The following is a 57,671-nucleotide window of genomic DNA, read 5'->3' on the forward strand; positions in this document are numbered from 1 at the left end:
CTTGATAATGTTTTGCTTTTGATTGATGTAATAAACTGTAGCCTTTAGTTTTTTAGCTACTTCTGGTTTCAAAGTCGACAAATCAGTCCACGAACCAATTGAACTTTCACCAGCAACTGCATCAGCTGCTTCCTCAAATGGACCATTTGGTTCCATGTAAAATGTTGCCAGCAAATCCTTTGTTAAGTTTGGTTTGTAACCTTGATCAATAAATCCTACGTGTGACATATTTTTTAGTTAAAAGTTAGAAAGTTAAATGCCCGCCTGCCAGCCCGCATAGCTAACTGCGTTGCTGGCGGGCATCGCTATGCGAAGCATTGTGGGCAGGTTTATAAAGTTAATATTTCCTTATGTAATTTTAGTTAAAAAAACTCTTAAATCATTGACAATTTTATGCAGATTTGCTACTATATGAAGTATCATTGTTCATTTTCAAAAGGAGAAAAACATGAGTCGAATTAATGCCATTTCAGGTTTAGTTCAATTTACTGAGAAAGAAGCAGCTGAAATCAAATGCACGCCTAAACTATTTACTGCCAAGTACCAAGAAAGGACTTCGTATGGTAAGGCAGAGTGTGAATGGCTGGCTCGTATTCTAGGAACACTCAACACCAACGGCGAAGTATTTTATGCGTCAACCTGGCGAACAATTGTCAATATTTATGAAGGCGGAAAAATCAACTTCTGGAAGTTGAAGCTTGTCAATAAAAAAGGTCTGGTTGGTAAATTCCTTCGTTGGATTGGCCTGGGACGCTTGTCGCTGGTCCCGAAAAATGATGATGGTTGCAATATTCATTCAAGTCGGATCTTTGGTTTAGGCATGAAGGAAACCAGTCGAATCGGTCGCGACCCAGCAACCATCGTTCGTGGTATGCACCTACTCTTGGAGCACGGCTTTGTGGATATTATGGAGCTCGAAGGTCAGGATGTTATTTTCCCGACTGACAAGTACTTTCAACACATGATGCCAGCTACGAGCTAGAAATATTTATACTCTCTGAACATTGTTTCAGGGAGTTTTTTTATTCAAAAAACACGAGAGCATAAAAACATTCACTGTAACTACTTTCATTACATCACCAAAGCCAAGAATAATCCTTCTTCACTTTCTTGATCAGATTCTCAGGACTAACAATACCGAATTCGCAAATATATCCTTTAATCAATTCAGCGGGCACTTTATCAAAAGCTGGATTATAAATTTTCAAATTTTTTGGAGCTTTTGACCAAACCTCTTTGGCCTTACGTTGTTCAATACGGATAGCTTTTAGATTTTTGGCATCTTCATTTATTTTCAAAGCTTGCGTTACTACGTAAACTGGAACTTTGTTTAAGAATGCAGTTAAAGCTAAACCAAAACTGCCAACCTTATTCACACATGAACCGTCACGCGCAATAGCATCACAACCAATTAAAACTTTATCAATAGTAAACTTGTCGCCACTTATTTTGCTAATTAAATATGGCGCTGCACTGTCTACTACTAAAGTATTTTTAATTCCAACTTTGATTAAATCTTTGGCGGTTTTATGTCCTTGATATAAAGGACGAGTTTCGGTTTGAAATACCTCAAACCGCTTTTTATCTTTCTTCGCAGCCAGCAAAACTTTAATTACAGTGGAAGAATGGCAATGAGTAAATACTTTATCTCCAAATTTAATCAGGTTCTGGCCACTGCGGATTATTTTATTGTTGTTTTTTTCAACCAAATCAAAAAAATAATCAACTGATTCACGTACGACTTTTCTCTGCTCTTTGATTTCAGCACCCTTGTTTCGCTTTAACTGGCAAACAATAAACTCCACGACATTATCAGCCATGGGCTCTGTATCACGCGCAGAAACTAGGTACTTACCAGCTTCTTTGATCCTTTTTACAAACTCGCGCTTATTCTGAATTTGTAAATCAGTGGCATACTTTTTCAGGGCTTTACCAGTAGCTAAGGCCACATTAGTTGCTCCTTGAATCTTGATTGACTTGATATCACGATAAATTTTTATTAAGTTTGCGTTCATATTTTCAAAGTTATAAGTTGTAAGTTTTAAGTAATAAGTAAAGAAACAAGTACCAAAAATTTAAAAAGAAGAATCAAACTTGAGTATGTTAAACCTTATCTTTTAACTCTTTCATTTTCCTAATATAATTTTCTCGGCGTTTACCCATCTTGCTAGTCGTCCCTTTGTCTGTAATTTCAAATTCTTCGCCCATATCAACCACATCCACACGGCCTTTGAACCTTAGGATATTATGAATATTGTCACGTAACATAGCGCATTCGCTTTCTTCTCCATGAACAACGAATATATTTTGCAAATCATTTATATTGCGAATGTACTCAAGTAGTTCCAATTTATCAGCATGTCCGGAAAAAGAGTTTAGAACTACAACATCCGCCTTTAGTGGATAGTTTTTTCCAAATATTTTAATTTTTCGTGCACCTTCAACAATCTGTCTTCCACGAGTTCCCTGGGCCATAAATCCTATAACTAAAATCAAGTTTTTCGGATCGGTCATGTGATTTTTCAAATGGTGCATTATTCGACCAGCTTCACACATGCCAGAAGCCGAAATTATAATGCAGGGTTTATCGTAAAAGTTGAGCTGTTTTGACTCTTCAACACTTGAAGTGTAGGTAATTTCTTTGAAATACAGTGGGTTCTTTTTCTTATCGACAAAATCCCTAAAAGTTTCATCGTCATAATAATCCTTGTTTTTATCAAAAACCTTTGAAATTCTTGAAGACAGTGGACTATCCACAAAAATTGGAATTTTCGGTATTTTGCCTTGATTATAAAGTTCATGAAGTACATATACAAAGGCTTGAGTTCTTTCAAATGAAAATCCTGGAACAATAATCTTGCCTTTTCGTTTCATTACATCTTTTATAGCCCACTCAAGTTCTTCATGAACATTAGAAAAAGAGTCATGTAAATGGCTTGCATAAGTACTTTCTGTAATTAAAATATCTGCATGATCAACTTGATACGGATCATTCAAAATCGGCATGTATTTTCGGCCAAGATCACCTGTAAAAACCAGGCGCTTATACTCCTTATTTTCTTTGAAATCAACCGCAATCACAGCACTTCCTAAAACATGACCAGCATCATAAAAAGTAGTCCAAATACCTTCGTCGACTTTGAACTTTTGGAAATATTCATGAGATTCTATTAACTTTAAGGAAGCATAAACATCTGTGTCTGTGTAAAGTGGTTCTGCATGAACTTTTTTGTGCTTTTTTAGAAATCTAGCATCCTGGATCTGTATATGAGCTGAATCCAGGAGCATAACTTCTGCTAACTCTTTTGTTGCTCTAGTACAAAAAACCTTGCCATCAAAACCAAGTTTTACCAATCGAGGAAGCATTCCAATATGATCAATGTGCGCATGTGAAATAATTACGTAATCTACTTCTTTCGGATTAAACAAAAACTCCTCGTTCAGTAGACGACTTTTTTTACGATTCCCACCCTGAAACATACCACAGTCAAGCAGTATTTTTTTGTTGTTTATTTCTAATAAATGACGCGAACCCGTTACATTCTGAGCTGCGCCACAAAACTTTATTTTCATAAAAATTAATTACTGATTATATTGATACACTGATAGATTCTAAAAACATCCTCTTACTTCTTCAAAAAATTCTTTACATCATCATTAAATCAGTAATATCAGTACTCAGCTATAAATATTATACCAAATTTCACTCTTTAATAAAAACAGCCCATATCACAAATTGTATTCAAATATATTGCGCTTAAATTTAAATATGCGCCAAGTAAAATTATAACAGAACAAACAATAACTATCAGTATACTTAAATATGCCTTCGGATCAATTTGGGATTCGCTAGATTTACATGTAATTCGCATATTAGCATTATACCTATTGTAAATTATGCTAAATAGTATCATCAAAATAAATAAAGTTATTAATGAGTCAAAATGCAACTGAACTAAAACTAAATACCCAGCAATTGAACTGGTAGCCATGATAACAATTTTTTTATCTTCCATCTGACTTCGATGTAAAATCTTCCAAATCATTTGTCCTAATTTAATGTAAACCGCAATTAATATTAATAAGCCAACAATACCTAATGAATACCAAGTATCTAACCACAAATTATGCACCCGATCAGAATAACGGTCGTCAATTATTTTCTCGATCTCAGTTCTTGGACGTAAAACTGATTGATGAATATAAGTTTCAGGTCCATAACCAATGATTGGACTTTGTTTAATTAATTGCCAAGAATATTTGTATTCCAACATACGAATATACATCGAACTTCCTTGTTGTATATCTTCTGAACTACGAATGTCTCCACCCATGCCCCACCAACCAGCAAAAACCGAAATAAATATTATTATTGCAAAAAATGCCAAGCTCACTTTTTTTAAATAATACAAAATTAATTTACCTCTGACTTGAACCTTTCGCTGTGGATCAATCCAGGTGTATAGAATTAGAAAAACCAAGGCAGTCACTAACGCGCCCAACCACCCGCCACGATTTAAAGTCAGGTATAGAGCAAGCCCATTTATTATCATCACTAAATACAAAAACAGCTTGAGCCACAATTTTTGTTTATTAATTAACAAATAATATATAAAGCCACTACCCATTACCAAAAAAGCTCCTAAATAGTTTGGATGCCCCAAACTGGACATTGGTCGAATAATTGACAAGTCCTGATACAAGGTCACATAACGGACATTAGTCAAAAATTCTATACCAAACTTTTGTAAAATCGCATAGATGCTTATTAAAAATGAATTCAAAACAAACACCCAGGCAAGCATTTTTACCTGAGCTGATTTAAACTTGATTGACTTCATTACCAAGAAAAACAAAACAAAATGTAAAATTGTATATAAGCCAAAACGCCGATCAATTAATCCCCAAAGACTATCTTCCACTGAGATAGAAAATAAAGTTGAAATTGAATATGATATCAACAATAGACCAAATAACGATTCTAAGCTAAAAAATTTGAGTTCTTTAATTTTTCCCCAAAGATTACTAAAACTTCCACACTGCCACAGGCGAATTACTACTAAAATTTCAACTAAAAAACAAAATAAAGCGATTTTATCAACTTCATATCTTTCCATTCCCCAAGGATTAATCAACAAAGGGATGACAAAAGTCATCCCTAAAATTAAATAGAATACTATTTTATCAATTTTTCTGTCCATTGATTTAATTATTTAAATTAGAACAAGGTACAGTTATTGTTCCGCCTGTACTAGAACGAATCGTACACCAGTCATTGTATGCTGGTAACATGGTTTTTGTCTTTACTGGCCCGTACGGAGTAGGTCTTGGCCTTTCTGGAGCTTGCTTTTGCTTTAATAAACGAACCCTCTTGGCTGGTCGTCGCATAAATGGATAGCCAAATCCAAAGCCTCTTGCATTACCCATAGCAGTCAAAAATCCCCCGACAGAAAAAAACAAAGCTCCAATACTTACACCAACCAATACTTTTTGTTTAGTACTTAATTTTGTTTTACTACTTGTTTTAGTAACAGTTTCCATATTGTTTTTTTTCATATTCGATACAAAGAATTAATTATTTGTTATCATGCCAGGAATAGTTATTTCACCCGTCAGATTATCGCCATCAAGTCCCTGACAAACTGCTCGATAAACACCACCTGTATTATATGTTTGCAAGTTAATCGGGGCTGAACATCCAATAGTATCAAGTTTTTCCCATTTATTAGTCAAGTATTGCTCAATATACGCACAATTTATTCCAAATGCTACAATGCAAGCTTCAGTTCCTGATTCATATAACTTATTTGTCTTAATGTCAGACTTGATTTTTAGGGCCTCAACAAAACCATATCCCGAACCAACAATTAAAACCCTACCTTGACCATTGTCCCCTGAACAAATGTTAATTGGGGCAAGATCTCGTTTGTAACAATATAAATCATTACAATCGACTTTACCATTACTATCATCATCCACATTATTATTACAAATTTCCACCTCGGCTTCTACTATCGGAGTTGTTGTCTTCTTTCGGTATGTAGGTAATATAGCGTTTCTTGACTTTTGCTGTACTGAAGTATCAACATAAATACGACTATTCTTTATTGGTCGTTTCATCACCGGCCATCCAAACCCAAATCCCCTGGCCTTTCCCATTGTACTTAGAATCCCCCCCAATGAGAAGAACAACGCACCAATACTTACACCAACTATCACCTTTTGTTTGGTATTTAATCTTGTTGTACTTTTTGTCCTTGTTATTGTTTTCATATTAGATATCAGTTATTTTGTTAAGTCACACAATTGACGTCAATTACTTTATTTCATCAATTGGCAATTTCAGCCATCCAGATAAAACATTTTTGACGTCTGCTTCCGTTACCTCCGGCCACTTGTCTTCCATAGTTGCCATCTTGTGTTTCATTTCTAATTCCTGAATCTCAGAAGTTAAATCCAAAATACTTGATTTAATTTTCTTTTTCTCATCCTGATCCTCAGTTTTTTCTTCTTGAATTTTTAATTTTTCCAGATTTCTCAAAATCCCTTTAATTCGATCCGGGGCTGCGGCAATTTCTTTGTGAACATCCTCAGCAGCCGCGCGAATTAGCTTTAACGCATGATCAGGAAGATCATAAGCGCGTAAATTGACCAAAGCTCCCGCTTCATCCATAACATCAATCGCTTTGTCCGGAAGTAATCTTTCTTTGATAAATTTTTCAGTAAAATTTACGGCAGCTTCTACTGATTCGTCGGTAAATTTAACTCTATGATGATCCTCATAATCTTTTTTAATACCCTTTAGAATTGCAATTGTATCATCAACGGTCGGCTCATCAACTTCAACCAATTGAAACCGTCGAGCCAAAGCATCATCTTTCTTGATATATTCGTCATACTCTTCAGTTGTTGTAGCGCCAATTGACTGCAACTCACCACGTGCCAGGGCAGGCTTCAAAATGTCACCAATGTTCATTGCGCCCTCTGTTCCCTTTGACTGAATCAAAGTATGAATCTCGTCGATAAACAAAATAATATTTCGTCGTTTAATAATAATTTCATCAACCAACATCTTCACTCTCTCCTCAAATTCTCCTCTATATTTTGTCCCACCAATCATATCTGCTAAATTCAAAGACAAAACTTTTTTATTTGTTAATGCACCTGGAATATCATTAGTGACGATACGTAGTGCAAGCCCCTCTACAATCGCTGTTTTTCCAACTCCAGCAGAACCAATTAATAGCGGGTTATTCTTTTTTCGTCTACTCAAAATCTGTATCACTCGTTCAATTTCTTCCGTTCGACCAACGACTGGATCAATTTTCCCGTCCTTGGCTTTTTGGGTTAGATCTGTTGTGTATAAACTCAAAACTTCTGCTTGGTTAATCTTGCTATCACCAGCCCCACCTTTTCCTTTTTTAAATATATCACCACGATATTTCCAAAGCACAAAAACTGCAACCACAAACAAAATTATATATGGCCAGTTCATTTCAATAAAATCCATATTTTTATTTTATGTTAAGATAACAATATTATAGCAAATTCAGCCTATTTTAACAATTTAATTTAAATAGCCACTAGTTTGAAGGGTGACAAATTTTTTATATAATCCTCCTTTCCGCATCAACTGTGAATGAGTTCCCTGTTGAGAAATTCTACCTTTGGCTATTACTATTATTTTATCAGCATTTTTAACTGTGGATAACCTATGAGCAATCACAATAGTTGTTCTATTTTTAATAACTCGATGAATTGCTTCTTGGATCATTTTTTCTGAACTTGAATCCAGTGAACTAGTAGCTTCATCAAGAATTAAAATTTTTGGATCAACCAAAATTGCTCGAGCAATCCCTATTCTTTGTTTCTGACCACCAGAAAGCTTAATACCACGTTCGCCCACCAAGGTATCATACTTTTTCTTTAATTTATTAACAAACTCATCGGCATTTGCAATTTTTGCTGCCTGGTGGACTTCTTTCATGGTTGCCTTTGGCCGACCATATGAAATGTTTGCTTTTACTGTGTCGCTAAAAATATCAATATCTTGGTTAACAATACCTAATTGACTTCGATAATTCTTGATATCAAAATTTTCTATTGGATCGTCATCAATTAAAATCACCCCAGAAGTGACATCATAGTATCGATATAAAAGCTTGGCTACTGTAGACTTCCCTCCACCAGAAGGGCCAACCAAAGCAACAACTTCTCCGTGCTTGATTTTGAAATTGATATTTTTCAGGACTTTCCCATCTCCATAATCAAACGATACATTCTTGAATTCAACATCTCCCTGTAGATTTCTTTTTATTCCGTCTTCATGACTAACAATATAATCATCACTGTCAATAACCTTAAGCAATCGATCTATCCCGACTTTTGCATTCATTATATGATCTAGAGTTCTAGTTAATTCAAATAATGAAAAATATGTTTGGACTCCAACCTGAAAAAATAAAACAAACTCCCCAGGCGTAATTTCTCCTAAAAATGTCAAATAACCACCGACCGCAAAAATTAAGATGTTCCCCAATCCAATTAGGTTCATTCGCAAAAAGTTTAAACTGAAAATGACCCGAAAAAACTTTTTGTACATTAAAAATATATTTCTTAAACTTTTTTCACCTTTTTGCTTTTCATGATCTTCCCTTGTAAATGCTTTAACGGTTTTTATATTGTAAATTGCTTGACCAATCTCACCATAAACCTTTTCCTCTTTTTTACGCATCTTGACGCGCAAAGGGTCAACTTTATAATTAGCTCGAAAAGTTATTATCAAAAATATTGGCACAATGATAAAGAAAACAAAAGCTAATCTATAATCTATGAACAATAAAAACACAAAACTGAAAACAAATTTCATTGCGGCTGGAAAAACATTCCAAAATAGGTTTTCGAAAAAGTAATTTATCAATTCTACACCCTTTTGTAGTTTATTCAACTTTGTACCAGTATTTTCTTTTTCATGATAGTGTAGGGATAAATCAAGATTCTTTTTCAATACCAGCGCTGTAAAAAAATTAGAAATTTTAATGTCCGTTTTTGCTAATAAATAATTTACTGAGAAATTATTAATACTTTGAATTAAATAAACGAACCCCATAATAACTATCAAAATAGCTAATCGTCGTAACAATAAATCCTTATCCGTGTAAATAAAATTATCAATAATTTCCTTAAAAACGTAAGTTCTAACTAAATTAATTACTTCTATAAATGCAAGCAAAACCAATCCTATAATAAAATATTTACGGAATTGCTTTAGCATGCTCCACAATTTTAAAATCAAAAATTGTAAACTACCGGTAATTTTCTTGAATGCACCTTTCTTTTTTGCCATTTAAGCCAATAATTTATTTATGATGTTTTGATCTAGAATTACATTATTACCTGACTCTAAATCACCGAGTTCTAAGTTATTAATGCGAACTCTTTTTAGTTTTAGAACAGTATAATCAAATAATCCACACATTCGCCGAATCTGTCGTTTTTTGCCCTGTTTAAGGATTATTGAAAATGATTTTGAAGTTAGTTGTTTTACTGTCACCGGCAAAGTTTTTTCATCATCAAGAATAACACCTCTCTTGAGGCTCTCCAAAAAATCACTGGACAACTCTTGGTGAACTTCCACTTCGTATTCTTTTTCTTTTTCATAACGTGGATGGCTCAACTTAAGTGCCAAGTCACCATCATTGGTTAACAAAATGAGACCACTGGAATCCTTGTCCAAACGACCAATTGGATATAAACGAAAGTCTGAATTAACCAAATCTAAAACGTTTTTTTCCCCTTTAAAACTTCTGGTCGTACAAACATAACCAATCGGTTTATTTAGCATTATTACAATTTTTTTAGCTTCTGGCTTCACAACTTGATCATCAACTTCCACAATATCCAAATTCGGATCAACCTTAGTTCCAAGTTGGGTTATTATTTTGCCATTAATCTTAACTTTGCCATCTAAAATAAACAGCTCCGCTTTTCTTCGCGAAGCAATTCCAGAATCTGCTAAATATTTATTGAGACGTATTTCTGACATAATTATATTTCAAGTTTTAAGTTCTAGCTATTGGACATTGATTATTGGGTATTAGGTATTGGCTATTGGGTATTGATCATTGGGTATTAGGTATTGGCTATTGATTATTGGTTATTGATTATTGTTTGTTTCCTTTAAAAGAGGTTGGCTTAGAACCGCTTAAATCTGACAAAGACAAACTCGGACCTGAGGCTGGGACCCTTGGTGTCTGTGGAGGATTGGCTGGAGCAGATGGCTTAGTTGGAGATGCTGAGACAGGAGCTGGCTTCTTTTGTTCAGACAACCTTCTATTTTTATCATTACGCATTTTTTGCTCCAAGGCACTTGGTCCACTTCCTCTATTTTCACTCCTCCTGCCACGTAAATTTTCTTCAAGAGCTTGCTTTTTTCTATAATCTTTTAAGCAATCTTTACAAAAGACCGGTCGTGATGGATCAGGTTTGAAATTAATTTTAGTTTTTACTGAACAGCTATCACATTCAACTACATGTAAATCTTCTTCTCGAACTTCCCTTCTTTCACTATCCCCACTTCTTCCGCTCTCAGTTGCTTTTGCTTCTTTTGCTACTTCTAATTCTTGAACTTCTTTCTCTTCTTCTTTAATAAAATCCCCACGCATAGCTGATAAAAAGTCATGTTTCTTCTCAACTATTTTACCAAAACGTTTGTCTTCTAATTCCTTTTCTAATTTTTCCATCATTGCCTCAGTTTCTACACCACTCCAACGAGCAATTTTTTCTTCAACTTCTTCACGAGACTGACCATATCGCTCACGGGTTGCCCTAACGACACGTTCTTCACTGCTTGTCTTTTTCGAAATTGGTGGTAATGTTCCCGCACTAAATGGATCTGAAGCCACACCATCAATCATTAATTTAATATAAACACTGTACTTCGGTAAATTCACCAAATCTTCTTCTGTGTATCTTGGAGTAAACTCCCTAGACAAAAACTCAGCATCAGCAGCACCGACTCTAAATACAATCATTGTTCCGACATTACCGAAAACAGCATCTCGAACCACAGTATTTCCACTGACTTCCAATTGCCCAATATACTGGTGACCAACCGTAAGACACAGATGATATTTTCTAGCTTCTGACAAAATATTTGCAAATGATTCTGTAGCAAAATTTTGAAATTCATCAACGTAAAGGTAAAAATCTTTTCTGTCTTTTTCAGGGATATCCACTCTACTCATAGCAGCCAACTGAATTTTTGTAATAATCATAGCCCCAAGTAAGGCCGAAGAATCTTCTCCAATCCTCCCTTTTGACAAATTCAATATAAGAATTTTGCTTTCATCCATAATTTCTCTTAAATCGATTGACGATTTGACTTGTCCAACAATATTACGAATTAGAGATGTAGATAAAAATTGACCAATTTTATTTTGAATCGGAGCAATAGCTTCAGTCAAAAATTTTTCATTGTATTTTGTAAATTCACTTTCCCAATACATTTTTACTACTGGGTCCTGAACTTTAGCTACTACCTTCTTGCGATATTCCTTGTCTACCAACATCCGATTAACCCCAAGCAAAGTACTGTCAGGGTAATCTAATAACGCCAAAATCGTATTTCGTAAAATATATTCCAAACGTGGCCCCCAGCTATCCGCCCAAATCTTTTTGAATACACCAACCAAACCAGAAGCAACCAAATGACGATATTTAGGATCGACTTTTTCCAAAACATTAAAAGCAATCGGATTTTCTAAGTCAGCTGGATTCAGATAAATAACATCATTTATACGATTTGAAGGGATACTATTAACAATAAGTTCAGCTGAATCACCATGGGGATCAACTAAGCAGGCTCCGTTGCCATTAAGAATATCAGAATAAACTAAATTTTCAATCAAAACAGACTTACCCATACCTGTTTTACCGATAATATACATGTGCCTTCTACGGTCATCAGTTTTAATCCCAAATTTTCGATTTTGATTGCGAAAATTGGCAAAAGCAAATGGAGTTATTTGATCCATATCTAAATAGTAATTTGTAATTCGTAATTAGTTCATAAGAATAGAATCTACGATTCTCAATCCACAAACGGCAATCCACCAGGCAAATCAGCAGAAGGATCTTTTTCTGAATCAATTTTTTCTACATCTTCTTTTTGAGGCCGATCTTTTCTAATACTTTCTTCATCAAAACTCGAATTATCATCATCAGCTTTGTTTATCTCATCCGTATCTTTGGCAGAGTCATCATGGGACTTTATCTCACTTTCGTCTGAAACGGTCTCTGCGTCGGGTAATGCTCCCTTTTCTTTTAGCTCCTTAATAATCTTAGCTTTTCTCGCTTTATCAGTTTTTCCAGTTTTATCTTTGGCAAATCGTTGCTCAAAATAATCATTATCATAATCAACCACTGGGACTTTATCTCCTACCTTCGGGGTCTCTAGATCCTCAGCCTCTGAATCTTCTAACACTGGAACATCTTCAGAAATCGGTAATCCAATTGGAGCTCTAGAACGACGAGATTCTGTTCTCTTCACCAATGGTGCTCTTACTTCAATGTGAGGGAAGTGAAACAAAGTCGCTAATTCTTCAACACTCATTAGTTGTTTCCCATCGCAAGTATCACCATTACGTGATTTAAAGTTTTCCAAAATAGCATTTTGTTTTATATGTAAACGAGAATTCTTGAAAGCGAGCTTAGCTTGAGTTTTATTTTTTCCTGGCTTAAATCCGTTTAATGCTGTAGATCCATATTGCTTGATAGCTCCCATCATACCTGAAACACCTAAACCTTTTTTGAAAACTTCTCTCTTTCCAAAATAAACTAAACGATACTTTCCCTTGAAACACACCTTATCAACTTTATTGACAATCCCATCAACTCGCATTTTTTCTACTGGTGGTAACATATCCAAAAATCTGGAATCCGCGGCTTTTTCCTCAACAGCCTCACCCATACCCAAAACTGGTTGGCCAATTATTTGCTCTCCAAATAAATTCAAAAAAGCAATTGGTGCATCTAGAATTTTACCAAGAATCGATGGTTTAGATTTTGCTTTCACTCCCATCAACTTATCCACTTCTTTAAATCCTTCTTTTTCCCAACCAATACTTGCTGGAGCTGCTATCAATTGTAACCAAATCTGTTCTCCTGGCCCAATTGCACTCATTACTTCCAAAACTGCGGCCATTGGATCTTTAAATTCACTATCTAACTCTTCCTTGAACGAAATATATGTTTTAATTGGATGATATTCCTTATTTGTAAAAACCAAGTCAGCTCCCCAAATATTATATTCATCACTAGGAAAATTTACATTTATATCAGCAGTATAATCCTCGACTTCTGTAATCTCTGCTTCAGGATATTGCCCATAGACTGCAGCTTCAACTAAATTACGAAATTGGACAGGAGTTCGAATCAAATACTGAATAAAACCATCAATGCTAACAATTTCAAAACTGTACGAAAGCTGGAAATTTCCTTTAAATGTCAACTCGTGCCAGTCTAACGGTTGCTGAGATCCAGCTAATGCCGTAAAAATATTTTCTACTGCTTTGGGGGTTTGTAAATTTTCTTTTGGAATATCAATCGCCAAAAAGATATAACTTTGCTTGGCAGAATAAATACTTTGACGCCAATAAACAAAATTATGCCATGCGCCCCACAAACCTACAACCAAAAACAAAACCCAGCCACCATTAACAAAAAAGTGCCATAGAATCACGTGAAAAGGCTGAGAACCAAGGTTGTACACCCAGCTCCAATCTAAAGTTATTTCAAATGGTAGCATATTCATAGAGACAATATAATAATTATACTTCAACCTAAAATCTTGCCGGTAATAACCGGCTAAATAATCAAATTTATTATACCATAAAATAGATTTTAAACAAAAGAAAACCCGAGGATTAACCTAGGATTTTCTTTTTATTTTAAGTGATTGTTATTTTAGAACATCAAATCTGCCATCTGAAGTTTTCTCAAACCTCTCACGATTAATTAAAGTCAAATAAATTGTTGACTTATTAACCTGACGCTGACCCAAAACTTTATTGTAAATATCTTCCTTAGTCATTGGACCACCAGCTTGCTCAAGAACCTGTTTGATGATTTCTGCGACAGTACCAGTAGAATATCCCCAATCTTTTAGAGCATATAAACCACGACCAATTAACACAAAGCCGTCATTAGCAATCAATTCATTATGAACAGTAGCTGCACAAATCTTTTTGTGATCAAACTTGGCATTACCAATATTTTCTGCAATATCTCTAAAGTGTAATGGTTTCTTTAACTTTTGGAAAACTAAATTTATTTTATCACCCAATTTCTTAGGTCTAATAGTATCCCAGTCAGTCAATCCCCACTCACCCAAGATATTTTTTTCAATCTTTGAAGTAGTTTGCAGATATGATTCTAGAAAATTTTCTAAATCAAGACTATGTTTCGCTGTATAATCATTTAATAGAGTTTTTAACTCCTCTGTTAAACTTGACTTTGCCAACTCTAGCATGTCTGATTGACTATATAATTTTTTCTCCTGAGCTAAAACTTCCTCCAACTGAGTAATTAGTCGAACAATAGTTTCTAATTCAACGTTTTGCAGTTTCCAAGCGCTGTATAAAGCGTCATGATTATCTACCTTGTGAGTTGAACCAAAGAAGTGCTCAAGAGCAAAAAGAAAAGCATTAGTGTGAAGTTCATCAAAGTTGTGATTTTGTTTAACAAAACCTTCAAGCAAATGATCTTCTCTAACTAGGCCACCTTTTTGTTCCAAAAAAGTAATATAAGCTTGTTCAATTTGCTTCAAAGGAATAGCAAACTCTTCAGCTTTAGCATGCTCAACAAATTTGCGAACTGCTTCTTTTTCGATTTGTCTTACACGTTCACGAGTAATATTGTAAACATCACCAATCTGTTTTAGAGTGGCTTTTTTATCAAGATTACTAGTTAAGTGATAACGGTTTTTTAAAACCTCTTGCTCACGTTCAGACAGCTTTGAAAGCAAGTTCACAAACAAGTCTTGAAAATTGACTTGTGAGTCATGATTAGTCATAAACTTATGTTATAACCGACAAGCTTATTATCAGTTATGTACTTATTAATAATATTATTCAAAGCTAAAATATATAAGCCCCTCCATTTAGCTCTTAATAATTGCATTAATTTACATCACTATAGTATCATATAAATAAATTATTGTCAAGGAATCTAAGCACAATTGCCTAAATTTAGTGAAAATAAAAACTTGACAGATGATACCTTTTCTTTTAAAATTAACAATATATGGCAAGTTATTTGTATCTTTGTCAAGATTGTTGCTATACCTTAACTCATTTATGGGATACTGTCAAGAGACTAATTAAAAGATAAATAACCAAAAACCAGCCTAATAAGGCTGGTTTTATATATTCAAATTCTAATTACCTTCTAGTTAATACTACTTACGCCAATACTTTTCAAACATTACCAATAATGGGCTGGCCAAAAAGATAGAACTATAAGTTCCAAAAAGGATACCGATAATCAAGGCAAGGACAAAAAACTGAATCGACGCTCCACCAAAAATGAAAACCATTAACAATACCAACAAAGTAGTAACTGAAGTATTGATGGATCGAACTAGAGTTTCATTAACCGAACGGTTAACAATACTTTCAAAATCAGTTTTAACCAGACGGCCAAGATTTTCTCTAATTCGGTCAAACACAACTATTGAATCGTTAACTGAATAACCAAGAATAGTCAGCAGAGCCGCCACAAACGGTAATCCAACCTCAACACTCATAAATCTACCCAAAAGGGCGAACACACCAAGCGTGATTACAAGATCATGGACCAAAGCGATAATAGCAATCACTCCATACTTCCAGGACTTAACAGGATATGAAACTTTACGAAAAGCCCAACCAACATAAACAACAATAGCTATAATCACAACTAACATTGAATACACTGCCTTGGTTTTTAATTCCTGACCAATTGCAGGACCAATTGCTTCATAACGTTCTTCCTGAACTTTGTCTTCAAAACTTTCTTTAAGTTTATCAAAAATTAACTGATGAGTCTCCTCTTCAATTGACTGAAAACGAATTATTGCATTTTTCTCTCCAGTTGGTTGAACAACAATATCGCCTTCAATGCCGACACTGGCAACAATATCAGAAATAGCTTGTGGCTCCGGTCGATCTTCAAGGAATTTAACTTCAAGTAAACTTCCACCAGTAAAATCAATCCCAAGATTAAGACCAAAAATTACTATAAAAATTATACTTAGGCCGACCAAGCAACTAGATAAGGTTAGCCAAATTTTTCTTTTTTGAATTATTTGATACATATATTTATTATATTTATTATTAATCTTGATCCGATTTTTTCTTTATGCCAAACAACCACAATCTCTTGTCATGCTTTTCTGGATTTACAAACATGTACAAAAGCTGACGAGTAACAACTACAGCTGAGAACATACTCAAAATCACACCTATGCCCAAAGTAATAGCAAATCCTTTGATCATACTGGTACCAAACCAAGCTAGAATAAAACAGGTAATCAAAGTTGAAACATTCCCATCACGAATTGAAGTCCAAGCTCTCTTGAATCCTTCGTCAATAGCCGTTCCCAATGGTTTACCCATTCGCAACTCTTCTTTCAATCTTTCAAAGATCAAAACATTTGCATCAACTGCCATACCAACGGACAATATAAAACCAGCAATACCGGCCAAAGTTAAAGTTACAGGAATAGCCTTGAATATGAACAAAATGATAACGCCGTAAATAAGTAGGGCTAATACAGCGAGCAATCCTGGCAGTCGATAATAAATAATCATAAATAGAGCTACCAAAATTAAACCGACAATTCCAGCAAATAAACTCTTCTGCAGGGAATCTGCACCCAAACTAGCACCAACGGTCTGCTGGCTGATCAAATCAATAGGAACTGGAAGAGCACCGGCATTTAATCGTTGAGACAATAATTTTGCTTCCTGAATATCAAAGTCTCCAGTAATAATAGCTTCGCCGCCAGAAATTTGTTCGTTTACCCTAGGGACACTGATTGGTTCGCCATCTAAAAATATAGCAACCGGCTTACCGACGTTACGTTTAGTAACCTCTGCAAACAAGTCCTTTCCTTCATCATTAAAAACTAGGGCAACTTCAGGGAAATTTGTATTAGGATCAAATTCGACTCTAGCATTTTTTAAATGCTTACCGGTTAACTCAGTATTTTTCCAAGGTTCTTGTGGTGGCAATATTTCCGTTTCAACCATTTTTTTAATCTGAACCTGAGCTACATCATATTCAATAATTGGTCGCTCCTCTGTTTTGTTAATTAAATGATAACCAAACTGAGTTTCTACGACTTCAGAAATTGCATCCACCTCCATAGTAAATACTGCCTCATCAAATTCAGGTACCATTTGTCCAGGACCAAACCAACCTAAATCCCCACCGTCAGGTGCAGAAGGACCAGTTGAATTTTCTTTAGCTAACTGAGCAAAATTTTCAGCAGTTACCTCTGCTTTGAGCTCATCAATCTTCATCTGAGCCCCTTCTTTGCTATATTCTGCTTCACAATTACTAGCACCTGTATAACAAATTAATATATGACTGGCTTTAGCCTCAACTCCGTTTTCCCGTTTATCATCTACTTTCAATATAGTATAAATATTCTCCTGCTCAATCAGATGTGGGTAAATATTACCCGGCTCAACCAATTCTGCTTTTTCAAACAAATAGCTGTATTCGCCATTAGCAGTAATCCAGCCTAAATCACTATTTGCTTCAAAAGCACCAAAAGTGTAGTCTTCCGCGGCCTGACCAAAATCATCACCAGCTAAAACTTTTTTCAATGCTTCATTAGCATCTGTAGCTGCTTTTTTGTTAAAAGCTTCCAAGTCTTGTCTTTCTTCAGGAGTCAATTCTCGTGGCGGCTCTTCGTTTTGTTCTTTGAATTCCAAGAGTGGAGTTTCCCCAATCATTTTGATAGCTTCCCTAACATCAGTAATTCCAGCTAACTCTACAATCACCCGCCACTTACCTTTGGCTTTATTGACCTGTACAATAGGTTCAGATACTCCGAATGCATTGACTCGACGTTCAATTACATCGCGAACCCCTTCGAGTGCATCACCTTTTTCACCAGTAGGGACTTTTTCAGTATCCGCTTCGTATACTAAATGCGTACCACCCTGAAGATCCAAACCTAATCGGAATGGCACATTAGCAAAGTGTGGCATTTCAATTCCTAATTTACTATTTGCAAAATCAATTGACTTGTCATAAATTACTGGCGCATCGAATAAAAGCAACGTGAACGCTAACAAAAAAATCATGACCACTGTCAATCGAACTTTAGTTCTCTTTTTTAATTTTTTGGACATAAAAACAAAAGGGGATAAAGGGGATAAAGGAGATAACAATAAACTTTTACAATTTGTCTAAATAATTAACTCATTTATCTTTTTATCTCTTCAGAGTATCAATTTTTTATAACTAAGATTAGTATATCAAATACACGAAATTATGCCACTATTTTATATCAATTAAAGAAAAAATGCAATATTCTTTGTAAATTATACTCATTACTCTAAATAATTCAGAAATTCCCAATTTTCATTTTAATCTGCAACTTGAGAGAACGATTGACAAAATATTAATTTCATGCTATATTACTTCGAAGTATATTGATTTTTTAATTCAAAAACGAGCATAACAGGCTTGATACGGAGGCAATAAAATGTTGATCACCTCATGGATTTTGTTCATAGTCTTTGTTCTAACCAGCTTCGTTCTTGGAATAATGTTGCGTTTTCGAGAAGAATTCAGCTGGGACACAGGGTCTATCTTTATGCTGTTCAAATTCTGGCTGTTCTGTATTTTCGTGGTTGCAATAACTTCTGGAATCATATTTGGAAATCTGGAACTTTGGTTCCTTGACCCCCCAGGGTAAAAAGGAGAACTCATGAAATTTGCAATCAACAAGTTCGTTCGTCGACAGACCCTAGAATCGCGATTTTCCCACTTTGAGGGATTGGATACTGAACTTTTGGCTCTGATCGAAGACAACTTTCCCTTAGCCAAGCCGGGCTACCGAGATGGGGTCGAGCTGGTACCAGTACCAGCTAAAGGATTTTTTTCCGGTGTTGTGGAAGTCGATAGCCCAGATGCGGGACTGGAAATCAGATTCTCTGCTCGCCAAGAAGGAGAAGATCCGTACCTCCATGTGGTTTCGACCACAGGAGCGAAAGATGCCGCCAAGTTCGTAGAACTGGTTATGTATCGACACGACATCCTGGGTGACGATGCTTCAACTGAAGCTGATTGGGAACTTATCAGCATCAATGCTCGAACAACTGTTGAGGAAGAGCCACTGACTCCAGTCGCTATGGCCAGAAACTTTCTGGAACTGCCCGGTGGCACGAAAGCCGAATACACGCCTGAAGAGTTTGCCAAGGCCATCATCTACTGGTCTACCCGCGTAATGTGCGCAGAAAAGTAAAACTCAAACGACCCCTCGATCATATCGAGAGGGTCGTTTTATTTAATCGTATTATTAAATTTAAGTTACTCAACAAAATGTCTTTTCGCATCCACATTAGTACCATTATTCACACCGAAGTATGCGTCTTTTTTACTAAGTAAGTTTTTGGCTTTCACAAACTTTTTTGTACCTTGCTTCATTTCTTGCAAAAAATCTTTGTCTAGAATGTATATACTAGGAAAATTTCCAGCAGTTGTATCAACTGGATTAGTAGGATCAAATATATATTGCTTACCAGCATGTTCAATTACAAGAAAACTGTGTTCTCCAGAAAACTCATGCTCACCTGACCAGACAACATCACCACTAAAATAAGTTGCGTCCACTCTAGATTGCTGTAAATACCCCTGTGCCACTGCTGCGATTTCCGCACACTGAGCAAATCCACCAGTCAAAACTTCACTTAATCTAGCATCCTGTTTTTTTTCGTGATAATATTCTTTCCTTTTATCTTCAACACCTTCTGAGGCAGGAAAACTCTTCTCCATCTGTACAGAAAAAGCATACAACTTAGCAAACAAAGCTTCATCAAACTCAAAGCCTTGATTATTTAACCATTTCTTCAAGTTAGGTAAATCATATCCATCTGCAAGCTCAGCAGTTTGACTGAAAAAATCTGCAAATTGTTCAAGGTCACATATTGTCTCAATATTCGCTTCACCAGAAAATATACTGTCGCCACCAACTGGAAGTTTATCACCTTGCTCTATTTCTTTCAAAGCAAAACAATGCCCAAAAAGTTTTTCAATCTTTGGCTGAGGTTGCTCAGTTGTTTTTAATTCTTTGAACGTCATGTTTATTCAAGGCCCAAAGCTTCATATAATGGTTTATGACAATCCGCAGTATGGCCCAAATTAACTGTAACTGTTTCTGTTTGTACCACACCTTCAGGGGCTCCTTCAATTTTCATTTCACCATCCACACCCTTCTTTTGAGCAAAAGCTAATAAACTTTCAGCTTGCTCCTGAGTTAAACCATCAATTACATATTCACCACCAACTACTTTTAAATTAGATTGAACCAGGTCAGCCATTGGGATCTCAGATTCTTTTTTCTTAAACATTTTTTCAAACATAGCTTTTTATAATTTATTAATTAAACTTTCAACTAATTTAACCACAACATTTCTTGTACTTTTTACCGCTTCCACACGGACACGGATCGTTGCGACCAACCTTATCACCTTCTTCGTTTTTAACTTTACTTTCAACGACTGGCGCGTCACCCTTTTTTACGTTTGCATAAGGATCTGCATTTTTGAACTGGCCACTGGATTTAATATTTGAAGTTTGTTGCTGATCAGTATCCATGATTGAATTGGTCATTTTTGAAGTTATACCAACTTTGTAAATACTATAGACGACTTGTCTTTGAATTAAATTCTGCAACTCCATAAACATGCGATAAGTTTCCTTCTTAAATTCTATCAAAGGATCACGTTGACCATAACCGCGCAGACCGATTCCTGTTCGAACTGCAGAGACAGCATCAAGATGATCAACCCAAAGATTATCAATACTGCGAATCATAATTTCTTTTTCAACCTGACGCATGGTATCTTCGACACCTGACTGTTCTATGATTTGTGCTTCCAAAACTTCGTATTGTTTTTTAGCTTCTTTGACTAAATATTCAATCAAATTAGTCCTAGCAACTGTATCCATGGCTTTATCGCCAGAACGTTTTGATCCATCAGCACCAGAAATTTTCCCGATACCAGCCAAAGCTGACCGGACCTCCTGACTAACTGGGAAAATTGTTCCTGCCACCTCGGCAATTTCTTTTAAGTTCCATTTACTCTGATCGGTTTCCGCAGTATGAAACGAGATTACTTGTTCCAATTCTTCTGTCACCATATCCAAAACCAATTTGCGTAACTCCTTAGGCTCTTCCTTGGCAGAATCTAATATATGCAGTCGTTTTTCGTAAATTACAGTTCTTTGTTTATTAATAACATCATCATATTCCACTAAATGTTTACGCACATCAAAGTGATGGCCTTCCACTCTGGTTTGAGCCTTTTCAATTGAGTTGGAAATCATTTTATTTTCTATTGGTGTATCTTCTGGCACACCTAAACGTTGCATTAAACCTTTCACCCTATCTGTACCAAAAATCCGCATCAAATCATCTTCCATGGAAATATAAAACTGAGAAGCCCCTGGGTCACCCTGACGACCAGAACGACCACGAAGTTGATTATCAATTCTACGTGACTCATGACGTTCTGTACCAAGGACAAATAAACCTCCAACTTCTTTTACCTTTTCAGCTTCTTCCTTGTTGTAAGGGTCACCACCAAGCTTAATGTCCACACCACGGCCAGCCATGTTAGTCGCCACTGTAACTGCACCTAGTCGGCCAGCCTGGGAAACAATTTCGGCTTCTTTCTCATGATTTTTTGCATTTAATAATTCAAACGGCACACCTTCTTTTTGTAAATAACTAGCCAATAATTCATTTTTTTCAATAGAAATCGTACCCACCAAAACCGGTTGTCCGCTTTCATGCAAATGTTTTATTTCACGAACCACCGCCATGAATCTACCTTCTTCTGAAGAATATATTCGATCTGGCAAATCTTTTCTGACTATCGGTCGGTTTGTTGGGACTACGGTCACGTCCAAATCATATATTTTGGCAAACTCTTCTGCTTCAGTTGCCGCTGTACCCGTCATGCCAGATAATTTTTTATACATTCGGAAATAGTTTTGAATAGTAATGGTTGCCAAAGTTCGACTTTCCTTTTGTACTTCCACACCTTCTTTGGCCTCGATCGCCTGATGCAAACCTTCTGAATAACGCCGGCCCTGCATTAAACGTCCAGTAAATTCATCAATAATAACAACTTCGCCATCTTTGACAACATAATCCTTATCTTTTTTGAATAACGCATGAGCACTTAGAGCTTGTTCCAAATGATGAACCATTTGAATACCACCTTCAGTATATATATTACCCATACCTAAGATTTTTTCGATATTTTCAATACCCTCTTCAGTAAGAGTGGTGGCTCGCATTTTTTCATCAATATTATAATCTTCATTTTCAGTTAAGCGAGGAACTAGCTGTGCGAATTTTCTATAAAGCAAGGCTGACTCTTCCGCCGGAGCTGAAATAATCAATGGAGTTCTCGCTTCATCAATCAAAACTGAATCAACCTCATCTACAATTGCATAATTCAAATTTCGTTGTACTTTCTGATGAATATCTGAAACCATATTGTCACGCAAATAATCAAAACCATATTCACTGTTTGTACCATAAGTAATATCTGCTAAATAAGCTTCTTTTCTAGAACACGGTCGAAGATGTTTAATTCGCTCATCTTTTTGTTGTTCATCAATATATTCTGGGTCATAAATCAGAGCTTGGTCATGAACCAAACAAGCAGTTTTTAAACCTAGTAAATGATTAGCAGCTCCATTCCAAGCAGAATCACGCTTAGCTAAATAATCATTAACCGTAATCAAATGAACGCCTTTGGCTTCAAGCGCGTTTAAATATAAGGCCAGAGCGGCTACGTGAGTTTTTCCTTCACCTGTTTTCATTTCCGCAATTTCACCGCGATGCAAAACAACACCACCGACTATCTGCACATCATAATGAAAAACGTTCAGAGTTCGCTTATTAGCTTCACGAACTGCTGCAAAAGCTTTAGGTAAAACATCATCTAAAGTTTTTCCACTCTTAAGTTCAGCTTTTAACTCTGCGGTTATGCTTTTTAGCTCTTCATCAGTTAATTTTTGATATGTTTCTTTAAAAGCATTAACCTGGTCAACTATTGGTTGAATTTCTTCAATTACTTTTAGATTAGGGTCTTTGAAAAATTTCTTGAACAATTTCATGATATTTACAATTTACTATTTATATTTACAAGAATATACTATCATAATTTAGCAATAAAAACAACCTTGACTCACCTCAAATTATATGTTAACTTTAATCAATGGTGAGCTAACAAAGGAGGTGTCTTTTGACAGCAATTCAAGAGAAAATTATCCAAGCAATTAAACAACGGAGCATCCCGCTAAAATGGTATATGCAACCAGAAATGCAGGAAATCCTCGACCATCTTGAAATTGAATCAGGAAGATTTTATCTAAATCTTGGTATTCTTGTCGGGGAAGGCAAAGTAAAAATTGGGCCCATAGGTTCACACCAAGACCTGTTTTTCACAGCTTAAGCAAAATCAAAACCGCACTGAACAAATCAGGGCGGCTTTTTATTTAATCTTTCAACTTAAATCTTTAATCGTTTTCAGGTCGATCGTAACGGAACTTAGCTTTATGAAATTCCTTTTCATAAGCTTCATCACTAACCCTGCGAATGCCAGGCATTTTTTCAATTGATTTAACAGAAGCAATATTATCCAAATCTACTGTTCCAATAAAATAATCTAAACCTAACTCCTCCATTATTTCTAACTTAAACTTGGAAGCCAATCCCTGACCACGGAATTCGGATGCCACCACTGTATGCGTAATATTCTGATCATCTTCAGTATCGTAAACACCAACACCACCCAACTTTTCGTTGTTTTCACCGTAAACCACAAAATATTGCGGGTTTTTACAAAACTTAAAATCAGTTGCCACCCAACCATCATTACCCTCCAAATTTCGAAACCACTCTAAATCTTCTGGTGTAAATTTTTGCAATTCTTTAATCTGAGCCGGCGATTTCTCCGGCGTTGGTTCTTTAAACATATTATTAATTACAAAGACTTTCTTTTGTATTTGGTTATCTCGTTTTGAATTCCTTTTTTCGCCTCATTAATGGCTTTCATTACATCCCCAAACTCTTTACGAAAACGAAGTAGTTTCTTTGGCACGCTAACATTAACTTCACAAAAGAAAATATCACCCTTTTGCTGATTAGCTTTAGTCTTGCCAACTTCAACATCAATCTGCTGAATATTATTAAAATACTTTTCCAACCCGCCTATTTTTTGATCAACATGATCCTTGATCTGAGCTGTTAACTCTAAATTTTTTGCCTTGAGATTGATTTTCATATTATTTAAAAGGGATAAAGGAGATAACAATAAACTGTCCTTATTATCTTCTTTAGCCTTCTTGCTCCTCTTTAATTTTTAGTTACGTTTTATATAATTCTTTTTTTAGGAATAATAATACAATTGCTGAGAAAGCTGCCACAATGCCGACAATGAAGAATACAGTATCAAATCCATATATATCTGCTATAAATGCACCAAGTGCTGCGGCCAAACCTGCGCCTACACCAACTATCACATCGTACATGCTCCACTCAACACCCTCTTTTCCTTTATCTAAATGACGAGTAAACATCTTGCACCATGTCGGATTCGCCAAAGCTGCTGCTAAACCAAGAATGATTTGCAATAAGAACACTTGCCAAATATGGCCGACAAACATATATCCAAAATAAGCAATTGAAACTAGGAACAAACCCGAAACCATTATAATCCAATCGTCTTTTTCTCCCTTAATTTTATCTATCATGATCCCAACCGGCACTTCAAAAATAGACCGAGAAATTAGATACAAAGCTGAAGCTATACCGACAGTGGTAATATTTGCACCAACGATTTCGTTCTGAATAAACAAAGCATAAATTGGTGCTAGCAAATTCATTGCTGAATACAAAAGTGTGTCCGAAAGAATTAATAGCTTTATAACCAAACTAACTTTATAATTTTTAACTCCTCGAATTAAAGATCTATAGTTCATAATTTTAAGTATTAGATATTAAAATCCCACGTATTGTACTTCTTCTTGAAGTTGAATGAAAACTTATTGCGAACTTAACGAAGCTCTGCCCTAGCCACACAATTTAAAGATAACTGATCACCTTCTTTAACTATCTCAAGTATCGCACAATCTCCGAGCTTAATATTCTTTCCCTTACTCAAAACTTCTCGTACATAGGTACTGATAATTCCGCCATGAGAAACAATGGCAATTGTGTCATAATCCTCATGCAAAAGATTTTCAAAAACTGCAGTTGCTCTTTTTGTGATATCTTCATAGCTTTCAGAGTCTGTAACATCATGATTAGTTTTATCCTCAGAAATTTTTTCAAAATCAACAGGATGTCGTTCTTTTGCTTCGACCTTTGTAAGGCCGGACAAAACACCGTAATTATTTCTTTCTCTCAAATCCTCAACTACTTCAACCGGAACATTTAATGATTTGCGAACCTCTTCTGCTGTTTCCCTGGCTCTTATTCTTGGACTGACAAAAATAACTTCAATTCCTTTTCCCTGAAGTTGTTGGGCCAGTTTTTGAGACTGTTTTTTTCCTTTGTCGGTAAGATGATCATCATAATCACCGCCATACCGATCCTCGATGTCACCTGTAGTTTCGCCGTGGCGGATTAGGTAAATTTTCATATAATTTAACTTTTCATATTTTAACTTTAGAATCCCACATATTGAACCTCTTCTTCCAGCTGAACACCAAACTTATCACGTACTTTTGTTTTTACTAAACTAATGAGCTGCATTACGTTATCAGCTGTGGCATTATCGAAATTAACAATAAAATTTGCATGTACATCAGAAATCATAGCTCCGCCGATCTTTTTGCCTTTTAACTCTAGTTCTTCGATAAATTTGGCGGCCGGCAACTTGCCTTTGATTTCCCAATCCTTATATTTTTCCAATTCTGGCGTGTAAAGTAAATTCTTGAATGAACAGCCAGCGCTAGGTAGATTTAACGGTTGCGAACACATTCTTTTGTTCCATTCATCTTCAATTTGCTCTAATTTCTCAGCTGCATTGGTATCAGCAATTAAACGAAAAACCACTTCCGCAATAATCCAATGTTTATTTTTCTTGAAAAGACTTTCTCGATAAGCAAACTCACATTCTTCTTTACTCAAAACTATCAGACTAACCTCTTCGCCTTCGACATCAATAATCTCTACGCGGTCAACATAATCACCAGCTCCCTGACCATAAGCGCCAGCATTGCCATAAACCGCCCCGCCAACCGTACCAGGAATATTAGCTCCAAATTCTAATCCACCAAGTCCATGTTTCACGCTATCGCGAATAAAACCTGACCAACTATTACCAGCAAATACTTTAGCACTAGAAGTGGAAAACTCTGTTTGCCCTTCGTCAAGCTTAATAACCAACCCGTCATAACCGTTATCTGAGACTAATACATTACTGCCACCACCCAAAATAAAAAAAGACAGTTTTAACTCACGAGCTGCTTTCACTGCCTTGTACAAATCAATCTTATTATTCACTTTAACCAAAAATTTGGCGGGTCCGCCAATTTTAAAAGTAGTATATTTTGCCAAAGGCTCATTTTCCAAAACCTCCAGTCCGATTTTTTGAGATAACTGCTGTTTCATAGTTACATTATAACAAAATCCTTCCAATTAATCAAATTTCAACTTAACAGAGGTTTTGCCTGTTTTGGCATAACCCTTCGCTGATTTGGTTCTGGCTAATTGACCACTCAGTGAACCTGAAGACTTGGCAAATTTCTTCTTTTGTTGCTTTTTTGGCCGTCCCTTTTTACGTATTTGATCATCCATATATTCGTATTAAATCTCACTCGCAAGCTTATAAATATCTCCAGCGCCCATCACCAAAACAACATCTTCATCCTGAATTATGGACTTGACCTTTACTCTCGCCTCCATTAAATCTTCAGCATATTCAATTTGCTTCTTTGGATCATTTTGCTTAATTTTTTCAACCAAGTCCTTGGAGCTAATACTCTGTCCTTCTTCACGACCCGCGACATCATAAATTTCCGGAACAATAACAACATCAGCCAGATCAAAACTTTTCACAAAATCATCAAACAACTTTTTAGTTCGATCTCTTTGATGCGGTTGGAAGACTACAACAACCCTTCGGCCAGGTAAAAATTCACGAACAGCCTTGATTGTTTCCTGAATAGCGGTTGGGTGGTGAGCGTAGTCTGAGATTACTGTATACTTTTCATTCTTTATAACCTCGAACCTACGCCATATCCCCTTGAACTCACTAAGTGCTTGCTTAACTTTTCCAATTGGAACATCCAGAGACAACGCGTAAGCAATCGCGGCTAAGGCATTATAAATATTATAATCACCAGGAACATTTAACTCAAAATCACCGATATCCTGACTATAATAAACCACATTGAAGACTTGTTTTCCTGGTAACTTGCGAACATTATCAGCCCACACGTCTGCGCCACCGATTAATCCATATCTAATCAGCTTACATTTTGGTAAAATAAGATCTCGAATATTAACATCATCATTATTATAAATTAATACATCATCCTGATCACGCAGACCGCTAATGTATTGCTGAAATGTTTGTTTAATATGATTTATATCTTTGTAAAAATCTAAATGATCTTCTTCAATATTATTCAAAATAATTGTTTGCGGTTTCAAAAGCAACATGTGAGCTCGGTATTCACAAGCCTCCATAATTAATAGCTCCGATTGTCCGCAACGAAAATTCTTATCTAACTTATCAAAACATGACCCTAAAATTACACTAGGATCTTTTTGTGCGTCAATCAGCACTCCGGCCAGCATCGCAGTAGTTGTTGATTTACCATGTGTGCCAGAAACTGCCACAGTTTTATTTTCACGGCTAAGCTCACCCAAAACTTCGAAATAACTTTTTTGAGTAATACCCTGTTCTTTTGCTTTAATTCTTTCAGGATTATCATTGGGGACGGCGGATGAATACACAAACAAATCACAAGCATACGTAACATTCTCCGCTTTTTGCTCATAATAAATTTTGATGCCCAGCTTTTCCAATGCTTCAGTTATTTCAGACTTTTCTACATCCGAACCAACAACTTCTACTCCATGACAATTAAAATACCGCGCCACAGCTGAAACGCCAATACCGCCTATTCCTGAAATGTAAACTTTTTTTATATTATCTGAATTCATACTAATTGATTTGTTTTGTATTTTCTTTGAACCAGGACAGTGACACGTAATTTATGTCAGTTTTGCTATCTACGTTATGAGCAACACACAAGTCTCCAGATGAATCTATAAGAAAACCAGTAACTATCCAAGTGTCAACTTGAACAGCATCTTCGTATTGATATTTTTCACCAATCACAATACCATCAAATTCATTCTTTGCCAAGTAGTACTCTTTACTATTTTCATAAAACGGAACATCCGATTCTTTTAATACAGCACCAGGAGAAGTTATTAATACAGACCCATTCTGTCCTGGAAATTTTATAGCGATCTCGTCACTCTCTAATCTAAGAATAGTGCACCGAATCCACTTTGTAGCATTCCTATAATAAACAATATCTTCAACTGTAATTTCTTCGTCAAACTTAAGATCTTCTATTTTCACCACCTTTGTCTCAATAAACTCAACAATCTCCTCTTTCTTGGCGATGTAATCGCGCATAACTTGAAGTGCTTCATTGTCACCGGCCTCAGCTTTCTCTTTCAGTTCAGCAAATCCAAGACCACCTGAGATTTCTTCCAACTCTGACATTAATTTATCAAAATGCACTTGCTGAACTTCGGTGAAGTTAGCTTTGAGGGATTTCTCGGTTAGTTGTTCTATGCTTTTCATATTTGATATTTTTTAGTAGGTATTGGTTATTGGGTATTAGAAATTTTACTCGTTACTGTTCTCGTCCCGCATAGCGGGATCCCGTTTGCGGGAGATTTAACATACTTAGTATTGCTTCTCTGCGTAGCGGAGTCCGCTATGCGGACGTGATTCATAGACTATTCTACTTTTTTAAATCTATTATTAAAAGATTGTACATCTTCATTAAAAATATCATTATTTACCTTTATTTCAAAATCAAATACCCACAAAACATGAGCTATTCCAGATTGAATAGTAAAACCAACAATTTTTACCGGCCGAGCCCTGTCTGACTTCTCTATAAAATTATCACCAATCGAGTGTTCGTATAAATCTCTACTAGCTAACAACTTTGCTTCTCCAAATTGAAGAGTTTTAACGCTACGACTTGATTCCTTTAGCACAAAGCCTATGGGAGTTGTATGTTTTCCTATTGTCTCAGATAAAAACTCAACATTATTCCCATCAATGCTTTCAACTGTACCCTTTTCAAATGTTTTACGTCCATAGGATGGAAACATGTAAACAATATCACCAATTTTTATTTTTATTTTCTTTGTTTCAATAAACTCAACAATCTCCTCTTTCTTGGCGATATAATCGCGCATAACTTGAAGTGCTTCTTTGTCACCGGCTTCAGCTTTCTCTTTCAGTTCAGCAAATCCAAGCCCACCTGAGATTTCTTCCAACTCAGACATTAATTTATCAAAATGCGCTTGCTGAACTTCGGTGAAGTTAGCTTTGAGTGAATTTTCAGTTAGTTGTTCTATGCTTTTCATGAGGATTAACTATTGGTTATTGTGTATTGGTTATTGGGTATTGGGTATTGGGTATTTTATTCGTTATTGTTCTCGTCCCGCATAGCGGGATCCCGTTTGCGGGAGATTTAACATACTTAGTATTGCTTCTCCGCGTAGCGGAGTCCGCTGTGCGGACAAATTTCATAATTATTCATTGTCTTTTTCTAATACTTCAAAATATTCTGCAACCTTGTCAGTGTTTACCATAATCATCTTTGCAAATGGAAGGCCTTGACCAACGTTAAACATAATTTTTACCAATATTTCAAAACCACTCTTTTGTATTTGATCTCCTCGCGGAACTGCAAATCTTTCTATTTCAACATCTTTCACGTCAATGGCCTCAATATGCCAAGGTAACTCTGGGCAGAACTCTTTAGCCATCGATTGATCAAGAAACTTTAATTTTTGCCCGACCCACAATCCATAATATTTATTTCTTTCAAACACCTCTACAAAACCTACATTTTCTACATTTATCTCATTTCCTGAAGTTTTAAAAAGCTGATCTTTGTTAACAGGGAGACTAAATCCTTCTTTCTCACCTTCCAATTTAATATGAATTATATCAACGACGTCTGAATCTTTCCGAATGATTTCACATTTTTGCCAGACACTGTCCCTATAAATCTGGGCCTGGTCACCAGGGTGTAATTCAACTTCTTCAAATTTTCCACCCGGAAATTCCTTCTTCTCAATAAACTCAACTATCTGCTCTTTCTTGGCGATGTAATCACGCATTACTTGTAGTGCTTCTCGATCACCGTCCTCAGCTTTTTCTTTCAGTTCAGCAAAACCAAGTCCACCTGAAACTTGTTCTAACTCAGACATTAATTTATCAAAACGCGCTTGCTGAACTTCGTCGAAGTTAGCTTTCAAAGATTTTGATTGTAGTTCAGAGTCGAAATTCATAATAAATTATTTTTTTATAGCTTTTTTCAGTTTCTCAATATCATAAGAGCAAGCAAAACTCAGTGATCCTCCAGTAACAGTATTGAAATCAAAATGAACGAGAGCTAAAAGCTTATCTGGCAGACTACTATTAAAAAAAACTCTTAAAATTTTTGCGGTTTTAAGTTCATGCTTCTCAAAATCCTTCCTTACACCCTTATCCAAAACGCCCTGAATATCAAAATCATTAGGATCTATCTGGTATTTTTGAAGTAATTTTAATCCGAAAATCGACTTCACATCAAAATTATAAACAATATCGCCAACTGACATTTCTTCAGTTTTTTGAACTTTTATCAAGTCTTTTTTTAAAATCCACGGCTCCGCTACCCCGTTAACCCCTGTTCTTATTTTAATCAAATTACCGTTAGCTTCAATATCAATAACTGGACAAATCTTACCATGATGACCAGCCCCTGGTTTCCAAAACATAACTTTGTCAAGCACTTCAATATCACATTCCCATGTTATTGGCACCTCCTTATTTTCAATAAACTCAACAACCTCCTCTTTCTTGACGATATAATTGCGCATAACTTGCAAGGCATCTTTATCACCGCCCTCAGCTTTCTCTTTCAGTTCAGCAAAACCAAGTCCACCTGAAACTTGTTCTAACTCAGACATTAGTTTATCAAAATGTCGCTGTTGGCGTTCATCAAAGTTTGCTTTGAGAGATTTCTCTTGTAATTGTTCTAGAGTTTTCATATTTTAAGTATTCCCACAACCTGAAACTGGGGGAAATGTATTTTGTAGTTGTTACATGTTACATGATTTATGATACATGATTTCCACTTATTTTTCAACAAAAAAATCCTTACTTTGAGTAAGGACTGTGTATTATTTCTCTAAATTACTTAAATCAGTTTTTAATCGCAGAATTTCTGCGCTCATTGCATCACGTAGCTTTTCAATTACCTTGAGAATGGTTTGATAAACCATATCTTCATCTTGATTACACTTTTTCCTAGCAATCGCCTTGTTCTTCACAGAAGCTGCTTTTATGTGAACCATACCGTAAAAAACATCACAGTATTGCACAAAAAATGTCATATCGTTGAGTGCATTTTTCAGAACGGCTTTCTTTTCCTCAACTGATAACTCCTTCTTACAGACTGGTGCCCAGTCAATATCTGGATACAAGGCCTCCACTGCCCGTTCATTAACTTTGGTTGCCTGTTCAAAATATCGATACAATAAAGTCATCCCAGCGTTAATCTCGTCATTGGAAGGACTTCTGTTTATACCGATCAGTAACGGATTTTCTTTTGTCGGCTTTTTGATCTGAGCCTGTGCTTCTGGTACAGCTACAAACAAAACTGAAATTGCCAAAAACATAAACGCCAGTATTACCAACACAAAGTAGAAAAACGAGAATGAAACTGGCGAGTAATCAACATCCATGGCTCGGGCAACTCGCGAACTGCGTCGCATTTCAAAACGCTTGTAGTAACTCATGACTCAACCTCATATTTGAATGAACTAAGGTCTTAATTTAGCATAGGCTTATATCTTTGTCAACTGAAACAAGGACCAAAAAAGACCTCAAAATAGAAGTCCTGAATATTTTTTTATTTTAACTTCGCAACCGTCACTATATTTAAACCTCGTAACCACGAGCTCTTCTTTCCTGGCCGATCCGGATCATTCTTCGCGCTGTAATAGTTTTTGGTCACTGTAAATCCGTTTTTCTGAAGTAATCTTTTAATTCTTCCTTTTGTAAATGCGTAATAATAGAGTGGAACGTCGACGCCTGTGGTTTTCCAATGAGTTGTAACTCCACGCTCACCAAAAAGAATCATGGCCAGCGAAACATTTTTCCAGATTGATTTTAAATTATCTCGATTCCAAAGATTCCAGTTTACCATCAACAGTTTTCCACCCGGTTTCAACAATCTTTTCACATTTTCTATGACAGACTGTTGATTATCCTTTGGAAAATGGTTCAAAGAAGAAACCATGAAGATAACGTCAAATTTCTTAATACCCAATTCACAATCCCCAATATCCAATACATCACAAACTTCAAATTTCTGATCAGGATATGATTTTTGTGCCTGTTTAATCAACCCTTCACTATTATCAATACCTAAATAACTTATACTTTCACCTTTTACCTGTAAACTTTCCACTAGCCGCCCATTTCCACAACCCAAATCAAGAATGTTATCGCCATCCTTGATATTTTTTGCCAAAAAGGAAATATCACCCCAAACATAACCACGAGTGCTAGAAAATAATTCCGCAATCTTATTGTAACTTTGCTTATTTTGTTCGATTAGATCCATATTGAATAAATATCAAATTTAAGCTATTATAGTAATGTTACTAAATTCTTAATTCATACTTCATAATTCACAATAGTGTATGTCAAAATCAAAAAAACTTCAAGTACTATGCATCGTTCTAATTATGACAGCTTTGCCAATTTTAGCAAGCGCAGCTGGCTTTCATTCAGGAAAAATTTATTTACAAGTAGAATCTAATGGCGAAGCCTGGTACATTAATCCAACCAGCAACAACCGCTACTATTTAGGTCGACCTGATGATGCCTTTGCAATTATGCGTGGACTTGGCCTAGGAATCACCAATGAAAATCTAAAACAAATCCCAATTGGCCTAATCAATATTTCTGGTAATGACAATGATCTTGATGGCCTGGGCAATGATTTGGAAACTGCCATTGGAACAGATTACAACAATCCAGATACCGATGGTGATGACTTTTTAGACAAATCGGAAGTCGAAAGTTGGAATAATCCAAATGGTGAAGGGGCACTACCTGTAAACAATGCTTTGATTAATAACCTAAAAGGACGCATTCTACTTCAAGTTGAAAACAACGGCGAAGCCTGGTACCTAAACCCAAACGACAACAAGCGTTACTTTCTTGGACGACCGCAAAGTGCCTTTGAAATAATGCGGCAACTAGGAATTGGCATTACCAATGCTAACCTAAACCAAATTCCATCCAGCTACGTCAAAGCTGAAAAAGAAATTTCAGAACATTATAGTATTGATTATCCGAACAGTTGGAATTTCTCACAAAACTTGCAACACTCAGACGCAGTTTATAACAAAATGACAATTGTTCACGATTCTTTATTTGAATTTTCTACCGGTGCCGGTTATTTGGAAATCCTAACCCTAGAGTCCGGAAAAGATTACACTCTGGGCGATTTCAACGTTTCCGCCAAGACAGGCGCTGAAAAAATTTACAATGAAGATTTCGTACTTGAAGTAAAGCCAGTAAAAAAACAAAAATTTAAATATCAAACACTTGTAGAATACAAAACCGAAACATTTGATAAGGGTGCAAAGCTGTATGCCGATATAATGATCAACACACACAAGTTCATTCATATGCATATGGCAATCTTTAACGAGACTGACGTTAAACTTTACGAAGATTATTTTAATGATATTATAAAAGACTTAAAGTTAGTTTATTAAGAAAAAATAAGGCTACACAAGGCTATACGAGGCAACAAGGCTCAACTGTGTAATGTATGAACAAAGCAAACAGTAAAAATTTAGGTGGTCATACTAAGATGGTTGTTTGGCAAAGCATCGAACAACTTGATGACATCGTGCAGGACATTTTAATGTGTATCCCTAAAAACAAATACAAAATATATAACCAACTAGAAAGCTCAAACGATTCTGTCGCCTCAAACTTTGTTGAGGGATACTATTCCGGTTATCTCGGTGAATATATTAAATTTCTAAAATACAGTAGACGTTCAGGTGCTGAAGTCTATACTCGTGGAAGAAGAGTTTATAAACACAAATATTTTGGAGACAATCTATATAAAAAGTTTGAAGAACGCTGCGTAAAAACCATGTATTTAATTGACAGAACAAGACAATCTCTCGAAAAGAAACGTAATCAATTATAACTTTTGTTGCCCTCCTATTTCTCTGTCCCCCGTTCCCTTTTCTAGCCCTGTTTAGCCCTGTTGTCCTATGAATATTCACAAACAACTAGTTTTGAAACTAGCTGGCTTGAAGGTAAAAAATTCTAATCGCCTAAACAAAGTCAAACGCCAGTTTGCCAACAAACACAAGATCGGCATGATAAGCAATGCCGAACTTTTGTATTTATATCGACAAATGCTCAAGAAAAAAGCGCTACCTCACAATGAAGACCTAGAAAAATTATTACAAAAAAGAAAAATCCGCACATTGTCAGGTGTAGCCCCTGTTGCAGTTTTGACAAAACCATACCCCTGCCCAGGAAAATGTGCCTACTGTCCAGACGAAAAATTAATGCCCAAAAGCTACCTATCAAATGAACCGGCAGTTATGAGGGCAATTTTAACTAAGTTTGATCCGTTTACCCAAGTAAATGTACGAATTCGCGCACTAACTGACAATGGCCACCTGACCGATAAAATTGAATTAATCATTATGGGTGGCACCTGGTCATACTTTCCTAAACAATATCAAAGTTGGTTTATAAAAAGATGTTTTGATGCTTGTAATGGAAAAACTGCCAAGAATATAGAACAAGCTCACAAGTGGAACGAAAACGCCAAACATCGTATTGTTGCTCTAACTATAGAAACAAGACCTGATTATGTTTCCCAAAAAGAAATTGCCTACTGGCGAAAACTTGGAGCAACCAAAGTAGAACTTGGTGTACAATCGCTTAATGATAAAGTTTTGCATTTAAATAAAAGAGGTCACTATATCAAGGAAGTAGCTGAAGCTACAAAATTATTCAAAATGGCTGGTTTCAAAGTGGCCTACCACATGATGCCGAATTTGCCAGGCTCAACCACTGCTAAGGATTTAAAAGATTTTAAAACTCTTTTCGGAGACGAAGGATTTCAGCCGGACTTGATTAAAATTTACCCAACGGTTGTAACAAAGAACTCCCTACTTTTTCGTTGGTGGAAACAAGGCAAATACAAACCTTATTCAGCAAAAAAATTATTCGATTTACTTATCAAAATAAAGTTGTTAGTACCAGCCTATGTAAGAATCATCCGTTTAATTAGAGACATTCCACTTGAAAGCATTGAAGCTGGCAATCCTATTTCCAACCTAAGACAAGATCTACAAAAGGAGTTACATAAGCAAGGTAAATTCTGTAAATGTATTCGTTGTCGCGAAGCGCGTGAAGATTTACAAGGATTAGACAAAGCAAAGCTATCCAAAATTCACTACCAGGCACCTGATGCTGATGAATATTTTTATCAACTAACAAATTATAATAAAAAGAAGTTATTTGCATTCCTTCGTTTAAGATTACCACACAAAGACGAGCAAAACTTTATTCCAGAACTTCAAGATTGTGCTATGATTCGCGAAATTCACACTTACGGTCGTTTAACTCCCTTAGAAAAAGAAAAAAAGAAAAAGAACATTCAACATTCAGGACTTGGAACAAAACTAACACTGGAAGCTGAAGAGTTTGCTAAGAAAAAAGGCTTCGCTAAAATGGCCGTGATTTCTGGCGTAGGCGTACGCGGTTTTTACAAAAAACTTGGCTATAAGCAAGTTGGGACATATATGATTAAAGATTTAAGTTGTAAGACTAAAACAAAGAAATAAAAACACCGAAACCCTTTCCTGAATTTAATCCACTCAAAATAAAGTACCTTCAATTAATATACATTAACCTCGACTAGTCTTGGCAAAAACACCAATTTAGTATAAAATAAACTTACTTAAATATCACAACTTTAACCTAAAATCTAACATGAAAGTATACTCAGGCTCAAAATATCCTAAACATAAAAGTTACTACAAAAAACCCTTTCTAAAAACAAGAGGCTTTTATTTTTTATTAATAGTAATTATCGCCGTAAGTAGTTTTATATACTTTTCTATCAAAAACACTTCCCCGGAAGATATTAACGACCAAAAATTTTCTGATCAAAATAATTTGCCTATCAACTCCGCAAAAGTACTGCTTGCTGACGGCAGCCTCGAAATCAAAGCCCCAAATGAAAACTGGCAAGCCATAGGTCCAGATTTTCAAATTGAAAGCCAAAGCTATATCAAAACCGGCTCAGACTCAAAAGCGATCATTGAATTACCTGATAAAAGCTTAATTCGCATGAAGGCCGACACTCAAATCAAACTTGAAGAAATCGGGATGGCCGATATTATTATTGAGCAACTAAACGGAACCGCCTTTCATCGAGTTAATGATAGTTCCACTGCAATCTACCGCGTCAAAAACGGTTCATCTGAGCTGACTGCCCTCGGAACAGCCTTTAATGTTTTTACAACTAGTCAATTAACTAAAGTCACTGTAACGGAAAGCAGAGTCAAGGCTAAAATATATGACAAAGATGAAAATATTATTAACATGAGAACAATTGATAGTGGCACCACGGCAACAATTAATCCTGATTTAGCTTTAGAAAAAATGATAGAAACTGAAGATGTTTCCAGCAATGACCTGATTGACGACAATTGGTACGCCTGGAACCTGGAACAAGACCAAAATTATAAATTTTTTACTGGCATCTTTGAACAAACTATAAAATTAGTTATAACGAAACCTGAAAAAGCGGAAATGACCGTTGATAATGAGAAAATCACCATCGCTGGTGAAACAGAGCCTGGCGCTGACATCTTTATGTCTGGAAAAGAACTGGATAACAACGATGGGCACTTTGAAACTGAATATTTATTAGGTTCAGGTGAAAACGAAATTGAAATTGTTGTCCAAAAAGGCAAAAACAAAAACAAGAGATTACTTTTAATAACCTCTACGAAAGAAAAATCTATTCTAACATTATCTGGCAAAACTGAAGATAACGCAGTTACTTTATCCTGGGAATCTGAGAACCTTGATGACTTCACAGATTTCATTGTCCTAAAAGGTGGGACCGAAGATCCAACATATCCAGATGCACCATATCATTCAGTCAAATCAACTCTTTTTTCAGACACTTGGTCAAACTTAAGTGATGGTCACTATTTCTTCCGTATTTGTACCTTAAACAGTGAAAATGAGTGCTCTAATTATACAGATAATTATGAAACTTCTGTTGGTGAAAACAATGTTACCGAGGGGTCAATTGCTTTAGTTGCCACAAAAGAAGACGAAAATATAACGCTAAGTTGGAATTTAAGTAATGACTTGAACCCAACAGATGGGTTTAAAACCATTATCTCTCAAACTGAAGATCCTGTTTATCCAGGTAATTCCTATCATTCATTAAATAGTAATGAACGTAATGACACTTGGAAAAAACTTACTCCTGCAACATATTATTTTCGAGTTTGCCTACTCAAAGACAATGTCTGTATTTTGTACAGCAATAATGTAGCTATTGAACTCGAAGAATTACAACAAACTGGTAAATTAACTTTAATTGGTGCACAAAATGGAAATAAAATCGACCTAGCCTGGGAAAACTCAGACACTCCAGTTACCAAAGGATTTAAAGTAATCATGGGTGAAAGTCCTGGAATCACTTTTCCAAGCAAAGACCACCATCTAATAACTTCCAATACCGCAACTAATGACTCCTGGGCAAACCTAGAAACAGGAAAAACTTACTACTTTCGTATTTGTCAAAACTTAGGTAGTAGTTGTGGCGTTTATAGTAATGAAGTAAAAATCAATTTTTAAAAATAACCAATTGACCAATTAACCAAACTCTAAACAAATACGAATATTCAAAATACAAATTATTTTAAATTTAAAGCTTTTGAGTTTTGAATTTTAATTAGGATTTGATAAATTGATTAATTGATAATTAACTTAGTATGCTTACTCACCTATCAAAACAAGATCCTCAAATTGCTGAGGCCATAGAAAAAGAGCTCAAACGACAACAAGAAGTAATTGAGCTCATTCCTTCAGAAAATTTTGTTTCAGTATCAGTTCTTGAAGCGCTGGGTAGTGTCCTGACTAACAAATATTCAGAAGGTTATCCAGGTAATCGTTATTATGGTGGAACCGAAAACGTAGATATTACCGAACAACTGGCGATTGACCGAGCGAAACAACTATTTCAAGCTGAGCATGCTAATGTTCAACCATTATCTGGTGCGCCAGCTAATATTGCAGCTTATTTTGCTTTGCTTAAACCAGGCGACACAATTTTGGGGATGGACCTATCACATGGTGGTCATTTAACCCATGGACATCCAGTTACTTCCATGTCAAAAATATTCAATTTCATAAGATACAAAACTGACAAAGAAACCGGATTGATTGATTATGATAATTTACTAGAGATGGCCAAAGAACATCAGCCTAAATTAATTTTAGTTGGCTACTCAGCATATTCCAGAGAGATTGATTACCAAAAAGTTCAACAAATCGCTGATGAAGTTGGAGCCTTAACCATGGCTGACATTGCGCACATAGCGGGCTTAATTGCAGCTGGGGTAATGAACAATCCTGTACCAATCTTTGATATTGTTACAACTACAACTCACAAAACTTTAAGAGGCCCTCGCGGAGGCATGATCCTATGCAAAGAAAAATGGGCCGGAAAAGTTGACAAGGCCGTTTTCCCTGGATTGCAAGGTGGCCCACATGAACATAATATTGCAGGAAAAGCCGTTGCTTTTGGTGAAGCTCTAAAACCTGAGTTTAAAGTTTACGCAGCTCAAATCCTAAAGAATGCCAAAGCTCTAGAAAACAAACTAAAGGAACATGATTACAAAATAATGTTTGGTACAACCGAAAATCATTTATTATTAATTGATGTTTCAAACAAAAACTTATCTGGCAAACAGGCTCAAGAACTATTGGATTCAGTTGGCATCACTTGTAATAAAAACATGATCCCCGATGACCCAAGAAGCCCGATGGATCCATCTGGCATCAGGCTAGGAACCCCAGCCATGACCTCTCGTGGCTTTACTGAACAAGACTTTGAATTAGTTGGTGAACTCATTGCCAAAACTTTAGCTAACCCAGAGGATCAGCAGGTTCATTCTGAAGTTAAACAACAGATTCAGCAGTTGACCACGAAATACCCGCTCTATCCAGAATTAAATAACTAATTATATACTAATACTAACAAAAAGTATTAATCATATGATCAAATTATATTCAAATCAACTATGATAGAAAAAATAATAGATGGTAATGATCTAAGCGAAAAATTTATCCAAAAAATTAAAAAGCAAGTTCGAGAAATGGAAGAAAAACCAAGCTTGGCTGCTATTTTAGTTGGAGATGATCCAAGCTCAAACTTATATGTTAAATTAAAAAAACGAGCTTGTGACGAATGCGAAATTGACTTTCATGGTTATACCATCGAAAAAGATTTCTCCGAAGAAGAACTCATCAAAACCATCCACTTTTTAAATTCTGATCCCAGTACTGACGGGATTTTAGTTCAATTACCTTTACCCCCCCAATATAATACTGACAAAGTTATTGCTGAACTTGATTTCCGGAAGGACATTGACGGTTTTCATCCGACTAACCGAGAAAACATGCAGAAATGTGTCTACAAATTAATGCCTCCGCTACCCGGAGCAATTATCGAAATGATCAAATCTACTGGTGAAGTTATTGAGAATAAACAAATTTGTGTTCTTTGCAACACCCCAATGTTTGCTGATCCATTTAAATGTGTTTGGCAAGCCAAAAATACAATTGAAGTAATAACGACTAAAGATAATTGGTCTGAAGCCACAAAAAAAGCGGACATATTAATAGTCGCTGTAGGAAATCCTAATTTAATTACTAAAGACTCAATAAAACAAGATGCTATCATTATTGATGTGGGAATAAACAAAGTTGGCAAACAAATTATAGGTGATGTAGATCTTGATGATGTAATTGAAAAAGTAAAATATATTTCTCCAGTTCCTCGTGGCGTAGGTCCCATGACCATTGCCATGTTGCTAAAAAACCTTGTTGAACTGAAAACTTTTTAAAAAAATTTAGGGCCTGCTCCTTAGAGTCAGGCCCAATATTATAACAAGTATTAAACGAACTAGCCCGGTGGCTCTTCAGTCTGCTGCAGAGTCTGCATGCGAACGGCCTCCTTCAAGCTTAACAATTTACAGGGAGGGTTAAACCGCCCGAATCGAATCACTATTGTTCGATCCTGACTACCTCGACGTTTACGCGATTTTACGCGAAAAGTCTCGATTTTCCAGGTTTTCCAGCCAAGCTGTTCAGTTAACTGCTCGATGTGTACGTTCACGAGACAAATCCAGGTGGTCGACTTACAAAGTTTCAACATTTCAATTTAATTGCGACCTTTCAAAAAACGTACACTATGAGCTCACATCAGCAATCGCCAGTCATTCGTGGTCCCTCCGTTTTTTATTATCAAATTAGCTCTAAAGAACGTCGGACATTTTTCCCCCTCCGAACTGGGTGCCACGAGCTAGAGGAATCTCTGCTCGCCAACTACGCATGGTGGCATCACCCCCACCTCGGGCTTCACGCTGAATAACTCAAAGGCTCTCAGCATGAACGTAACTGCATTATAGCATATACTTAACAACTTGTCAATAGCCAGATTAACTGCAAGCTAATTTTACACAAAATACTTATCCAGAGTCTATTCACTTGTGCTTATTACAATACTCTAATAAGATGTAGATAGATAATGATCAATTGACCAATTTGCCAAATCCTAAACAATGTCAAAACTCAAAATGATAAAATACGAATTTCACTTTTGAATTTGTATTTCTATATTCCTCAACCGACCAACAATTCAACAGTAATTTAGATTTTGATCAATTGATTAATTATAATTTTCAATAAATATGTCCGATCAATTACCTAGCAAAATCCCACCACAAAACCTAGAAGCTGAGCAATCTTTGCTAGGCTCTCTTTTGTTAGATAAACATGCATTAGACAAAATTGCGGACATTATAGACCCTGATGATTTTTACAAAGAGGCCCACCGCTACATTTATGAAGGCATGGTAGATATATACTCAAGACAAGAACCAATTGACTTGTTAACCATAACTAACCTTTTAGAAGAACGAAATCATTTAAAAAAAGTTGGGGGGCGCAGTTATCTGGCGAACCTAGCTAATATTGTGCCTACGGCCAGTCATGTTATACAATACGCTCACATTATCAAGAAAAAAGCTACTTTGCGACGATTACAACGTGTGGCAACTGAAATTGTGGGCTTATCCAGCAATGAAGATGAGGACATTGATAAATTACTAGACCTATCCGAACAAAAACTGTTTACTGTCTCACAACGTTTTTTGAAACAAAGTTTTACTCCAATTAGCAACATTCTGGGCGACACTTTTGACAGGATTGATGATATGCACAAAAACTCTGGTCAAATGCGTGGCTTGGCCAGTGGATTTACTGAACTAGATACTCTTCTAGCAGGATTCCAAAAATCAGACTTAATTGTTTTAGCGGCCCGGCCATCTGTAGGAAAAACTTCCATAGCATTAGACATGGTTCGAGAAATTGGTATTCGAGGAAAGGTACCAGTTGGTATTTTCAGCTTGGAAATGTCCAAGGAGCAAGTGGTTGACCGCCTGCTCTGCGCTGAATCAAACGTTGATTTATGGAAACTAAGAACCGGTCGCCTATCTGACCGTGAAGATGATGATGATTTTCCTAGATTGGGTCATGCCATGGGATTATTATCTGAATCTCCAATTTTCATTGATGATTCAGCCACCTTAAATGTAATGGAGATCCGAACCAAAGCACGACGATTAAAATCTGAACATAATTTAGGAATGATAGTAATTGATTATCTTCAGTTGATGGAAGCGCGCGCCAACTCTGAAAGTCGCGTACAGGCTGTAGCAGAAATCACTCGCGCACTTAAAGGAATTGCTCGTGAATTAGATATTCCGGTGTTAGCATTATCTCAGTTATCCCGTGCGGTAGAAATGAACAAGCCAGCGATTCCAAAATTAGCGAACTTGCGTGAATCTGGTTCAATTGAGCAGGATGCTGATGTTGTACTCTTCATTTACCGTAAAGCTTCAGATAGAAATTACCGAGATGAAGAATTGACGGCGCAGGAAAAACATATTGCTGAAGTTCACATTGCCAAACATAGAAACGGGCCTACTGGCCTAGTAAAACTCTTTTTTGACGGACCTAAGGCCAGTTTTCGTAACCTTGATAAACGATTTTCACAACATGAATCCAGCTTTGATGAATAATTTATTATAAAGTATTATTTTTATGTTCGACAAACTAAAAATGCTAAAACAAGCAAAAGACTTACAATCCAAAATGGCCAGCATGAACTTTGATCATGAAGAAAACGGAATTAAGCTTTCAGTGAATGGCAAACAAGAAGTAATTTCTCTTGAAATTACTAATGATGAATTACTCGAAGATAAAGAAAAATTAGAAAGACTCTTGAAACAAACTGTAAATAATGCAATCCAAAATTCTCAACGCCAGGCAGCCATGAGCATGCAAGGTGAACTCGGTGGACTGTTTTAATTTTACCAGAAATGAGGCCTGCACAGTGTACAGGCCCTACCCACCTCGTTTTATGCGTTATCCTGAAACTATCAACAACCTAATCGAATCCTTTTCTCGCCTACCGGGAATTGGACGCAAAACTGCTGAGCGGTTTGTTTTTTATTTACTAAAGAGACCTGGTGCTGAAATTGAAAAATTTGCCAAAAACCTGTATGAACTGCAAAAACACAACTTTACTTGTCCAGATTGTTTTAATTTTTCCGAAAACCAAGGATTATGTTCAATTTGTTCTGATTCAACCAGAAACCAAAATACAATTTGTGTAATTGAAGAATTCCATGATCTAAATGTTATTGAAGCTACAGGTGAATATAAGGGACTATATCACGTACTTGGTGGCAAAATAGACCCCCCTGAAGGCATCACTCCGGACAAACTAAAAATAAAGGAGTTATTGAGGAGAATACAACAAAACAATATTCAAGAAATTATTCTAGCCTTGAATCCAGACATTCAGGGTGAAGGAACTATTATTTACTTAAAAAACATTCTTAAACCTCTAAACATAAAATTAACTCTACTCGCACGAGGACTTCCAATGGGATCTGACATTGAATATGCGGATGAAATTACATTGAGTAATGCTCTGAAAGGGCGACAAGAATTAAAATAAACAGTTTATAATCAACACTTTCAGCTTAGCATTCCACGGGGTCTGGGGCGGAGTTCGCCCTCGCACTTCCCACGAACAAAAATTGTCCCCACGCGAATTCGAAGCTCCAGCGTTTTTTGGTTACTTTTTGACGCCAAAAAGTAACTCACCGAAGGACAACTCCTGGCATGATTATTAAAAATAAAAAACAGGCCTTATGGCCTGTTTTTATATTGTAAATTAAACTTTGTTGATCTTAACTTTTGTAAAATGTTGCCTGTGTCCAGCTTTTCGTCTATACCTTGTCTTTCTTTTATATTTTACAACTATCACTTTTTTATCACGAGCTTGTTCTAATATTTCAGCTTCAACCTTGGCATCCTTAAGAAAAGGTTTACCAATTTCTAGCTTTGAACCTTTGTCGTCTGATTTTAGTAAAACTTGGTCAAACTCAATTTTATCACCAACTTCACCTGGTAATTTCTCAAATTTCATTAATTGTCCTTTGGTAACTTTGTACTGCTTACCACCAGTTTTTATCACTGCTAAACTCATATTATTGAAGAAAACAAACGGGAATGTTCTCTTGTAATTTTAGATGTTAACTAACCATAGGATACACTATTTTATTTCTCCAGTCAATAGACGATCGCGCCTTTTTTTCTTTGTATAAACATAGGCTAAAATTAGCATAAATACCACCACAACCAAAACAACTGCTGCCATAAAACTTAAACCTTTATCCTGAAAGGAATATGCAATTAGACCAAAAAGTATAGCAATTAAATACAAAAAATACACAGCCTGTTTAACACTTAGCCCGGCATCCAACAAACGATGATGCAGATGCTTACGGTCAGCAGAAAATAATGGCTTATTTTCCATTCTCCGACGAATCAAAGTCCAAATGAAGTCCAGTACTGGAATTGAAAGTAACATTAAAGTTATTCCAACTTTACTACCACTAATTATAGACAAACTACCTAATAAAAAACCGGCCATCGTACTACCACCCTCACCTAAAAATATATTAGCAGGATTAAAATTAAATACCAAAAATCCAGCAAACACCCCGGCTATTATCACCGCCAGGAGAGCAACATCATATTGAATAATATCGCCCTTATTTAATGCGGTCAAAAATATAAAAACTGAAGCGATTATTGCTATACCAGAAACTAAACCATCAAGACCATCCAAAAGTTTAGTTGTATACATCATAGCGATTAGCCAAGCAAAGGTAAACAAGTCCGCAAATAAAGTTACTTTGTACGGAAATCCTTCATACCAAAATAAATTAAAACTGTATTTATTCAATTCAAAAAGTCCTTCACCAATCGGATTGGAAATAAATTCAATGCCAATACCGCAAATAATTACACTTAAAATTGCGAATACCGGCCAAATGATTTGCCATTTTGGTTTCAGATCAAACTTATCATCAAGAATACCACCGACTGCCAAAAATAAACTACCAATGAATATACCCAAAAGGTTTTTCAAAATTATAGTATCACCAATTAAATCCTTGGTGATGATTGAATAAATAAGTATTACTAAATTTATACTTAAAAAAATAGCCAATCCACCGAATAGCGGGGTTGGTTTTTTGTGAATCTTTCTTTGACCATCTGGCCTATCAATTGCCTTGGACCTTTTAGCAATCCAAATAACAACTGGTGTCAAAATCAGACAAGCAAAAAAAGAAAGCATTAGAGCGAAAATGTAATCGTAGCTGTTCATAAGTAAAACTAGCAAGAAGAGCAAGACAAGTAAAACAAGTAAAACAAGTAAAACTAACAAGACAGTAACTTGTCTCGTTGGTCTCGCTTGTCTAGCTAGTCTTGCTAGTTCAATTCTACACTATTTTACTATTTATTTCAACCTTAAACTTGACAATTTTCAAAAACTATAATATACTACTACATTGCACTAAAAACAAGGAGGTGTGCAATGTGGTTCTTGATTGTTTTCCTACTTTCAATTAGTCCTCGGTTGATCATGTTCATCCTGTTCGTGGCAACGGACTACTTGGGCAGTGCCTTTGACAGTGTCTTTTGGCCAATCGTAGGTTTTCTTTTCATGCCCTGGACCACACTGTGGTGCGCTTACGTATGGAACAATGGCGAATTCGGCACATGGCGAATCATTGTTCTGGTACTCTGCGTATTAGCTGATCTTGGTGGCGGCAAAACCGTAACCTCGGGCAGCTCTAGCTAAATTAACAAAAAAGACTCATGCTTCACTTGCATGGGTCTTTTACTTTTAAAATATAGTATTAAGGAATATAACAATTTACCTAAATTTCCTTGCCCTTCTCAACTCGAAGAGTATTTCCAACTTCAAGGATAACTTTATCGCGTCGACCAACTTCGCCAGCTAAAATCTTTTTAGCCAATGAATCATCAATCTTTTCTTGAATTGCTCTACGCAGTGGTCGCGCGCCAAACTTCGGATCAAAACCTGCTTCAGCCAATTCAGCAATAGCTGCTTCAGTAGCAGTAAATTCAATGCCCTTTTCTTTTAATCTTTTAGTTATTTTATTCACCATCAACTTAGCAATCTGAATAACATCCATCATTGATAGCGGTTTAAACACAACAACACCATCAAACCGATTTAGAAACTCTGGTCGATAATGTTCTTTTAATTTTTCATTGATTAAGACTTCTTTAATCTCTTCAACCGATGTGCCTTTATTTATTTCATCCTGAATATATTGAGCCCCTGCATTAGAGGTCATTATTATAATTGTATTAGTAAAGTCAATTGTACGCCCCTGAGCATCAGTCAATCTTCCATCATCCAAAACTTGCAAAAACAAATTTAAAACATCTGGATGTGCTTTTTCAACTTCATCAAACAAAAGTAAGGCAAACGGATTTTTGCGAACTGCCTCAGTTAAAATACCAGTGTTAGAACCAGAACCTATTAAACGATCAATACTGGACCGCTCCTGATACTCAGACATGTCAGTACGAATCATAGCATTTTCATTACTAAAATAAACCTCGGCAACGGTTTTGGCTAACTCGGTTTTACCCACACCAGTTGGACCAAGAAACAACATACTGGCAATTGGGCGCTTTCCTTCCCGAAGCTCAGCTCTCGCGCGCCGCAAACTGGTAGCGACAATATTTACCGCCTCTACCTGATCGATCATGCGTTCATGAATTCTATCCTCCAGATTTAATAATTTTTCACTTTCTTTTTGAGTAACTTGGGTTAATGGAATGCTGGTTAAATTTGAAATAACCGCTGCTACATCCTCACCACCCACAACCTTATTTTCCCCTCGTTCTTTTTTTACCTTTATAGCAGACTGTTCTAGTATTTCAATTGCCTTTTCAGGTAAATAACGATCATGAATGTACCTAGAAGATAAAATTGCAGCTTTCTCAATCGCAGAATAGGAAAAATAAACATGGTTCTGATATTCCATTGGTCCACTTTTGGCTTCCAAAACTTGAATAGCATCATTAAGTTCAAGTTCTTCAACTTTTACCGTCTGAAAGGCTGAATCCAAGCTCTTGTTTTCAACTGCTCCAAGATAACCATCTCCAGTAGTAGTGGCTACTACATGAAACAAATGCTTAGAAAGTAATTGAGCGAATACTTCAGACAAATCTAAACTCTGTTCACCGCCAGCTGTAATGCCATGTAAATTATGCAAATTCTCCACTGCTAAAACGATATTTCTGGCTCTCATTGCCTCATTGATAATCAACATCAAGCGCTGTTCCGCTGCAGCCGCATCAGCACCAGCCAGTAAACTTGAAATATTTAAACTAACTAAACGTTTATCTTGCAAAATTTCGGGTACATCCTCAGCTACCATTTTTTGGGCCAATCCTTGCAAAATTGTAGTTCGCCCAACACCTTGATTTCCAACCAACAATACGCCTTGTCGACTACCCTCAATAATACGAAACATTTGCTCAAACTCTTTTTCACGACCAATACAAGGGAAAAACTGTCCGTATTTAGCCTGTAAAGTTAAATCTTCACTAAATCTATCTAACATTGGTGTAGCGATCGCAGTCATGGCCCTATCCATACCTGACTTAGGTTTATAACGAGCTTTGCCTTGATATCTTTGCCAATTTTTTCTTAACTGATCCTGAATACGAACCCAGGCTACTACATTCTTCACTTGTTGATAATTCAATCCAAAATCAATTAACAATTCTTCGACATCATCCTTTTCCACCTCGGTTTTTTCTGGTGAAGCTAAAGCCAACACAATTTCCGCTAAATCAACTTTTGGCCAATGTCCTTCATACGCTTCTAAATAAGCAACAATAAGCAAACGATGCATTTCCTCAGACAAAATCGGATTACCCGGTCTTGCAATAATATGTTTAGATAAATATCTACTTATTTTCTTTTTTAATTTATCAAATGAAACTCCCAATCGTCCCAAAATAATCGCCGACTTGTTGAACTGGAACAAAACACCCAATAAATGAACGCGCAATATTTCATGATGTTCAAAGTGCCCAGCCAATTCCCAACTCGCCTGAAGAGCTTTCTTGGATTCAACTGTAAAAGACTTGGAAATATCAACCAACTTACTCTTTTTTAATTTCCAGACTTCTTGCCAATCCAAAGAAGGATTAGGAAATTCACTCTTTTTATGAAAATGTTTAGCTAACACATTATATTTAGCTGAACTTTCCTGATCTAATCGATAATATAAATATAGATCTACTAATAAAGTCAACCAAAAATACATTTTTTCAAAACTTGGAGTTGACCAATATTTCAAAGTAAAAAATGAACTAAAGTTATCAAGATAACCAATATAAGCCATAACTATAAATCCAGAAATACCAAAAAGCGCTAATACAGCATTAATAATCAAACGTACTTTGCGAATTCCTTTTTCGTAAGCATTATTTACAGGATCATAAAACTGTCCCCAATATAAAACTTTGTCTTCAAGAAAATAGACTACGCCAAGCCCACGACAGGTATTACATAACAGCCCATCAGTATATCCGGCTCCATCGCACTCTTGGCAAACTAAAAAATTGTTATCTAATTTCTCACTCATATAAGTTTTCCAAACACATTAAGGTTGTACAAAATCATGATAACTAAAAAAATTGGCAAGACCAGCCAAAATATAAAAATAATTAAACTAAATATTAACCAGAATATTAGAGCAAAAGTTCTAAATATTATATTGAACAAACGCATGAAAAAACTAATGATTCTGCTCTGCCAATCATGTTGCCCAAACATAGGCACGAAAATATTTTTCAGCCAAAGTGTTACACCTAATTCAGAGTTACCCTGAGAAATAAAACCCGTCATGCGTTTAAAGGCCTTAATCAGGCCAGCTGAATACCACCAGATAGGCCAATACAAAAAATCTAAAACTATATCCTTTACAATAAATTTAAAAGATTTGAGTAAAATGTTTTCCTTCACCATACTTTTTATTTTTGATCTTTGTTTACTCAAATATTATACCATAAACTGCAATTAACACACAATAAGTAATGCACACACCCTCATATAAACTATTACTAAAGCTCAATCATCCCACCCTCCCTCCCCACTGGAGGCGCCTGCGGCGGGCCTGGTTCGTCGTCACTATGTTGTTCCTCCTCACCTTTTTCTTCACAGTAATCTAAAGTCTTGTGATCTTGTACACATTGGCCATTAGGCCAACAGATCTGTATATCATGTAACAAAAAAAGAGGACTAATTCGCATTGCGAATTAGTCCCTTTACCATCGTTGAACATTGACTTGTGGGCCAACATCCTCGTACATTAAAGTTTGATTTTACCATTACAGTTTGTCTTTGAGACACGGTTTGTTCATTTGTGAAGTGCTAGTTTTGAAGCTTGGCTTAACCAATTCTTGATTTTTGTTTTGTTCTGACCGAGGTCAGTTTCCAACTATTACAAGTTTGGCGACTTACCGTCCCGAAGGATGGCTAAAGATAGTTTATCACTCTATGATTGCTCATTGAGTTTCCGCTATCAAGTCTTACTTTTGCTTTTTCTTCTAGTTCTTCTGAACATTCCTTGTGTTCTGTTGTCTTGTCAACACTAGGCTGACATCGCGTGAAGGTTAATTGTCTGACCGAAGTCAGTGAGGAACATTTCGCTAGCCGAAGCTTTTGATTTGTTCTTACTTTTAACTTTCCAGAATACTTTGCTCTTTGGACATTAGCTGTTTCGTTTACTTGCTGGATTTTTGTTTTCTTCCTTTCGGAGGATCACTTTGTCCACTGGGGTAAACTACTAGTTCGTTTTCTCTGTCGTTCTGTAGTCTTGCTAAAGCAGTTTTACCAAGGAGTTTTTCGTTTTTACACAAAATACTTCTTGATTTTTTTGCTTTGATGCAAGTTGCTTGCGTTGAAGATTGGCTCTTGATCTAGTCTTGGCTAGCTTTTTTCTTCTGTTACCGAAGTAACGTCAGAATCCGGTTAACTTTGATTTTGATCCGTCATAGCTTATCTTCTGCATGCCCACTGATCGATTTTGATTGCGAATTAGCGACGTTTAACTTACTTGCCTCGAAAGGTTTTCTGTCTTTGTCTACTGCTAATTTACTGTTTAGCTCCATTTATAATAGTAGTCGTTGGTTTTTCCGAAGAAAATCCTGACTGCTAAATAGAGGCCAAATCTGTCATTGCCTTTTCTGAGTGGGTTGGTTACCACTACAGTAAAAGCTCGAGATCTGTGGTGCATGTTAGTGTCAAGGCGCTTTTCACGGCTGTGCCCTTAAGTCAGTTGTCCAAGTTAATTTGGAGTATTGCTACTCTTTGGTTAACTTTTTCTCCTGTCTCAGGACTCCACCTCAGAACTTGCATTCTTTGGTTTCCCTTGTCTTTACTTGCTCAATTACTTGTAATGAACTTTGTTGATGGTAATTCACATTATACTCGTATATCAAAACCTGTCAAGTGCCTAACTGTGGATAACTTTTAACTCTATTTTTTGTTTAATTTTAGAGGAAAACTTTACCCCATTGACAAAATTATATATTATTGTTAATCTTTTATATCTGCTATAAATTTATAATAGCAAGTGTTTATTAACAATTGACCACTAGAAGGAGGGAATGATGGAAGCTACGCTAATTGGTGTTTTTGTTTTAAGTGTACTTATCTTCTTGTATTGGACATGGACACTTATGTTTGTACGGAACATAGACACTGAAGCCTTTATGGCCCAGATTCAAAAACTGATCATGGCCAACAACCTTGACCGAGCAATTAAACTTTGTAATGCTGCCCCAAATGCAGTCATGACTCAGCTGACTAAAAGCGTTTTGATTTGCGCTAATCAACCACACAGATTATATCTAGCCTATCTACAGACGACTTTCAAGCTGAATCACGAGGCGAAAAACCTAAAAAAATCTCCAACCCGAATCACAATTATTATTCTCATTTATGGGCTACTAGTAATGGGTTTCGTTGTGCAACCTCTAGGCTGGACGTTGGGTGCGGTTCTAGGCATCATTGCTTTTGTTTTGCTATCGCTGACCTCTGCGTTCATTTCCGCTCGTCTTGTCAAAACCAAAAAGGACAAGTTATACCTATTCAGGCTGATGGACCTCTTGCAATATCGAATGGCTAATTACAACACGGATGAATCCAACGAAGGCCTAACTTTTATGCAAGCCAGGCCACTAACTGAAGACGAACTAGCCAGGCGCATGTCAACTGGGGCGCCTCCCCCGAAGGTTAGACCTTCGCCAGTGGACGAACTCAAATCAAAATTGCAATCCGAACTATTACCCAAGCTTTAGGGAGGACGAATAATGCTATTTGTGATTGGTATAATACTCTGTGTATTTGCAGGTTTAACGATCCTTGGTTCCATAATCGAAATAATGAAAGAAAGTATCGCTATTACTGCCTTCATGCATCAGGTAAAAAAGCTGGTTCTGAGCAATAATATTGATCGAGCAATTAAGTTGTGTAACTGCGCGCCCCATTCAACGTTAGCCGTTGCAGCTAAAAAGCTGTTAACTAGAGCTAACAAGAACAGTGCGCTGTACCAAACATTTTTACAAGCCAAAATGGAACTTGAGATAGAAAGTTGGTCAAACAAGTCTGCTACCAAATGGGCTTTGTGGAACCTAACACTTGCAATTGGATTTTTCACTGCTGGCTCTATGTACAACATGTTATTCGAGGGAGCGCTTTTGTGCGGTATTGCCTATACCAGTTTCTCACTAGCACAGTTTGTGTCCTCATTCAGACACAAACTGCTTTGCAAAGAGATTCCAGCCCTAGAGGACTTACTCCAAACACTAATGGAGCGCTTAGGGGTAACTGCCCCTGACTTTGCTCTATTAGATAATCCATCTCAGGAACTGCTAGCTAAACAAGAAAAGCTAATGGAAGCCTTTGAGCGGAGTTACACCAAAGACAAAGATGCTGGTCGAGAAACTCGACCGGTAGAAGCTGTTTTCCTCGAGAAGATAGATCTACGAACCGGTCTTTTCCCTGCTTAGACAACCAAAAAGTCGATTGTTCACAACAATCGACTTTTTTATTATTCAATACTAAATGTCTACTAAAGGTATTCTTTTAATACTTCTAAAAAATTATCAAAATCAATTGCCCTATTTTTAAAATCTAAATCGTCATAATTAATAATAATCACTTGCGCCAACTTGAAATTGCCAGCCCAGTTGTCATACAGATCATTTAAATCTTTAATATATTTACGGTCAATGGTTTTCTCAAAATCCCGCCCGCGCTTTTCAATTCTCTGCATTATTCTATCCACAGAAGCTCGCAGATAAATAACCAAGTCAGGTGCGGGTAAAATTTTCGTGCAAACTTTATAGATCTGACGATACGATTTCCAGTCTCGTTTGGAAATATGTTTTCTATTATATAAATGCCGGGCAAACACTTCTGCATTTTCATAAATACTACGATCTTGAATTACTGAATGTTTATCCACAGTTAAATCATAATGATCCTGCAATCTCTTGCCCAAGAAAAACATTTGCGAATGGTATGCCCACTTTTTCATGTCTTTGTAAAAATCTTCCAGGTACGGATTTTCGGTTACCGGTTCTATATATGGCTTCAACTTAAAATGACCAGCTAACTTTTTAGTTAGAGTTGATTTTCCAATTCCAATGTTGCCTGAGATGGCGATGAATTTCTTATTCTTCATACAGATTACAGATTTGTACGGGTGTACGGATTAATTAGGATTTAATTAATATTAACTACTCTTCTAAATTTTACTCCTTCAGGTGAAAACAAGATTAACAAACCAACCTCTAATTTCAATAGTTTTAAGTATTCATTTATTTGATCAAAGTCTTTTCTAATAAATCTTTTACCCACTTTCAACTCAATCAATATTAAATCAAAAAATAATATATCCAAACGACTATTACCAATTTTTTCACCTTTATATTTAACTGGCAAATTAATTTGAGAACTTACTGGAATATTTTTACTTTCAGAATCCTTTATTATTGCTCTTTCATAATATTTTTCTCTGTATCCAGATCCTAATTCATTATAAACATCAAACATTATTCCAATTATAATTTCTGTTTTGTCTTTATGAAGGAGTTCCATATATGTCTATTCTATCAAATTTTTCAAGATCCGTACATCCCAACTACCGCGAACAGGCGCACAAATCCGTTAACTGTTTTTGTGAATCCGTACATCCGTACAAATCTAAAATCCGTACCTATATAAAAAAACAGAGCCTGGTTAGAGAACCAAGGCTCTGTTGTGTTATTACTATTTATCTTCGATAACACGTACCATTGCCGGCGGAGTGGCCAGCTGAAGTGGCTGATCGCACAGCATGTACGTCCCGCTCCACTCTAGGTAAACATCATCCGTAGTAAAGAAGAAAACCGCGTCACCATTGGTTCCGTACGAACCATCGAGCTGCGGGCTTTCCACAACCTTACCACCAACACGTCTACGTGCAAAAGGATCATCGACAATCTGTTCACCAGTAGTTAACTTGGAGTTAACACTGGAGACCTTACCCTTGATAGTATGAAAGGCCATCACCTTACCATAGCTAACCAGGTAAATGTAGCTGATCTTGTTCGGATCATTGAAACGGTTAAGCCGCTTTGACAGGTTATCTCGCTCCAAAGAACTCTCGATCTTGGGCGGCGGCGTGGCCTTGATCAGACGACCCTGCTGCTCTTCCGTGAAATTGGCCTCTGCCTTCTGGGTCTCACCCTGGCCCTCGTAGGACTCATCATCACAACCAACAAAGGCAGTGAACGCGAAAACACACGCAATTGCCAGCATAATTTTCTTCATTTCGACACCTCCTCGTCGCTCGTATCAGTCTTGGGATTATCCTCAATAATGCGAACCATCTCCGGAGGAGTAGACAGCTGAAGTGGTTGGTCGCTCAGCATGTATGCACCGTTCCACTCCAAGTAAATATCGTCCGTGGTGAAGAAGAAAACCGCATCGCCATTAGTTCCATATGAACCATCGAGCTGCGGGCTTTCTACTACCTTACCAGACCTGCCCTCATGATGAGCAAAAGGATCCTTCACGATCTGCTCACCAGTAGTCAACTTTGAATTAACACTAGAAACCTTTCCCTTGATTGCATGAAAGGCCATGACCTTACCAAAATCGACCAAGTAGATATAACTGATCTTGTTGGGATCATTGAAACGAACAAGACGCTTGGCCAAATTCTCACGCTCCAAAGAGCTCTCGATCTTGGGCGGTGGGGTGGACTTGATCAGACGACCCTGCTGCGCTTCCGTGATCTTAGCTTCTTCCTTCTGGGTCTCACCCTGGCCCTCATAAGTTTGCTTTTCCGTCTTGCAGCCAACAAAGGCAAACGCCAGAATCAAGCTAAACAAAACCAACGTCTTTCCAGTCCTCATCGCAACCTCCTCAAGGTTATTAAGATGAATACACTAACAGATAGTGTAAACATCCTATAATATCACATATGAAATACTTTGTCAATAGCGACTGTAATTTTACCACAAAGTCGCCCCTTTGAGATAAAAAAACAGAGCCTGGTTAGAGAACCAAGGCTCTGTCGTGTTATTACTACTTGTCTTCGATCATCCGGACCATGGCCGGTGGCGTAGACAGTTGCAGTGGCTCAGTAAGCCACATGTAATCACCTCGCCACTGGACCAATACTTCTTCTGTAGTCCAGAAGAAGATCGCGTCTTCACTCGGACCATAGGATCCGTCCAATCCAGGACTTTCCATCGTATGTCGAGTTCGTCCAGCGCCAGTTGATCCATCGCCGACCTCGACAACCTGATCACGCGTAGTCAACTTAGACGAACAATAAGTAACCTTGCCCTTCACCGTATGAAAGGCCATCACCTTGCCATAACTGATCAAGTAAATATAAGAGATTCGATCTTCACGATTGATCTCCTTGAGATACTTCACCAGATTCTCCCGCTCTAGAGAATTTTTCATCTCCGGCGGAGGAGTCGACTTGAGTAACCGTTCCTGGTTCCTCTCTGTCATTTCCATCTCATCGATGGTAGTCTGGCCAGTATCCAGCGCCTTACCGCAACTGATCATACCCATAGCCAGAACACAGAGAGTAACAATCGTCATAAGCTTCTTCATGTCAATCTCCTACTGGCCGGGGATAGTGAAATCTGCCGGATGCGTCGCCGGAAGATCATCAGTTTTGAACAGCTCACGGTTGGCCATTTCAGTTCGCGCATTGTACTTGGCCACCACGTCTCGCCGTTGATTCTGCAGACCCAGCACGATCGTGTTGAGTCGAGAATACTCGGTCTTGTCCTCGAACGTCCAATCCTTGCGCGGACCAGCGTCTTCCTTGAAGCGCTTGAGCGCCGCGTCAGAATTGACGATCTTGGACTCCAGCGACAGGATATCCTGATTCGTCTGCTTGAACCACTCGTAGTTCTGGATCACGTTGTCCGCGTCCAGAGTCTTCTCCATGATCTTCACAGCCTGCTCGCCGGGATAACACACCACCCGGACAACCGTCCCGATGAGTCCCAACACAATCACAACTGCGAGGATCTTGAAGAACATACTCCAAGGTCCACCTTTGGCCAGGTTGTAGGCCGTGTTTTCGTACTTTCGCCCAACATCATCCCATCGATCATCATTCCGTGTCATCTCCACCTCCTTAAGGTTTAGACACAAAAATACTTCTATTCAGCAACACAGTTTTCATAAGAGTATAGCATAAAGATTAAATACTGTCAACCCTATTACCTAAATTTACAACAGAAATACTATTTGAAACAAAAAACAGGCAAATAACGCCTGCTTAATAACAAAGAAACAATTAACCAAATCCTAAATAAACACAAAATATCAATGCTTAAAATATAAAAATAACTTTTGAATTTAAATATTATAATTTGTTTAGAATTTAGAGTTTGATTCATTGATCAATTTGTCAATCTACATAAATAACATCTTCGCCCTCATCATTAAACCCATACGGCTGATGTCCTTGCTTCATATACTTTGATTCATCTAACTCACGGATGAACATAGACGGTTTGGAAAATACCTCACCGAACTTGTAACTAAACGAACGAACCGGGAACAACATATTCAATTCATCCTTGGCTCTCGTGGCCGCCACGTAAAACAAACGTCGTTCTTCCTCCAACTCGCGCGGATTGTCAATAGATTTATGGTGAGGAAAATGACCATCGCGTAATCCGATTATAAAAACTACTGCCCACTCCAAGCCTTTGGCTTGATGAATTGTGGACAAAATCACTGCGTTCTTGTCATGTTCATGCTCATCAGCAAACGACTCACTAAGCATCACGTCAGTTAAAAGTTTATCCAAATCATTATACATTGCCACAAAGTTAACCAATTGACCTAAGTCATCCAGGCGGTCACGATAATTCTCATAAGCATTTTTCAAATACTCTTCATAACCATGCGCTAAAACATATTCCACTGCCTCGGCAATATAACCTTTTTGATTTTTATCTAAATCTTTCAGAAAACTAAAAGTTGAAGAAATCCTTCCCCAGCTAATTGCAGCTTTACCCGTTAACTTTAAATTTCCATCGATTAATTCGCTCAGCTCACCGAATTCCTGAATTTTTTTCCAAATAACTTCAGCTCTTTTCATTCCAATGCCTTCATACATTAATAAAATTCGTTTCCAGGAGACCTCATCCTGATAGTTAGTTAAAACTTTTAAATAGGCCACAACGTCTTTGACGTGAGCTTGCTCAAAATAGCGCATACCACCGCGTACAACGTAAGGAATATTTTGTTTTGATAGTTCCAGTTGAATTTCCGCTGATTGAAAAGTTGCGCGATACAAAACTGCCATTGATTCATAATTAACACCATCACGATACAGTTGCATTATTCTTTTGATAATCAAACTAGCCTGTTGTTGCTGATCACGTGCGGCAATCAAAGTTGGTAAAATATTATCTCCTCGGTTTGGTTTTAATGCTTTTTGAAATTGATCCACGTTATGCTCAATACTATTATTTGCTAAATCTAATATTTGAGGAGTACTACGATAATTAGTTTCAATTTTGTAAATTTTGGTTTTTGCAAACAGTTTAGGAAAATTTAATATGTTCTTTACATCAGCAGCGCGAAATGAATAAATACTTTGTGAATCATCACCAACTACCAGTACATTATTATGAAATGACGACAAATGTCGAATAATTTCCGCTTGGATGTAATTTGTATCTTGATATTCGTCAACCAAAATGTATTCAAACTGCTTGGCAAATCTTTCTTTG

At 36.6% G+C, this 57,671-nt stretch carries 56 protein-coding genes and 1 pseudogene (1 of these 57 running past the window's edge); 14 read left to right on the forward strand and 43 right to left on the reverse strand.

All coding sequences use genetic code 11. The features are described from left to right. Window positions 1–228 (reverse strand): ribulose-bisphosphate carboxylase large subunit (locus HN643_03810; GenBank protein ID MBT7500766.1); only part of this gene is annotated, 228 nt, incomplete at its 3' end. Between the two features lie 220 nt (window positions 229–448). On the opposite strand from HN643_03810, the gene HN643_03815 reads away from it, so the two are divergent. Next, window positions 449–982 carry a hypothetical protein gene (locus HN643_03815; protein MBT7500767.1) on the forward strand — a complete coding sequence of 178 codons (534 nt, stop codon included), beginning with the start codon at window positions 449–451 and terminating at the stop codon, window positions 980–982. Window positions 983–1,076: 94 nt separating this feature from the next. Here HN643_03815 and HN643_03820 read toward each other — a convergent pair whose 3' ends face one another. The 14 genes and pseudogenes from HN643_03820 to HN643_03885 form a co-directional block, all read right to left on the reverse strand. After that, window positions 1,077–2,015, reverse strand: coding sequence for an S-methyl-5-thioribose-1-phosphate isomerase (locus HN643_03820; GenBank protein MBT7500768.1), 939 nt, complete (start codon window positions 2,013–2,015; stop codon window positions 1,077–1,079). Window positions 2,016–2,103: 88 nt separating this feature from the next. Then, a complete protein-coding gene (locus HN643_03825) occupies window positions 2,104–3,573 on the reverse strand; it encodes an MBL fold metallo-hydrolase (GenBank protein ID MBT7500769.1) in 1,470 nt (489 codons plus the stop codon). Window positions 3,574–3,710: 137 nt separating this feature from the next. Then, a complete protein-coding gene (locus tag HN643_03830; GenBank protein ID MBT7500770.1) occupies window positions 3,711–5,201 on the reverse strand; it encodes an O-antigen ligase family protein in 1,491 nt (496 codons plus the stop codon). 4 nt (window positions 5,202–5,205) lie between these two features. Beyond that, a complete protein-coding gene (locus HN643_03835) occupies window positions 5,206–5,556 on the reverse strand; it encodes a hypothetical protein (GenBank protein ID MBT7500771.1) in 351 nt (116 codons plus the stop codon). A 15-nt stretch (window positions 5,557–5,571) separates the two neighbouring features. Beyond that, window positions 5,572–6,273: a hypothetical protein gene (locus HN643_03840; GenBank protein MBT7500772.1), complete on the reverse strand. Its 702-nt coding sequence runs from the start codon at window positions 6,271–6,273 to the stop codon at window positions 5,572–5,574. Window positions 6,274–6,316: 43 nt separating this feature from the next. Then, the gene (locus HN643_03845; protein MBT7500773.1) at window positions 6,317–7,510 is read right to left on the reverse strand and encodes an ATP-dependent Clp protease ATP-binding subunit; all 1,194 of its coding nucleotides are present in this window, start codon (window positions 7,508–7,510) and stop codon (window positions 6,317–6,319) included. A 57-nt stretch (window positions 7,511–7,567) separates the two neighbouring features. Then, window positions 7,568–9,346 (reverse strand): ABC transporter ATP-binding protein, encoded by a 1,779-nt coding sequence (locus tag HN643_03850; GenBank protein ID MBT7500774.1) that lies wholly within the window; start codon window positions 9,344–9,346, stop codon window positions 7,568–7,570. Further along, window positions 9,347–10,036, reverse strand: coding sequence for an rRNA pseudouridine synthase (locus HN643_03855; GenBank protein ID MBT7500775.1), 690 nt, complete (start codon window positions 10,034–10,036; stop codon window positions 9,347–9,349). A 127-nt stretch (window positions 10,037–10,163) separates the two neighbouring features. Next, a complete protein-coding gene (locus HN643_03860) occupies window positions 10,164–12,035 on the reverse strand; it encodes a type IV secretion system DNA-binding domain-containing protein (GenBank protein ID MBT7500776.1) in 1,872 nt (623 codons plus the stop codon). A gap of 56 nt (window positions 12,036–12,091) precedes the next feature. Continuing rightward, entirely contained in the window at window positions 12,092–13,813 is a 1,722-nt protein-coding gene (locus HN643_03865; protein MBT7500777.1) for a hypothetical protein, read from the reverse strand. A gap of 147 nt (window positions 13,814–13,960) precedes the next feature. Beyond that, window positions 13,961–15,073, reverse strand: a complete 1,113-nt coding sequence (locus HN643_03870; GenBank protein ID MBT7500778.1) for a hypothetical protein — start codon at window positions 15,071–15,073, stop codon at window positions 13,961–13,963. A gap of 384 nt (window positions 15,074–15,457) precedes the next feature. Beyond that, window positions 15,458–16,354 carry a protein translocase subunit SecF gene (gene secF / locus HN643_03875; protein MBT7500779.1) on the reverse strand — a complete coding sequence of 299 codons (897 nt, stop codon included), beginning with the start codon at window positions 16,352–16,354 and terminating at the stop codon, window positions 15,458–15,460. Between the two features lie 19 nt (window positions 16,355–16,373). Further along, window positions 16,374–17,441 carry a protein translocase subunit SecD gene (gene secD, locus HN643_03880; protein ID MBT7500780.1) on the reverse strand — a complete coding sequence of 356 codons (1,068 nt, stop codon included), beginning with the start codon at window positions 17,439–17,441 and terminating at the stop codon, window positions 16,374–16,376. A 522-nt stretch (window positions 17,442–17,963) separates the two neighbouring features. Beyond that, window positions 17,964–18,356 (reverse strand): annotated as a pseudogene (locus HN643_03885) (protein translocase subunit SecD). Between the two features lie 629 nt (window positions 18,357–18,985). Between HN643_03885 and HN643_03890 the strand changes: the two are divergent. Beyond that, on the forward strand, window positions 18,986–19,522 hold the full coding sequence (locus tag HN643_03890; GenBank protein ID MBT7500781.1) for a DUF3228 family protein: 537 nt from the start codon (window positions 18,986–18,988) through the stop codon (window positions 19,520–19,522). Window positions 19,523–19,587: 65 nt separating this feature from the next. Here the strand turns inward: HN643_03890 and HN643_03895 are convergent, their stop codons facing one another. From HN643_03895 to secA, 3 genes are read right to left on the reverse strand one after another with little or no spacing between them, the layout of a single operon-like run. Then, window positions 19,588–20,358 (reverse strand): hypothetical protein, encoded by a 771-nt coding sequence (locus tag HN643_03895; GenBank protein MBT7500782.1) that lies wholly within the window; start codon window positions 20,356–20,358, stop codon window positions 19,588–19,590. Window positions 20,359–20,360: 2 nt separating this feature from the next. Beyond that, window positions 20,361–20,639: a hypothetical protein gene (locus HN643_03900; GenBank protein MBT7500783.1), complete on the reverse strand. Its 279-nt coding sequence runs from the start codon at window positions 20,637–20,639 to the stop codon at window positions 20,361–20,363. A gap of 37 nt (window positions 20,640–20,676) precedes the next feature. Then, window positions 20,677–23,412: a preprotein translocase subunit SecA gene (gene secA / locus HN643_03905; GenBank protein MBT7500784.1), complete on the reverse strand. Its 2,736-nt coding sequence runs from the start codon at window positions 23,410–23,412 to the stop codon at window positions 20,677–20,679. A gap of 128 nt (window positions 23,413–23,540) precedes the next feature. Here secA and HN643_03910 point away from each other — a divergent pair, with 128 nt between their 5' ends. Further along, window positions 23,541–23,750 carry a hypothetical protein gene (locus HN643_03910; protein MBT7500785.1) on the forward strand — a complete coding sequence of 70 codons (210 nt, stop codon included), beginning with the start codon at window positions 23,541–23,543 and terminating at the stop codon, window positions 23,748–23,750. A 64-nt stretch (window positions 23,751–23,814) separates the two neighbouring features. On the opposite strand, the gene HN643_03915 is transcribed toward HN643_03910, so the two are convergent. The 13 genes from HN643_03915 to HN643_03975 all read right to left on the reverse strand — a co-directional run bounded on the left by HN643_03915 (window position 23,815) and on the right by HN643_03975 (window position 33,186). After that, on the reverse strand, window positions 23,815–24,273 hold the full coding sequence (locus HN643_03915) for a GNAT family N-acetyltransferase (protein MBT7500786.1): 459 nt from the start codon (window positions 24,271–24,273) through the stop codon (window positions 23,815–23,817). Window positions 24,274–24,281: 8 nt separating this feature from the next. Next, window positions 24,282–24,581 (reverse strand): ribosome-associated translation inhibitor RaiA, encoded by a 300-nt coding sequence (gene raiA / locus HN643_03920; protein MBT7500787.1) that lies wholly within the window; start codon window positions 24,579–24,581, stop codon window positions 24,282–24,284. 82 nt (window positions 24,582–24,663) lie between these two features. Then, window positions 24,664–25,278 carry an MFS transporter gene (locus HN643_03925; GenBank protein ID MBT7500788.1) on the reverse strand — a complete coding sequence of 205 codons (615 nt, stop codon included), beginning with the start codon at window positions 25,276–25,278 and terminating at the stop codon, window positions 24,664–24,666. A gap of 74 nt (window positions 25,279–25,352) precedes the next feature. Beyond that, window positions 25,353–25,940, reverse strand: coding sequence for a histidine phosphatase family protein (locus HN643_03930; protein MBT7500789.1), 588 nt, complete (start codon window positions 25,938–25,940; stop codon window positions 25,353–25,355). A 26-nt stretch (window positions 25,941–25,966) separates the two neighbouring features. Further along, window positions 25,967–26,914, reverse strand: coding sequence for a UDP-N-acetylmuramate dehydrogenase (gene murB, locus HN643_03935; GenBank protein MBT7500790.1), 948 nt, complete (start codon window positions 26,912–26,914; stop codon window positions 25,967–25,969). 27 nt (window positions 26,915–26,941) lie between these two features. Then, window positions 26,942–27,100: a hypothetical protein gene (locus tag HN643_03940; protein ID MBT7500791.1), complete on the reverse strand. Its 159-nt coding sequence runs from the start codon at window positions 27,098–27,100 to the stop codon at window positions 26,942–26,944. Between the two features lie 9 nt (window positions 27,101–27,109). Beyond that, entirely contained in the window at window positions 27,110–28,474 is a 1,365-nt protein-coding gene (gene murC, locus HN643_03945; GenBank protein MBT7500792.1) for a UDP-N-acetylmuramate--L-alanine ligase, read from the reverse strand. 1 nt (window position 28,475) lies between these two features. Beyond that, window positions 28,476–29,129: a hypothetical protein gene (locus HN643_03950; GenBank protein MBT7500793.1), complete on the reverse strand. Its 654-nt coding sequence runs from the start codon at window positions 29,127–29,129 to the stop codon at window positions 28,476–28,478. A 158-nt stretch (window positions 29,130–29,287) separates the two neighbouring features. Next, window positions 29,288–29,929 (reverse strand): hypothetical protein, encoded by a 642-nt coding sequence (locus tag HN643_03955; protein ID MBT7500794.1) that lies wholly within the window; start codon window positions 29,927–29,929, stop codon window positions 29,288–29,290. Between the two features lie 168 nt (window positions 29,930–30,097). Then, the gene (locus HN643_03960) at window positions 30,098–30,862 is read right to left on the reverse strand and encodes a hypothetical protein (GenBank protein MBT7500795.1); all 765 of its coding nucleotides are present in this window, start codon (window positions 30,860–30,862) and stop codon (window positions 30,098–30,100) included. Between the two features lie 6 nt (window positions 30,863–30,868). Then, window positions 30,869–31,606, reverse strand: a complete 738-nt coding sequence (locus HN643_03965) for a hypothetical protein (protein ID MBT7500796.1) — start codon at window positions 31,604–31,606, stop codon at window positions 30,869–30,871. Window positions 31,607–31,738: 132 nt separating this feature from the next. After that, window positions 31,739–32,356, reverse strand: a complete 618-nt coding sequence (locus HN643_03970) for a hypothetical protein (GenBank protein ID MBT7500797.1) — start codon at window positions 32,354–32,356, stop codon at window positions 31,739–31,741. Window positions 32,357–32,469: 113 nt separating this feature from the next. Continuing rightward, window positions 32,470–33,186 (reverse strand): class I SAM-dependent methyltransferase, encoded by a 717-nt coding sequence (locus tag HN643_03975; GenBank protein MBT7500798.1) that lies wholly within the window; start codon window positions 33,184–33,186, stop codon window positions 32,470–32,472. A 79-nt stretch (window positions 33,187–33,265) separates the two neighbouring features. On the opposite strand from HN643_03975, the gene HN643_03980 reads away from it, so the two are divergent. The 6 genes from HN643_03980 (at window position 33,266) to HN643_04005 (ending at window position 40,768) form a co-directional block, all read left to right on the forward strand. After that, a complete protein-coding gene (locus tag HN643_03980; protein MBT7500799.1) occupies window positions 33,266–34,351 on the forward strand; it encodes a hypothetical protein in 1,086 nt (361 codons plus the stop codon). Between the two features lie 56 nt (window positions 34,352–34,407). Beyond that, a complete protein-coding gene (locus tag HN643_03985; GenBank protein ID MBT7500800.1) occupies window positions 34,408–34,797 on the forward strand; it encodes a four helix bundle protein in 390 nt (129 codons plus the stop codon). A 67-nt stretch (window positions 34,798–34,864) separates the two neighbouring features. After that, a complete protein-coding gene (locus HN643_03990) occupies window positions 34,865–36,457 on the forward strand; it encodes a tRNA uridine(34) 5-carboxymethylaminomethyl modification radical SAM/GNAT enzyme Elp3 (protein MBT7500801.1) in 1,593 nt (530 codons plus the stop codon). A gap of 148 nt (window positions 36,458–36,605) precedes the next feature. Beyond that, window positions 36,606–38,495 (forward strand): FecR domain-containing protein, encoded by a 1,890-nt coding sequence (locus HN643_03995; GenBank protein ID MBT7500802.1) that lies wholly within the window; start codon window positions 36,606–36,608, stop codon window positions 38,493–38,495. Between the two features lie 137 nt (window positions 38,496–38,632). Beyond that, window positions 38,633–39,883 (forward strand): serine hydroxymethyltransferase, encoded by a 1,251-nt coding sequence (locus HN643_04000; GenBank protein MBT7500803.1) that lies wholly within the window; start codon window positions 38,633–38,635, stop codon window positions 39,881–39,883. A gap of 60 nt (window positions 39,884–39,943) precedes the next feature. Continuing rightward, complete coding sequence (locus tag HN643_04005) at window positions 39,944–40,768, forward strand: bifunctional methylenetetrahydrofolate dehydrogenase/methenyltetrahydrofolate cyclohydrolase (protein ID MBT7500804.1); 825 nt, start codon at window positions 39,944–39,946, stop codon at window positions 40,766–40,768. 59 nt (window positions 40,769–40,827) lie between these two features. Here the strand turns inward: HN643_04005 and HN643_04010 are convergent, their stop codons facing one another. After that, a complete protein-coding gene (locus HN643_04010) occupies window positions 40,828–41,040 on the reverse strand; it encodes a hypothetical protein (GenBank protein MBT7500805.1) in 213 nt (70 codons plus the stop codon). Window positions 41,041–41,614: 574 nt separating this feature from the next. Between HN643_04010 and dnaB the strand changes: the two genes are divergently transcribed. The 3 genes from dnaB to recR are packed head-to-tail and all read left to right on the forward strand — an operon-like array spanning window position 41,615 to window position 43,950. Next, the gene (dnaB, locus tag HN643_04015) at window positions 41,615–43,006 is read left to right on the forward strand and encodes a replicative DNA helicase (GenBank protein ID MBT7500806.1); all 1,392 of its coding nucleotides are present in this window, start codon (window positions 41,615–41,617) and stop codon (window positions 43,004–43,006) included. Window positions 43,007–43,028: 22 nt separating this feature from the next. Further along, a complete protein-coding gene (locus HN643_04020) occupies window positions 43,029–43,295 on the forward strand; it encodes a YbaB/EbfC family nucleoid-associated protein (GenBank protein MBT7500807.1) in 267 nt (88 codons plus the stop codon). Between the two features lie 52 nt (window positions 43,296–43,347). Further along, window positions 43,348–43,950 carry a recombination protein RecR gene (recR, locus tag HN643_04025; GenBank protein MBT7500808.1) on the forward strand — a complete coding sequence of 201 codons (603 nt, stop codon included), beginning with the start codon at window positions 43,348–43,350 and terminating at the stop codon, window positions 43,948–43,950. 219 nt (window positions 43,951–44,169) lie between these two features. On the opposite strand, the gene rplU is transcribed toward recR, so the two are convergent. The 4 genes from rplU to HN643_04045 form a co-directional block, all read right to left on the reverse strand. Further along, window positions 44,170–44,484 carry a 50S ribosomal protein L21 gene (gene rplU, locus HN643_04030; GenBank protein MBT7500809.1) on the reverse strand — a complete coding sequence of 105 codons (315 nt, stop codon included), beginning with the start codon at window positions 44,482–44,484 and terminating at the stop codon, window positions 44,170–44,172. Window positions 44,485–44,550: 66 nt separating this feature from the next. Continuing rightward, window positions 44,551–45,672, reverse strand: coding sequence for an undecaprenyl/decaprenyl-phosphate alpha-N-acetylglucosaminyl 1-phosphate transferase (locus HN643_04035; GenBank protein MBT7500810.1), 1,122 nt, complete (start codon window positions 45,670–45,672; stop codon window positions 44,551–44,553). Window positions 45,673–46,228: 556 nt separating this feature from the next. Next, window positions 46,229–48,985 carry an ATP-dependent Clp protease ATP-binding subunit gene (locus HN643_04040; GenBank protein MBT7500811.1) on the reverse strand — a complete coding sequence of 919 codons (2,757 nt, stop codon included), beginning with the start codon at window positions 48,983–48,985 and terminating at the stop codon, window positions 46,229–46,231. After that, complete coding sequence (locus HN643_04045; protein MBT7500812.1) at window positions 48,982–49,368, reverse strand: hypothetical protein; 387 nt, start codon at window positions 49,366–49,368, stop codon at window positions 48,982–48,984. Before HN643_04045 ends, HN643_04040 begins: the two co-directional genes overlap by 4 nt. A gap of 1,715 nt (window positions 49,369–51,083) precedes the next feature. Here HN643_04045 and HN643_04050 point away from each other — a divergent pair. Together HN643_04050 and HN643_04055 are read left to right on the forward strand one after the other, a co-directional pair. Continuing rightward, window positions 51,084–51,704 (forward strand): hypothetical protein, encoded by a 621-nt coding sequence (locus HN643_04050; GenBank protein MBT7500813.1) that lies wholly within the window; start codon window positions 51,084–51,086, stop codon window positions 51,702–51,704. An 84-nt stretch (window positions 51,705–51,788) separates the two neighbouring features. Next, entirely contained in the window at window positions 51,789–52,415 is a 627-nt protein-coding gene (locus HN643_04055) for a hypothetical protein (protein MBT7500814.1), read from the forward strand. A gap of 62 nt (window positions 52,416–52,477) precedes the next feature. On the opposite strand, the gene HN643_04060 is transcribed toward HN643_04055, so the two are convergent. The 7 genes from HN643_04060 to HN643_04090 all read right to left on the reverse strand — a co-directional run. Further along, window positions 52,478–53,092: a deoxynucleoside kinase gene (locus HN643_04060; GenBank protein MBT7500815.1), complete on the reverse strand. Its 615-nt coding sequence runs from the start codon at window positions 53,090–53,092 to the stop codon at window positions 52,478–52,480. Between the two features lie 41 nt (window positions 53,093–53,133). Beyond that, window positions 53,134–53,508: a GxxExxY protein gene (locus HN643_04065; GenBank protein MBT7500816.1), complete on the reverse strand. Its 375-nt coding sequence runs from the start codon at window positions 53,506–53,508 to the stop codon at window positions 53,134–53,136. A gap of 171 nt (window positions 53,509–53,679) precedes the next feature. Beyond that, the gene (locus HN643_04070) at window positions 53,680–54,048 is read right to left on the reverse strand and encodes a hypothetical protein (GenBank protein ID MBT7500817.1); all 369 of its coding nucleotides are present in this window, start codon (window positions 54,046–54,048) and stop codon (window positions 53,680–53,682) included. 170 nt (window positions 54,049–54,218) lie between these two features. Then, window positions 54,219–54,626 (reverse strand): hypothetical protein, encoded by a 408-nt coding sequence (locus HN643_04075; GenBank protein MBT7500818.1) that lies wholly within the window; start codon window positions 54,624–54,626, stop codon window positions 54,219–54,221. A gap of 355 nt (window positions 54,627–54,981) precedes the next feature. Further along, window positions 54,982–55,419, reverse strand: a complete 438-nt coding sequence (locus tag HN643_04080) for a hypothetical protein (GenBank protein MBT7500819.1) — start codon at window positions 55,417–55,419, stop codon at window positions 54,982–54,984. Window positions 55,420–55,533: 114 nt separating this feature from the next. Continuing rightward, window positions 55,534–56,049, reverse strand: a complete 516-nt coding sequence (locus HN643_04085) for a hypothetical protein (protein ID MBT7500820.1) — start codon at window positions 56,047–56,049, stop codon at window positions 55,534–55,536. A gap of 286 nt (window positions 56,050–56,335) precedes the next feature. After that, a protein-coding gene (locus HN643_04090) for a UvrD-helicase domain-containing protein (protein ID MBT7500821.1) crosses the window boundary here: on the reverse strand, window positions 56,336–57,671 show its 3' portion. The gene runs 629 nt beyond the window's last position; the window shows 1,336 of its 1,965 coding nt (coding positions 630–1,965); its start codon lies beyond the right edge, outside the window; its stop codon occupies window positions 56,336–56,338.

It is taken from the genome of Candidatus Falkowbacteria bacterium (assembly GCA_018674305.1).
Lineage (GTDB): Bacteria > Patescibacteriota > Patescibacteriia > UBA11705 > JABHMO01 > JABMRF01.

Excerpts from the sequence above, each read along its gene's own strand:
- HN643_03820 (MBT7500768.1), bottom strand. The coding sequence starts at position 2,015 with ATGAACGCAAACTTAATAAAAATTTATCGTGATATCAAGTCAATCAAG.
- HN643_03950 (MBT7500793.1), bottom strand. The coding sequence starts at position 29,129 with ATGAAAAGCATAGAACAACTAACCGAGAAATCCCTCAAAGCTAACTTC.
- HN643_03980 (MBT7500799.1), top strand. The coding sequence starts at position 33,266 with ATGTCAAAATCAAAAAAACTTCAAGTACTATGCATCGTTCTAATTATG.
- HN643_03895 (MBT7500782.1), bottom strand. The coding sequence starts at position 20,358 with ATGACGTTCAAAGAATTAAAAACAACTGAGCAACCTCAGCCAAAGATT.
- recR (MBT7500808.1), top strand. The coding sequence starts at position 43,348 with ATGCGTTATCCTGAAACTATCAACAACCTAATCGAATCCTTTTCTCGC.
- raiA (MBT7500787.1), bottom strand. The coding sequence starts at position 24,581 with ATGAAAATCAATCTCAAGGCAAAAAATTTAGAGTTAACAGCTCAGATC.
- murB (MBT7500790.1), bottom strand. The coding sequence starts at position 26,914 with ATGAAACAGCAGTTATCTCAAAAAATCGGACTGGAGGTTTTGGAAAAT.
- HN643_04040 (MBT7500811.1), bottom strand. The coding sequence starts at position 48,985 with ATGAGTGAGAAATTAGATAACAATTTTTTAGTTTGCCAAGAGTGCGAT.
- HN643_04035 (MBT7500810.1), bottom strand. The coding sequence starts at position 45,672 with ATGAACAGCTACGATTACATTTTCGCTCTAATGCTTTCTTTTTTTGCT.
- murC (MBT7500792.1), bottom strand. The coding sequence starts at position 28,474 with ATGAATTCAGATAATATAAAAAAAGTTTACATTTCAGGAATAGGCGGT.
- HN643_03845 (MBT7500773.1), bottom strand. The coding sequence starts at position 7,510 with ATGGATTTTATTGAAATGAACTGGCCATATATAATTTTGTTTGTGGTT.
- HN643_03915 (MBT7500786.1), bottom strand. The coding sequence starts at position 24,273 with ATGTTTAAAGAACCAACGCCGGAGAAATCGCCGGCTCAGATTAAAGAA.
- HN643_03830 (MBT7500770.1), bottom strand. The coding sequence starts at position 5,201 with ATGGACAGAAAAATTGATAAAATAGTATTCTATTTAATTTTAGGGATG.
- HN643_03955 (MBT7500794.1), bottom strand. The coding sequence starts at position 29,929 with ATGAAAAGCATAGAACAACTAACTGAAAATTCACTCAAAGCTAACTTC.
- HN643_04080 (MBT7500819.1), bottom strand. The coding sequence starts at position 55,419 with ATGACAGAGAGGAACCAGGAACGGTTACTCAAGTCGACTCCTCCGCCG.
- HN643_03990 (MBT7500801.1), top strand. The coding sequence starts at position 34,865 with ATGAATATTCACAAACAACTAGTTTTGAAACTAGCTGGCTTGAAGGTA.
- HN643_04065 (MBT7500816.1), bottom strand. The coding sequence starts at position 53,508 with ATGGAACTCCTTCATAAAGACAAAACAGAAATTATAATTGGAATAATG.
- HN643_04060 (MBT7500815.1), bottom strand. The coding sequence starts at position 53,092 with ATGAAGAATAAGAAATTCATCGCCATCTCAGGCAACATTGGAATTGGA.
- HN643_03940 (MBT7500791.1), bottom strand. The coding sequence starts at position 27,100 with ATGGATGATCAAATACGTAAAAAGGGACGGCCAAAAAAGCAACAAAAG.
- HN643_03860 (MBT7500776.1), bottom strand. The coding sequence starts at position 12,035 with ATGGATCAAATAACTCCATTTGCTTTTGCCAATTTTCGCAATCAAAAT.
- dnaB (MBT7500806.1), top strand. The coding sequence starts at position 41,615 with ATGTCCGATCAATTACCTAGCAAAATCCCACCACAAAACCTAGAAGCT.
- HN643_03960 (MBT7500795.1), bottom strand. The coding sequence starts at position 30,862 with ATGAATTTCGACTCTGAACTACAATCAAAATCTTTGAAAGCTAACTTC.
- secF (MBT7500779.1), bottom strand. The coding sequence starts at position 16,354 with ATGTATCAAATAATTCAAAAAAGAAAAATTTGGCTAACCTTATCTAGT.
- rplU (MBT7500809.1), bottom strand. The coding sequence starts at position 44,484 with ATGAGTTTAGCAGTGATAAAAACTGGTGGTAAGCAGTACAAAGTTACC.
- HN643_04085 (MBT7500820.1), bottom strand. The coding sequence starts at position 56,049 with ATGACACGGAATGATGATCGATGGGATGATGTTGGGCGAAAGTACGAA.
- HN643_03825 (MBT7500769.1), bottom strand. The coding sequence starts at position 3,573 with ATGAAAATAAAGTTTTGTGGCGCAGCTCAGAATGTAACGGGTTCGCGT.
- HN643_04050 (MBT7500813.1), top strand. The coding sequence starts at position 51,084 with ATGTTTGTACGGAACATAGACACTGAAGCCTTTATGGCCCAGATTCAA.
- HN643_03925 (MBT7500788.1), bottom strand. The coding sequence starts at position 25,278 with ATGAACTATAGATCTTTAATTCGAGGAGTTAAAAATTATAAAGTTAGT.
- HN643_03965 (MBT7500796.1), bottom strand. The coding sequence starts at position 31,606 with ATGAAAACTCTAGAACAATTACAAGAGAAATCTCTCAAAGCAAACTTT.
- HN643_04000 (MBT7500803.1), top strand. The coding sequence starts at position 38,633 with ATGCTTACTCACCTATCAAAACAAGATCCTCAAATTGCTGAGGCCATA.
- HN643_04005 (MBT7500804.1), top strand. The coding sequence starts at position 39,944 with ATGATAGAAAAAATAATAGATGGTAATGATCTAAGCGAAAAATTTATC.
- HN643_04045 (MBT7500812.1), bottom strand. The coding sequence starts at position 49,368 with ATGGTGAAGGAAAACATTTTACTCAAATCTTTTAAATTTATTGTAAAG.
- HN643_03985 (MBT7500800.1), top strand. The coding sequence starts at position 34,408 with ATGAACAAAGCAAACAGTAAAAATTTAGGTGGTCATACTAAGATGGTT.
- HN643_03865 (MBT7500777.1), bottom strand. The coding sequence starts at position 13,813 with ATGAATATGCTACCATTTGAAATAACTTTAGATTGGAGCTGGGTGTAC.
- HN643_03815 (MBT7500767.1), top strand. The coding sequence starts at position 449 with ATGAGTCGAATTAATGCCATTTCAGGTTTAGTTCAATTTACTGAGAAA.
- HN643_04055 (MBT7500814.1), top strand. The coding sequence starts at position 51,789 with ATGAAAGAAAGTATCGCTATTACTGCCTTCATGCATCAGGTAAAAAAG.
- HN643_03900 (MBT7500783.1), bottom strand. The coding sequence starts at position 20,639 with ATGTTTGAAAAAATGTTTAAGAAAAAAGAATCTGAGATCCCAATGGCT.
- HN643_03975 (MBT7500798.1), bottom strand. The coding sequence starts at position 33,186 with ATGGATCTAATCGAACAAAATAAGCAAAGTTACAATAAGATTGCGGAA.
- HN643_03970 (MBT7500797.1), bottom strand. The coding sequence starts at position 32,356 with ATGAGTTACTACAAGCGTTTTGAAATGCGACGCAGTTCGCGAGTTGCC.
- HN643_03850 (MBT7500774.1), bottom strand. The coding sequence starts at position 9,346 with ATGGCAAAAAAGAAAGGTGCATTCAAGAAAATTACCGGTAGTTTACAA.
- HN643_03890 (MBT7500781.1), top strand. The coding sequence starts at position 18,986 with ATGAAATTTGCAATCAACAAGTTCGTTCGTCGACAGACCCTAGAATCG.
- HN643_03835 (MBT7500771.1), bottom strand. The coding sequence starts at position 5,556 with ATGAAAAAAAACAATATGGAAACTGTTACTAAAACAAGTAGTAAAACA.
- HN643_04020 (MBT7500807.1), top strand. The coding sequence starts at position 43,029 with ATGTTCGACAAACTAAAAATGCTAAAACAAGCAAAAGACTTACAATCC.
- secD (MBT7500780.1), bottom strand. The coding sequence starts at position 17,441 with ATGGTACCTGAATTTGATGAGGCAGTATTTACTATGGAGGTGGATGCA.
- HN643_03870 (MBT7500778.1), bottom strand. The coding sequence starts at position 15,073 with ATGACTAATCATGACTCACAAGTCAATTTTCAAGACTTGTTTGTGAAC.
- secA (MBT7500784.1), bottom strand. The coding sequence starts at position 23,412 with ATGAAATTGTTCAAGAAATTTTTCAAAGACCCTAATCTAAAAGTAATT.
- HN643_03840 (MBT7500772.1), bottom strand. The coding sequence starts at position 6,273 with ATGAAAACAATAACAAGGACAAAAAGTACAACAAGATTAAATACCAAA.
- HN643_03930 (MBT7500789.1), bottom strand. The coding sequence starts at position 25,940 with ATGAAAATTTACCTAATCCGCCACGGCGAAACTACAGGTGACATCGAG.
- HN643_03995 (MBT7500802.1), top strand. The coding sequence starts at position 36,606 with ATGAAAGTATACTCAGGCTCAAAATATCCTAAACATAAAAGTTACTAC.